The organism is Amycolatopsis sp. NPDC051758 (genome assembly GCF_044453095.1).
Lineage (GTDB): Bacteria > Actinomycetota > Actinomycetes > Mycobacteriales > Pseudonocardiaceae > Amycolatopsis.
Genome location: NZ_JBITCJ010000007.1, coordinates 97,392 through 152,388, shown reverse-complemented (window position 1 = coordinate 152,388; position 54,997 = coordinate 97,392). Strand labels below are relative to the sequence as shown.

Sequence of the window (54,997 nt, the reverse complement as noted above, 5' to 3'; positions counted from 1 at the left end):
CCGCGAGCCGGGCCGGCCCGTCCCGGTCGTGTGGGACTACGCCGGGTTCTCCGCGACCGCGAGGTAGTCCGTGTAGATCTGCGGTGAGCCTGAGAACGAGGCCAGCTGCTTCCACTCCTCGTACATCTGCTTGGTGTCGCGGTGAGCGGCCGCGAACTCCGCGGCCTCGCCGGTGGCGATGTCGGGCTCGGGATAGAAGACGTCCAGCGCGTCCAGGCTCGCGATCTCCATCATCATCACGTACTGGTCGAGGCGGTTGCCCCGCTCGCCCTTGAGCACGTGGAACCGCCAGTCCGGGTAGTCGTCGATCCGGTGGTGGTTCTCGGCGATGAAGCGGTCGAACATCTCCTCGGTCACCCCGGCGCGCAACGCCAGGTTGTGGATCCCGACGACCCGGGCGACGGGCTCCTCCCCCGGGCGGTCGCGGTAGCGGGGGCCGGGCGTGACAGTGCTCCGCGGATTGTCGGCCAGCAGCCGGTAGTCGGTGAACAACGTCGGCAGCTCACCGAACGTGCCCAGCCGCCGCCACCGCGCCAGCACCGCCTCCGCCTCCGGGTGCCGCGCCCAGAACTCCCGGGCCGGCTCGGTCTGCTCACCCCGGGCCGTGACGTAGCGGTCGCGCTGCTCGGCGCTCTCGATCTCGTACAACATCAGGTACTGCCCGGTCCGCTCGCCGCGCAACCCGCGCAGCAGAGTCCACCGCCACCCCGGGTACAAGGGCAGGTGAACGCCCTCACCACGCACGAAGGTCTCGAACTCCTCCGGCGTGACACCGGCCTCCGTGTCGATGGCGATGTACTGGAAGGTGAACACCGACGAGCGTCCCATTGCGTCCAATCCTCGGGCCGGGAAAGGGATCGCGCGTCCGACGAGCACGACTCCCCTGCACCACATCCTGCCAGCTCCAGCGCGATCACCGCAGGACTCCGGTCACTCGCCGAAGGACGGGCCGCCGCCCTGGATCGATCACCCGGGCGAAGCCTCGCGACCTTCGGTGACGGTCGCAGCATGCTCCTGCTCGGCGAACCGACCTCGATCTCGCCCGCGCCGGGTGACGGCGGGAGCGCCGGGACGGGACAGCGTGGACTCCGCCGCCGATCGTCTCCTGGAGGATTCGCATGGTGCGAGCGTCGCTCACCGATTCACCGGCCCAGCGGTTCCGCAAGCCCCGGCGGCGCCGGCACGAGGCCGGTGACCGGCGGGCGCACCGCTCCGCCCGGCATCCCTTCCGGAGACTCGCCGACCGGTTCGGCGCCGGCGCGCACCCGCCGCCGGTCCCGTGGCCGCCCGAAAGCGACCTCGGGACCGGTGGCACCGCCCTGCCCCGCGCGCTCGTGGTGCTGCTGGGCGCCGCCGCGGTGGTCGTGCTGGCCGGCGTGCAAGCCGTCGCCTGGTTCGCCGGCCCGGTGTTCCTCGCCCTCGTCGTCGTGATCACCCTCGATCCGGTGCGGACCTGGCTGCGGCGCAAGGGGTTGCCGCGCTGGCTGACCGTCGCCGTGCTGGTCGTCACCGTCTACACCGCCCTGCTCGCCTTCTTCCTCGTCGTCGTGGTGTCCGTCGCCCAGCTGTCGGTCCTGCTCCCCCGGTACACCGGGCGCGTCGACGAGCTGCTGCACGACGGGCTGACCGTGCTCGGCCGGTTCGGGGTCGGCGAACCGGAGCTGCGCACCATGCTGTCGTCCGTCGACGCCGGGAAGCTCGTCGGCCTGGCCGGTTCCCTGCTCGCCGGGGTGGGCGGCCTGGTGACCAACCTGGCCTTCTTGCTCGCCCTCCTGCTGTTCCTGAGCGCCGAGACCGCCTGGGCGGGCCAGCGCCTCGGCCGGATCGCGCGCGACCGGCCGTGGATCTCCGCGTCGTTGCGGGGTTTTGTCCTCGGCACCCGGCGGTACCTGCTCGTGACGACCGTGTTCGGCGGGCTCGTGGCGGCACTCGACACCACCGCGCTGGCCCTGCTCTCCGTCCCGGGCGCCGTGCTGTGGGGGCTGCTCGCCTTCGTCACCAACTACGTCCCCAACGTGGGCTTCGTGATCGGGGTCGCCCCGCCCGCGGTCATCGCGCTCCTCGACGGCGGCTGGAGCAGCCTGCTCGTGGTGCTGGTCGTGTACGCCGGGCTGAACTTCGTGGTGCAGTCGCTGATCCAGCCCCGGTTCGTCGCCGGCTCGGTCGGTCTGTCCACTTTGGTCACCGTGCTGGCGCTCGTGTTCTGGACCTGGCTGCTGGGCCCGCTCGGCGCGGTCCTCGCCGTGCCGGCGACCCTGCTGGCCAAGGCCCTGCTGGTGGACGTCGACCCGCGGGCCCGCTGGGCCGACGCGCTGCTTTCCGCACCGCGCCGCGACGAAGGCTGAGGGCTCAGGTCAGGCCGTGCTGGCGGGCGACCACGACCGCGGAGCGCCGGTTGTTCACGCCGAGCTTGCCGTAGATGGCCCGCACGTGGGTCTTCACCGTGTTGACCGAAACCGTGAGGTCGGACGCGATCTCGTCCAGCGAACGCTGGGAAGGCAGCCGCTGCAGCACCACCTGCTCCCGGTCGGTCAGATCGCTGGGCGGGGTGTGCGGGACCAGCCGGCCGCGGACGGCCTGGGCGAACCGGTCCAGCGAGCCGAACCCGCCGGAGTGGTCGATCAGCAGGTGCGCGACCTGCGGCTCGGCGAGGGCGAACGGCCGCACCAGCCCGTTCGGCCGGGCCAGGGCGAGCGCGCGGTCGAGGGCGTGCAGCGCCTTGGTCCGCCGGTGCGAACGCAGCGCGAGCGCGGATTCGGCCAGGCACCGGTCGACCGGGGTGGCCGGCAGCAACGCGGTCGCCGAAACCGTGTCCCGCAGGACCGCCTCGGCCGCGTCGGGTTCGTCGGCGGCGAGGTGGGCGCGGACCCGCAGGACCGCCAGCTCACCACTGCCGGGCAGCCGCTCCTGCACCCAGGCGAGCACCTCCGCCGCGTGCAGCCCCTCCCCGAGGGTGACCGCCGCGTGGTACTCCGCGACCGCGCACACCCCGACGACCTCGCGGGGCAGCTCGAGGCCGGCGAGCCAGTGCCGCGCCGCCCGCATGACCTGTGAGCTCGCCACCCGGTCGCCGTCGTCGAAGCGCACCATGCCTTCGAAGAACTCGCGCAGCGGCCGGAGCACCGGTACTCCGCCGGGGACCTCGGCCGACATCGCCTGGGCCAGTTCCCGGGCCGCGGCGACCGGCTCGGCGCGCATCAGGTCGTCGTAGGCCAGCAACAGGTGGCATTCGGCCACTCCCGGGGAGCGGCGCCAGCCGTGCCGGCGGGCGACGGCGAGGGCTCCGGTGCAAGCCCGGCGCATCGCCGGGTGCTCCCCGCCCACGGCGGTGGCGACGGCGAGGGCGAGCCGGCTGTGGAGCACGAAGTGGTCGAGCCGCTCGGCGTGGGCCAGGCGGAGGGCTTCCTGCGCCTGGGTCACGGCGTGCCGGCGGGCACCCCGGTACAGCGACCGCCACGCGCGATCCAGGTTCGCCCAGGCGTCGGCCTCGGGGCGGCGGGCCGCCGGCAGGTCCGTCTCCGGTGGTCGCCGTCCCGTCACGGAGGCCAGGTGCCGGACGGCGAGCGGCCACAAGTCGTCGTCTTCCGCCTGTTCGCCGAGGTCGGCCGTCGCTTCGGCGAGCCGGCCGCGTTGGATGTTCTCCAGTGCGGACGCCAGCCGCAGCTGCGGGCTCTCGGCGACCGCTTCGGCGCCCAGGTGGGTGAGGGCGACCCGCACCGGATCCCCGTCGCCGGCCAGCACCTGGCGCACGGCCTGGTCCCGCGCCAGCGTCAGGACCCGCGCCCCGTCGCGGCCCGCCACGGCGTGCCGGAGTGCTTCGCCGAACCGTCCTTCGCCGGCGTACCACCGCGCGGCGATCCCGTGCAGCCGCGGCACCCGCGCCGGGTCCCGCCGCGCCACCTCGGCACGCAGGAAGACGCGCAGCAACGGCGGGAGCCGGTAGGTCTCGGCCGGCGTGCGCGTGACGAGCCCCATCGCGCGCTCGAGCTCGTCCAGCCGGGCCCCGGCGTCCGCACGACCCGACAGGCAGACCGCGAGCGTCGCGGAAGCCGCGTCGCAGACACTGAGGCACAGCAGGAGATCCGCGGTGGCCGCGGGCAGTCGCGAGAGCACTTCGTCGGCGAGGAACCTTGCCACGGTGCGGTCATCACCGGTGACGGAAGCGACGAGTGCGTCCGCGTCGTCGGCTTCGCGCACCGAAACCGCGGCCCAGCCGAGGGCCGAGGGCCAGCCCGCGGTGCGTTCGGTGAGCTCGCGAACGCGGTCGTCACCCACGGTGGCTCCGGTGGCCCGCAACAGGCCGGCGGTTTCCTTTGCGGTGAACCGGAGTTCGCCCGCCTCCACCCGGGACAGCGTGTCTTCGACGTGCAGGCGGGCCAGCCGCAGCCGCGGCTCGACACGCGTGGCCAGCACCAGTCTCAGCCCGGGCGGCAGGTGCCGGGCGAGGGCCGCGAGCGCGGCCAGGGGTTCCGGACCGGAGATCTCCTGGAGGTCGTCCAGGACCAGTCGCACCGGGTGGTCCAGACCCGCGACCGCGTCCTCCAGGTCGGCCAGGAACGCCCGCCGCCGCCCGGGCGGCGGCGGGCCCAGCCGGTGCAGAGCGCCGTCCGTGGGCACCACGGGACACCGGCGCAACGCGCAGAGGATCGCCGCCCACAACCGGGACTCGTCGTTGTCGTCGTCGTCCAGGGAGACCCAGGCGACATCGTGGCCGTCACCGGCCCAGCCGGTCAGCGCCGTGGTCTTGCCGGCCCCGGCCGGTGCCCGGACCAGCGTGACGGGCCGGGTCGTGGCGCGATCCAGCAACACCCCCAGCCGCGCACGGGGGACGAAGATCCCCGGCAGCCGCGGCACCGCGACCTTGGCACCGGGAACCGGCCGGAACGGGGGCGTCGCTGGATCAGGCACGTCAACCTCTCGGCTGTCGGGAGATTTCGCCCCGGTTCCGCGGTCGACGCCGGGCGGAGGCCACGACTGTACTGATCACCGGGGCGCCGGGTCACCAGATTTCGTAGGTCGCTTCGTCGCCGTGCACGATGACGGCCCAGATCACGAGGACGTCGAGCGCGATCACGATGGCGCCCCAGAACGGGTACGCGGACAGGAAAGCCAGCTGCGCCAGTGCGTTGAACCCGGCGAGGGCGACGGTGAGGACCCGCGCCCACTGCGAACCGGTGGACAACGCGATGCCCGTCATCACGACGAGCACACCGACGATCAGGTGGAGCCAGCCCCAGCCGGCCAAGGAGAAGACGAGCAACCCGGCCGGGCCGATGACGTAGTAGTCCCGGTCGAACAACGCGACCAGGCCTTCCACCACGTTGAACAGACCGGCCAGGACGGTGATCGCCGCGGCGAACCAGATCCAGCCGACCCGCCGGGACCGCGCGACGGCCCGCTCCGGCGGGAGGGGCGCCCGGGCGCCGGTCGTTCCGGTCCGGGGCTGCATGGGTTCGGTCATGATGCCTCTTCCTCGTTCGTCGACGGGCTACGGACCGGGCGATCATGGTCGGTCGGTCGTCCGCCGGGCCTCGCCCGCCCCAGGTGAGATCAGGTGTCCCGGTCGCGGGAGGTCCGCGGCTCACGTGACGCGGGCGATGCCGCGCGCCGGCACCCGGGCGACAGTGCGGCACGACCACCGATCCCGGACCGAGGAGGATGTCATGTCCACGTTGACCGTCTGGCGGTTCCCGACCGTCGAAGGTGCCGAAAACGCACTGGATCTGCTCCGGCAGCTGCAAAAGCAGCAGCTGATGTCGATCGCCGATGCGGCTTACGTGACCTGGCCGGAAGGACGGAAGAAGCCGAAGACCAAGGACCTGGGCGCCCTGACCGGCGCCGGCGCGCTGGGCGGGGGCTTCTGGGGTCTGCTGTTCGGCCTGATCTTCCTCGTCCCGCTGCTGGGCATGGCCGTCGGCGCGGCGATCGGGGCGCTGACCGGGTCACTGAGCCACGTCGGGATCGACGAAGAGTTCATCGACGCCGTCCGGGCCCAGGTCACGCCCGGGACGTCGGCGCTGTTCGTGCTGTCCCAGGACACCGTGCTGGACCGGGTCGTCGAGCCGTTCAAGGAAACCGGCGCGACGTTGCTGAGCACCAACCTGTCCGATGCGGAAGAAGCCCGGCTGCGCGACGCTTTCGGCGAGGCCCCGCAGCGGGAGACGCGGTAGCGCCCGGAACTCCCGTGGGCGGGACCGCGGCGGCGCCCCCGAGCGTCGCCGCGGCCCCGCGGGAGGTTCAGCCCGCCCGGGGACGCTCCCCCGAGAGCGCCGCGGGGTGGGCAGACGGGATGGCGAAGCGAGGCGCCGAGCATCGCCGGGGAGATCCCCGTGACACTCCGGCCCGGCGCCGGCGAGCGCTCGTCGTCCACTTCGTCATCACCGCACCTCCGGGGCTCACCCTGCGGCGCGCGCCGCTTCCGGTCGTCACCCGTGGTGGATGACTCCCCGCTTCACCCCCGGCGGGCGACGCCCCGGCCGGTTCCGCGGCCGACGATCCGTCCCATGACCCTCATCGACAAGGAGACCGCGGCACCCGACGCGCGGATCGCCCGGGCCCGCGCCGCGCGCACCGCCGTGCCGGTGGCCGGCCACGCCGAGTTCCCCGGTTCGCTCCGGCGCGGCGATCCCCTCGCGCTGCTGGCTCGCCAGGATCGCGACCGGGTGCCGGAACTGGTGCCGCTGCGCTACGGCCGGATGGCCGCGTCGCCGCTGGCTTACTTCCGCGGCGCCGTGCTCCCCGCGGCGGCCGACCTCGCGACGACCCCGCGCACCGGGTTCTCGGTCCAGGCGTGCGGAGACGCCCAGCTGGCCAACTTCGGGTTGTTCGCCGCGCAGGGCCGGCGGATGGTGTTCGACTTCGCCGACTTCGACGAAACCCTGCCCGCACCCTGGGAATGGGACGTCAAACGGCTGGCCGCGAGCTTCGAGGTCACCGGCCGGGACAACGAGCACCCGGCCGCCCAGCGCCGGCGCACGGTGCTCGCCGCGGTCGAGTCGTACCGCCTGGCGATGCACGACTTCGCGCGCCGCACACCGCTCGACATCTTCTTCGCCCCGGCCGATGCCCGGACACTGCGGGCGGTCGCGGCCCACCGGCTGGGACCGGCGAGACGCCGCGTCGCCGGAGTGCGCCGGTTCACCGAAATCCAGGACGGACAGCTGCGGCTGGCCGCTCGTCCGCCCTCGGTCGTCCCGGCGGGCCGTCTGGCCGGAGACGGCGACCCGGTGACGCTGGCCGACCGCCTCGGCGCCGTGCTCGCGCAGTACCGGCGCACGCTCGGCCCGGCGCGGCAGGCACTGCTGGACCGCTACCGGCTGGCCGACGCGGCCCGCACGGTGACCGGGCCGGGCGGTGCGGGCACCCGGTGCTGGGTGGCGCTGCTCGTCCGGACGGGCACCGGAGACCCACTCTTCCTGCAGCTCAAGGAAGCGCGGCCGTCGGTGCTGCAGGAGTACACCGGCGCCGCGGTGCCGGGCGGCCCCGGCCGGCGGGTGGTCACCGGGCAACGGCGGATCCAGGCCACCGGCGACGTCTTCCTCGGCTGGGCCCGCACCGCCGGGCTCGACGGTCGCGCCGGCGACTTCCACGTCCGCCGGCTGCGCGACCACCACGACGCCGGCGACGGCCCGACGATGACCCCGGACGTGCTGCGAGCCCACGCCCGGCTCTGCGGCTGGACCCTGGCCCGGGCGCACGCGCGCACCGGGGATCCGCTCGCCATCGCCGCGTACCTCGGCTCGGGTCCGGTGTTCGCCGAAGCCGTCCGGGAGTTCGCGGTGGCCTGCGCCGACCAGAACGAACGTGACCACGCCGCCCTGCGGCAGGCGATCCGGACCGGCCACGTCACGGCGGCGTCCGGGTCGTGACGGATCGCCTCGCGCGGGTGACGCGAGCCGGCCCGTCACCCGCCGGCGCGGCGCACCGGCCGGGGGAGCTCCCGGACCCGGTGCACGGATTCCACGTGCATCCCGAGCCCCTCGAGCCGGCGCAAAATCCCCGGAAGGCAGCCGGGATCGGTCACCGTCCCGAAAACTATCGTTTCCGGCGGAACGGGCACGACGAGCACCCCGCGGAAATCCTCGGCACTCTCGGCGGCCTGTCCCGGAATGGCACCGCACCCCCGGAAGACGTAATTCACACCCGCGTCCAGGGCAACGATGCCCGCCCGGCTCACCGGGCACTCCCGTCCCGGCGGGCCCGGCCCGCCGAGTACCAGGCGCGGGCGACGACCACCAGGTCGAGCAGCACCACCACCGCCGACCACCCGCGTGCCGGCAGGAAGACCAGCCTCGCGACCAGGTCGGCACCGGCGCGGACACCGGTCCGCACCTCGGCCACCGGGGTCAGGCCGGAGAGCACGACGGCCACCCCCAGCAGCACCGACCCGAGGCCGACCCGGCCCGTCCGCACGACGTCGAGCAGCACGACCTCGCCCGGCCCGAGCCAGAAGAACTGCGAGAAGGCGAATCGTCGACGGCGGCTTCCCGAGGAATTCCCAAGACTTTTCACCCGCCTGACCATTCTGCTCACGGCCGTTGTTTTCCTCGCCCGCAGCGGGTGAGCCGGGGGAAATGGCGTGACAAGATCCGCCGGGAATACCCGGACCGAGCACGAAGGAGAATTCCGCATGCCCCAGTGCCGCGAAGTTCCGTCCCGAAGACGCGTACCGAGCACGAAGATCACGGTCCCCGGTCCCCCGGCGGATCTCGTTTCGCGACCGCGTCTGCTCACCGTCCTCGACGGAGCGAGCGAGGCGGCCATGGTGTTCGTCGGTGCCCCGGCGGGGTTCGGCAAGACCGTGCTCCTCGCCGAGTGGGCGCGGAGCCGGGACCACGAGGCGGTCGCCTGGCTGTCCGCCGACGCCGAGGACAACGACGACCGACTCTTCTGGTCCGCGGTCCTCGAGGCGCTCGGGGGCTGCGGCCGGATCCCGGACGGCAACCCGCTGCGGCTGCTGGCGGTCCCCGATGCCCCGAGCACCGACCTCGCTTTCCTGGGCCAGGTCGCCGACGCGCTCGACGAGCTGCCGGAACCCGTCGTGCTCGTCCTCGACGGCGCGCAGGAGATCACCTCCCCCCATCCGTGGCAGGGGCTGCGGGCGCTGGTCCGCCATCAGCCGGCCGGGCTGTGTCTGGCGGTCTCGAGCCGGTGAGAACCACCGCTGCCCCTGGGCCGGGCCCGGCTCGCCGACCGGCTCGTCGAAATCGGCGCCGCCCGGCTGCGGTTCACCGACGGCGAGGCGGACGCCCTGTTCGCCACGGCCGACGCGGCGATCCCGCGGAACGAGGTCGCGCCGCTCGTCGCCCGGACCGGGGGCTGGCCGGCCGGACTGCGCCTGGCCGCGGCGTCCGCCGCCCGGCACGGCAGCCTGCGGGAGTTCGACACCGGACACGACGGCGGGGTGCTCGACTACCTGACCGACGAGGTCCTCGCGCCCCTCACCCCGGCGCAGCGGGAACTGCTGCGGACGATCAGCATCTGCGACGAGCTCCCGTCCGGGCTCGCGCCCGTGCTCAGCGGCCGCGCGGACGCGGAAGCGATGCTTCGTGAGCTGGGCGAGCCCGCCACCCGGGTGGTCGACTCCGGCGGCACGCCGCCGCACCACAGCGTGACTCCGCTGGTGCGCACCTACCTGCGGGCCGAGCTGCAGCGCCGGGCGCCGGTCCGGGCCCGGACCCTCCACTCGGCCGCCGCCCGCTGGTTCGCCGGGCACGACCGCCCGGCGCCCGCGCTGCTGCACAGTGTCCGCGCGGGCGATCCCGCCCGGGTCGGCGAGCTGCTGCGCGAGCACGCCGTGACGCTGTTCCTCGCGGGCGAGCACCACGTCCTGCGGCTCGCGCTCGCCGTGTTCGAAGACCGGCGGATGCCCGCCGACCCGCTGGCCGCGCTGATCTCGGCCGCACTCTGCCTCGAAACGGCCGAAACGTCGGCGGCCGGCCTGCAGCTGGCCAAGGCGGAGGCGGTGTGGCCGGACCGGCCGGCGGCGGAGCTGATCGTCCTGCGGCAGCTCGCGCTCTCCCGGCTCGCCCAGCTCGACCGCACGCCGGCCCAGGTCCGCCGCGCGGCCGAAGAAGTCGACGAGCGGCTGGCCGCGGACACCCGTCTCGGCGGCCTCGCGATCCTCCACCGCGCCAAGGTCCTGCTCGCCCGCACCGAGGCCCGGGAGGCCCTGGTGCCGCTCCTCGGCACCGCGGAAGAGTCCCGGCAGGACTTCACGGTCGCCCTGTGCCTCACCACGCTGGCCGAGCTGGCCGGTCAAGACGGCGACTACCGGGTGATGGAGACGCTGGCCCGCCGGGCGGAAACCCGCCGGCCGCGCGGGGATTGCCTGCGGTCCCTCCAGGGGGCCAAGGCGAATGCCCTGCTGGCCTACGGCGCCCTGCTGCGGGGCGAGCCGGCCGAGTGCCTCGAGCACGCGAAGGGAATCAGGCACCTCGTCGGGGACGCCCCGGCGCGAGCCGCCCGCGACCTGCGGCTGCTTTCGGAGACGCTGCACGGGGCCGCCGAGTTCGAGCTCGGCGGCTGGCACGCGGGGTTGCGGCGGATGCGCCGGGCCCGCAACCGCCTCGGGCAGGCCCGGGCCCGGGTCTGCCCGACGGGGTACGCCGCCCTGTGTGCCGTGCTGGAGCAGCGCGCGGCGCTCCGGCTGGGCGCGGCGGCCCAGGCGCGGGAGACCGTTCGCTGGGCCCTGCCGGTCCTCGTCGGGTCGGGCGAGCTGCTGCTGATGCGCGCCCGGACCCAGCTGCGGCTCGGCCGGCACCACGCGGCGAGCACCGTGCTGCGGTCACTGGCCGACGAGGAGGTGCCCATGGAGCTGGGGTGGGCCGCGATCGAGGCTTCGCTGGTCGGTGTGCAGGCCGCGCTGGCGGCCGGCGCGCGGGAGCGGGCGGCCCGGTTGCTCGACGACGCGTTGCGCACCGCCGAGACCACCGGCGTCCGGTTCCCCTTCGTCTTCGCCCCGGCCGAGCTCGTCGGGTTCTTGACCAGCCGGCTGGGCGGTCTCGGCACCGGCGAGCGGTTCGCCGGCGAGATCCTGGCCGCGCGGCGCCGGCTGCGCACCCCGGCGATGCCGGCGCCGCTGACCGAACGCGAACGCAGTGTCCTGCGCCTGTTGCCGACCCAGCGGTCGATCGACGAGATCGCCCAGGACCTGACCGTCTCGCCGAACACCGTCAAGACCCACGTCCGCGGCATCTATTCGAAGCTCGACGTCCGCAGCAGGCGCGAGGCCGTGGCGATTGCGCAGGAGCGCGGTCTGCTCGACGCCGAAGTCGCCGACTTCACGGTTTGACGCCCGTTCGCCCCACCCGGCGCGGGTGAGGCGGACGGGCCCGGGATCCGGTCGAGTGGGCCGGGCACGCTCCGGCGTGCCCGGCCCCGATCCCCTGGTGAGGAGATGTCATGGTCCTGGCGAGCGCGGAGTACCCGTTCCTCGATCTCATGGCGACGATGCTCGTGTTCTTCGGTTGGGTCGCCTGGTTCAGCCTGCTGTTCGTGGCCCTGGGCGACCTCTACCGCCGCACCGACACCTCCGGCTGGGCCAAGGCCGGCTGGACGGTGCTGGTGATCGTGCTGCCGATCCTCGGCGTCCTGCTCTACCTGGGCGTCCAGGGCAGGCACCTCGTCGAGCGGCGGCGGGCCCGAGATGCGGCGATGCAGCACCAGTTCGACAGCTACGTGCGCTCGGTGTCCACTTCGGACACCACGAGCGCGGCGCAGATCGCCGAAGCCCGGCGGCTGCTGGACGACGGCGTCATCAACGACGCCGAGTTCCACGCGCTCAAGCAGAAAGCCCTCGCGCGTTGACCGCGGCGCGGCGGTGGCGGTTCGCCCACCTCGCGGTGCTGCGGCCGTTGTGCACGGCCACGGCGCTGGTCTGCCTCTACTACCTGCTCCCGGTCGACCAGGCGCTGCGGCCGTGGACGGCGGCCGTCTTCACCGCCGGTCTCGCCGTCGTGGTCCTGCTGGTCGTCGGCGAGGTGCGGATGATCCTCCGCTCGCCGTTCCCCGCGTGGCAGGGGGTGCAGGCCCTCGCCCTCATCGTCCCGCTGTTCCTGCTGCTGTTCGCCGACGGCTACTACGTGCTCGCTCACGGCCGTCCCGGCTCCTTCGGCACAAGCTTGACGCGGACCGACGCGCTGTACTTCACCGTCACGGTCTTCACGACGGTGGGCTTCGGTGACATCACGCCGGTTTCGGCCGCCGCCCGGGTGCTGGTGACCATCCAGATGGTCGCGGACCTGGTCGTGCTGGGCGTGGTGCTGCGCGTGATCCTGACCGCGGTGCGGCACCGGCGCTCGGCCACGACCGGCGGTTCAGTCCGGCGACGGCAGCAGCAGGGCCGCGACCAGCCCGGCCACCGCCACGACGCCCAGGGTCACCAGCGCCAGCGCGAAGGACCGGCCGCCGAGGTGCGGCGTCCCGGCCAGGACGGAACCGGCCAGCGCCGTCCCCACCGACGAGCCGAGGTTGGACGCGCTGCGCGACACCCCGGAGATGTCGCCCTGCGCGGAGTCCGGGAAGCGGGACTGCACCAGGTTCACCGACGCCGTCAGCATGATCCCGACGCCGCCGCCGAGCAGGAACAGCCCGGGAACCGCACTCGCCACGCCGGAGCCGGCCCGGACCAGGAGGAGCACGAGGACCAGGCCCGCGACGGTGAGGACGAAACCGGCCCGGACGAGGCCACGCTGGGAGTGCCGCCGCGCCAGCCGTCCCGCGGCCGCCGAGGCTCCCAGGATGCCGATCGTCGCGGGGGTCAGCATCAGCCCCGTCTCGATCGCGTCGTAGCCGCGCACCTGCTGCAGGAAGACCGCCACCACGAAGAACGAGCCCTGCAGGACGAGCCACTGGACGTGCTGGGTGAGCAGCCCGAGCCCGGTGACGCGGTCGCGGAAGAGACCGGCCGGCACCAGCGGCTCCCGGCCCGCCCGCTCACGGGCGCGGACGTGCGCGAAGAAGACGGCGAGGAGCCCGGCCCCGGCACCGGCGAACAGCCACACCGGCGAGATCCCGCCGGCCCGCAGCAAAACCACCCCGCCGACGGCGAAGTCCGCCCGTGAGACGAGCCAGCCGTACGTGCCCGCCTGCAGCACGCCGAAGACGACGAAGAACAGGCCGGCCGCCGAAAGGACCGCGCCGGCGACGTCGAAGTGCTTGGCGCGGGGCGGTGCGGGCGGCTCGGTGACCCGCACCGCCAGCAGGACGATCAGGCCGACCAGCAGCACCTGCAGGAGGAAGGACGCGCGCCACCCCAGCCACGTCGTGACCAGGCCGCCGAGGAGCGGCCCGGCCGCGGCCCCGAGCGCACCCGCTCCGCTGACGATGCCGAAGGCGCGGGCCCGGCTCGTGAGGTCCGGGCTGGTCACGGTGACCAGGATGTAGATCGGCGGGATCATCAGCGCCGACCCGATCCCCTCCAGCAGCGAATAACCGAAGATCAGCAGTCCCGGCCCGTGCGCGAACGAAGCCAGCAGCGCGCCGGCGCCGTAGACGGCCAGCCCGGCCAGGAAGCAGCGCTTGCGGCCCAGCAGGTCGCTCAGCTTGCTGCCCGGGACCATGAGCGACGCCATGGTGAGGGTGAAGACCGTGATCGCCGTCTGCACGCCGATCACGGTCGTGCCGAGGTCCGCGGCGATGTCGCTGACGGCCACGGTCATGGTGGTCGCCGCGTAACTCGCGACGAACTGGGCGAGGGCCAGGGGCAGCACGATCATCGGCGGGCCTTCCTCATCGGGATGCCGCACACGGTGGCCCGGCCGCGACCGGGCCACCTCACCTCCCGTGGATGAGGCAACCCCGGCCCGCTGCGGCGACGGTGCAGTCGACCGGACCCGCGCCGCCGTTGGAGGAACCATGACCGAGACCACGATCGCCGAGCACGCCCTGATCGGCGATCTGCAGACCGCCGCGCTGGTGACGACCGACGGGTCGATCGACTGGTTCTGCACCCCGCGGTTCGATTCGCCCTCGGTCTTCGGCGCCCTGCTCGACGACGAGCGAGGCGGCCGGTTCCGCATCCGCCCGGCCGGCGCCTGCGCGAGCTCGCAGATGTACCACCCGGACACCGCGGTGCTGATCACCCGGTTCTCCGGGCCGGACGGCATCGGCGAGGTGGTCGACTTCATGCCGCCCGCCGGCACCACTGCCACCACCGAGCACCGGATCGCCCGGCTCGTGCGCTGCGTCCGCGGCCGGATGGCGTTCGACGTGGTGGTCGCGCCCCGGTTCGACTACGGCCGCCGTCCGCACCAGGCGATGCTCGTCGCGAACGGGGCCGTGTTCATCGCGCGCGACACGTCCCTGGTGCTGCACGTGGTGCGCGAGCCCGGCGACGAACACCTCGCCGACGCGCGCGTCGAAGGTGGTGACGTGCACCTGCGGCTCACCCTGACCGCGGGCCAGGTCCGCGGGGTCGTGCTCGAGACCGATGCGGTGGAGCCACCGCGGGAGATCCGCGTCGCCGAATTCACGGAACTGTTCGACACCACCGTGAACTGGTGGCGCACCTGGCTGGCCCGCTCGACCTACCGCGGGCGCTGGCGGGAGATCGTGACCCGCTCGGCGATCACCCTCAAGCTGCTCACCTACGCGCCGACCGGCGGCCTGGTCGCCGCGCCCACGCTCGGGCTGCCCGAGCAGCTCGGCGGCGAACGCAACTGGGACTACCGCTACACCTGGGTCCGGGATGCCTCGTTCTCGGTTTCGGCCTTGCTGGCACTCGGGTTCACCGAAGAGGCCGCCCGGTTCGGGAACTGGCTCGGCGACCGCATCCGGGAAGGCAGGGGTGGGACCGGCGGACCGCTCGCCGTGCTGTACCGCGTGGACGGTACGTCGGACCTGCAGGAAGAAAGCCTCGCGCACTGGTCCGGGCACCGCGGCGCGAGTCCCGTCCGGATCGGCAACAACGCCGCCGGGCAGCTGCAGCTCGACATCTACGGCGAAGCCCTCGACAGCGTTTTCGCCGCCGACCGCGCGGGGTTCGAGCTACCCCACCAGGGCTGGACCGCCCTGCGGGCGGCGCTGGATTGGCTCGGCGAGCACTGGGACCAGGCCGAAGAAGGCATCTGGGAGATCCGGGGCGGCGCAAGTCGTTCACCTACGGCCGGTTGATGAGCTGGGTCGCCTTCGACCGCGGCATCCGGCTGGCCGCCGCGCACGGACGGCCCGCTCCGGTCGAGGACTGGGCCTGGCAGCGCGACACCATCCACGGGCAGATCATCAGCCGCGGCTGGCACCAGGCGCGCAACGCCTTCGTCCAGCACTACACCGGCGAAGAGCTGGACGCGGCCCTGCTTCGCATGCCCCGCACCGGTTTCCTCCCGGCCGACGATCCACTGTGGCTGTCGACGCTCGACGCCATCCGGGCCGGCCTGGTCACCGACAGCCTGGTCTACCGCTACGACACGGACGCGTCGCCGGACGGCCTGGCCGGCTCCGAGGGCACGTTCTCCTTGTGCAGCTTCGCCTACGTCGACGCGCTGGCCCGTGCCGGCCGGCTGGAGGAAGCCCGCACGGCGTTCGAGAAGATGCTGACCTACGCCAACCACGTCGGCCTGTATGCCGAAGAGATCGCCCCGACCGGCGAGCAGCTCGGCAACTTCCCGCAGGCCTTCACCCACCTCGCCCTCATCGACGCCGCGGTCACCCTCGATGCCGCGCTCGGCTGACGGACCGGTCTCGCCCGCCACGGGTGACCCGGGCGGGACCGGCACGGAACACGATGAAGCACCCGTCGAGGCGAGCCCGGGAGGCCGACCCATGACCACGACCGACCGACCGCACGAATCCCCGGACACGGCGGGCGCCTCGCCGCCGCCCGCCGGAGGTGCGCGGCACACAAAACCGCCCGCCGCGGCGTGGATCTCCTGGATCGCGCTCGCGCTCATGACGACCAGTTCCGTCGCGAGCCTGCGCCCGTCGCCGACGATGGCCGTGTACGGTCTCGCGGCCGTCTTCCTCTACGTCGTCCCGGCGATCGTGTTCCTGCTGCCGACGTCGCTGGTCTCCGCCGAGCTGGCGTCGGGCTGGCCGGGCGGGGTCTACAACTGGGTGGCGCTCGGGATCTCCAAGCCGATGGGGTTCCTCGCGGTCTGGTGCCAGTTCGCGATGACGATCTTCTACTACCCGAGCCTGCTCGGGTACGTCGCGAGCACGCTCGCCTACGTCTTCGACCCCAGCCTGGCGAGCAACGGGTGGTGGACGGCCGCCGTCATCGTGGTCGCGTACTGGTCGGGGGTCTGGATCTCCTCCCGCGGCACCAAGGGCGTGGCCGGGCTCGCCGGCGGCGGGCTCGTCCTCGGGACGCTGCTCCCCGGCGCGCTGCTGGTGGTCCTCGGCATCGTGTTCCTGGCCCAGGGGCACTCCTCCGCGGCGCCGATGTCGGCCGGCCACCTGCTGCCCGCGTGGGCGGGGCTGGCGAGCCTCGTCCTGATCGTCAACAACTTCCTGTCCTACTCGGGCATGGAGATGAACGCGGTGCACGTGTCCTCGCTGCGCAAGCCGGGCAAGGAGTTCCCGCGCGCCATGTTCGTGTCGATGGGGCTCGTGCTGCTCATCTTCATCTTGCCCGCCCTCGCGATCAGCTGGATCATCCCCGCCGACCAGCTCTCGCTCACGGCCGGGGTGATGCAGGCCTTCGACGCGGTCTTCGGCACCTTCGGCATCCAGTGGCTGACACCGCTGATCGGCGTCATGCTCGTGCTGGCCTCGCTCGGCGGGATGCTGACCTGGCTGGCCGGGCCGTCGAAGGGCCTGCTGCTGATCTCCCGGCAGGAGGGTTACCTGCCGCCGTTCCTGCAGCGGCTCAACAAGCAGGGCGTGCAGCGGAACATCCTGGTCACCCAGGGCGCGGTCACCACGCTGATCGCCCTGTGTTACGCGTTCATCCCGGACGTCTCGAGCGCGTACTGGATCTTCTCGGTGATCACCACCCAGGTGTACCTGATCATGTACCTGCTGATGTTCGTCGCGGCGGTGCGGTTGCGGCGCAAGCACCCCGGGCACCCGCGCGGCTACCGCGCGCCGATGCTGCTCGGCCTGTGCGGGGTCGGGTTCTGCGCGTCGCTGGCCGCGCTGCTGGTCGGGTTCGTCCCACCGTCGCAGTTCGGCTCGGGCAACCCGTGGGTGTACCTCGGGATCGTGGCGGGCGGCGCGCTCGGCCTCGGCCTGGTGGTGCCGTTCCTGCTCTACCGCCTGCGCAAACCGTCGTGGCGGCAACCGGAGGTGAGTGCGTCGTGACCACAGTGGACGAACGATCGACCCGGACGCAGCGGATGCTCGTCTACCTCGTCGTGGGCGTCGTCCTCGGCGGGTTGCTCGTGGCCGGTTACGTGCTCTTTCGCTCCGCGCGGGCGACCGCCGAAGCCGAGGCGAAGGCCGACCGGCTCGTCACCCGGCTCACCCAGGAGGGCGCGCGGGCGCCGTCACGGGACCAGCTCGTCCGGCTGCTCGGCACGGACGGCGGCTCGATCTGCGTCGATCCCGCCGCCGCACTCGCTCGCGCGACGAGCGACGCCGGGATCACCAACGGCGCCGGCGGGCCCGGGACGCGCCCGGTGCTCGCGTCTGACACGGTGGTGCGAGCGCAGCTGCTCGTCATCGAGGTCTACTGCCCGGGGAAGCTCGCCGGCTTCCAGGAGTACGTCAGCGGGCTGGGCTTCGCCGACGGGGCAGGCGGGTGAGCGCGATGGACCTCCGGCATCGGGTGGACGAGCTCATGCCGCGAGTGCGCGAAGAACTCGCGGACCTCGTCGCGATCCGTTCCGTCGCGGACCCGCGGCAGTTCCCGCCCGCGGAGTGCCGGCGCGCCGCCACCTGGGTGGCCGACGCGTTCGCCGAAGCCGGCTTCGGCACCGGCCTCGCCGACACCCCGGACGGCAGCCAGGCGGTGGTCGGATCCCGGCCGTGCGGCCGGGCCGCGGCGCCGACGGTGCTGCTCTACGCGCACTACGACGTCCAGCCACCGCTCGCGGAAGACGAGTGGCGGACGCCGCCGTTCCGGCTGACCGAAGTGGACGGACGCTGGTACGGGCGCGGCGCGGCCGACTGCAAGGGCAACATCCTCGCGCACCTCACCGCGTTGCGCGCGCTCGGCGACGACCTGCCCGTCCACCTCAAGCTGGTCGTGGAAGGCTCGGAAGAGCAAGGCACCGGCGGTCTGGAGGCGTTCGTCCCGGAGCACGCCGACCTCCTGCGGGCGGACGCGATCCTGGTGGCCGACACCGGGAACATCGCGGTCGGGCAGCCCGCCGTCACGGTCAGCCTGCGCGGCATGGTCAACGCGGTCGTCTCCGTCGAAGCGCTGCCGTCCGAACTGCATTCCGGCATGTTCGGCGGTCCGGCCCCGGACGCGCTGGCCGCGCTGGTGGTGCTGCTCGCCACCCTGCGCGATGACGCGGGCACCACCACCATCCACGGCCTGCCCGGCGACGGCCGCTGGTCCGGCGCCCCTTACCCGGAGGCACAGTTCCGCGCGGACGCGGGGCTGTCCCCCGGCGCCGTCCTGCTCGGCGGCGGCGAACCGGCGGACACGCTGTGGGCGCGCCCGGCGCTGACGGTGCTCGGCATCGACTGCCCACCGGTCGCCGGGTCCGCGGCCGCCATCACCCCGCGCGCCCGGGCCAGGCTGAACCTCCGGATCCCACCCGGCGTCGAGCCACCCGACGCGGCGCGCGCCCTGACGGAGCACCTGATCGCGGAAACACCGTGGGGCGTGCACGTGTCGGTCGAGATCGAGGCCACCGGCCACCCGTTCCGCCCGGCGACCGAAGGCCCGGCGTACGACGCGATGGCCAAGGCCATGCGAACCGCGTACGACCGCCCGATGGGCCGGCTCGGCCAAGGCGGTTCGATCCCGCTGTGCACGGTCCTGGCCGAGACGTACCCCGACGCCGAGATCCTGCTCATCGGCGTCGAGGAACCACAGGCACTCATCCATGCGCCCAACGAAAGCGTCGCACCCCAGGAGATCGCGGCCATGGCCCTGACCGAAGCGCTGTTCCTGCGCGAATATGGCGCCCCCTCCGGCGGACGGCGAATCCCCGGACGGTGAGTTGCGTTTCCTGAAGGTGTCCAACAAGGACGTTGCCGCGGAGCTGTTCCCCTCGGGCCAGCTCTGCCGGACCACTCGGCGACGCTTACTGTTGTCTCCGGAAACCTGGTCAAGGCCTGGCGCGTCGACCCGAGGGAGCACAACATGGACAAAAAGCTGCTTGACGAGCGGGACGCCGCGCGGAGAGTGGACGACGTCACCTCCGCCCTGGAGCGCCTGGCCGGCACCTTCGAGGACGAAGAGGAGCTGTCCGTGGTTCTGCAGCGAGTGTGCCAGCAGGTCGTGCACGCCGTGCCGGACGCGGAAATCGCCAGCATCACCCTGCTGCGCGACGGCGCCCCCTACACGGCCACCGCCACCGGGGACAGCGCGCACCGCATCGACCAAGCCCAGTACGAGGCCGGGCAAGGGCCCTGCCTCGAAGCCGCCCGGACCGGCGAGCTCCAGCGGGTCAAGGTGGCCGAGGCGGCACAGCAGTGGCCCGAGTTCGCCGCCGCCGCGGCCGAGTCCGCCGTGCTCGGCTACCTGTGCGCACCACTGTTCGTCGACCGTGAATACCACGGTTCGCTCAACCTGTACGACACCGGCGGCAACAGCTTCGGCGCTCTCGACGCCGCGCTGCTGGAGCTGTACACCACCGCCGCCGAGGCCGCGCTGCGCAGCGCCCGCCGGCACCAAGCCGCCCGCGAGACCACGGCACAGCTGTCCGCGGCGCTGACCTCCCGCGCCGTGATCGACCAGGCGAAGGGCATCCTGATGGCCCTGCACCGCATCCCGGCCGACGACGCCTTCGAGCTGCTCGTCAATGCGTCGCAGGAGCAGAACGTGAAGCTACGCGAGGTCGCCCAGGACTTCGTCACCTCGGCCTTGGCCGCCCCGGACCGGCCATGAGCGCCCCACTGCCGTGGCCGACGATGGCGCCGGCTCGCTGCTGAACCGACGCCATCGACGAATCCCGCCAAGCACGGAGGGACTCAGAGCTGCGAATACCCAGCTCTCGTGAACTTTGAACACGGATCAACTCCGAAACTGCACCGGCCGGTACTCGGCACCCCGGCAGCCACCGCCGGGAGCACCATCACCGGCCCGAACACGAGAAAAGTCACCGCACCCCGGCGAGCCGCCAGTAACCCGGCACCCAGTCCCCAGCACGACCAGCTCGACAGCTCCCGCTAGGGCCGGAAGGCACCGACGCCGACGGGTTGGTCCTCGCCCCGCGGCAGGGGGACGGTCCAGGTCAGGTGGGTGCTGCCGTCCGCGGCGGTGCTGCTCCCGAGCGTGCCCGCGCCGCTCCGGCACCCGCTCGACGCCGGCGCAGCAGCCGGCTTGACGCCGTTGTCGACCACATCGAGGGTGAGCAGCTCCGACACGATGCTGATCTGGACCTCGACAGCGGTGGCGTCGGCCTGCCGGGTGATCTCCGACAGTGCGTCCTCGACGATCACCACCGCGTCGTCGACGATCGTCAGCGGGATCGCCGCCAGGCTCCCGGTGAAGCTGGTCTCCACGTCGAACCCGAGCACCGACCCCGCGGTGTCGATCACCGTCAGGAGCCGCTCGCGCAGGTTCTCCGTCTCGGGCGAGTGCGGATCGAGGTCGTAGACGGTGGCCTGGATGCGCCCGATCGTGTCGTCGAGGACCGCGATGTAGGACTTGAGCCGCTCGCGCACCGCCGGGCGGGTGCTCGCGCTGGCCAGGCCCTGCAGCCCGGTCGCGACCGCGTGGAGTTTCCCGCTCACGTGCTCGTTGAGCGAGGACCCGATCCGATCGTGCTCATCAACGATGCGCACCGCCTGCTGGTCGACGCGGACGCGCTGGAGCTCGATCGCGACCCCGGCATGGCTGGCGAACCCGGCGAGATGCCCCATGTCCGCTTCGGTGAACCCGCGCCGCCCGGCCAGCCGCCCCACGCTCAGCACGCCCATGACACGCTCGCCGGCGGACAGCGGAACCACGACGACCGACCCGATCGGCACCGGAAGGTCGGCAAAACCGGCGGCGGCGTAGTCGGCGGTCAGGCTCGGGACCCCGGACCGCACGACCTGCCCGGCGAGACTGCCGTCCAGGTCCACCACGGTGCCGAGCACGTGTTCGGCCAGCACCCCGATCGCCGCGGTGACCTCCACCCGGCCGGTCTCCGTGACCAGGGCCAGCGTCGCGAAATCGGCGGACGCGCCGTCCTGGGCGTGACGCAGCACCAGGTCGAGCGGCCGGGCGTCGTCCCCGGCGAACAGGCGCTGGGTGATTTCCGTGGAGGCCGTGAGCCACGTGCGACGTTGCTCGGACTCGGCGAACCGGCGTGCGTTGTCGATCGCCACGCCGGCCGTCGCCGCCAGCGCCACCGCCAGTTGCTCGTCTTCGGCGCTGAACTCCCCGTTCAGGCTGCCGGTGAGGTAGAGGTTGCCGAAGATCCGATCACGGATCCGGACCGGCACCCCGAGGAAACTGTCCATCGGCGGGTGGTCCGGCGGGAAGCCCGCCGCGTCGGGATGGGCGTTCAGATCGGTCAACCGGATCGGCTCCGCCCGGCGGGTCAGCAGCCCCAGGATCCCCCGGCCCTGCGGCAGTTCACCGATGCGCTCGATCAGCTCGGCGGCCATCCCGGTGTGGACGAACTCGTCCAGCAGCCCGTGCTCGCCGATCACGCCCAACGCCGCATAGCGGGACTCGACCAGCTCGCTGGCCGCGGTCACGATGTGCTGCAGCACGACCTGCAGGCTCAGATCACTGGCGACCATGGCGTGGGCGCGCAGCAACGTCCGAAGCCGCCCCTGGGTCGCCAGCACGTCCTGCGCGCGGGCCGCGACGTCGCCCAGGAGCTTCTCAAGCTCCATCCGCGGCAGCTCCGCGAACGGCAACGCCAGCGGCCCGAAATCGTCCAACCGCTGACCATTCTGCACACCGGAAGCGGGGATCTTGCTCATGTCCTGCTCGCATCCCGTTGACTGATCTCGCGTCAGCGGGGGTCTGGACCGACGTCACCAGCACTGATGAGCCGGGGAACCGGCCACGTCTTCAACCTACGCCGCTTCACCGGGCAAGGGAACTCGACTGTGACCTCCACGAGCGCGGTCACGCCAAGACGAAACAACGCAGCCACGAGCCGGAGCGGGCGGCGATGCCGAGCATGACCACGTCGGCGCCGGCTCAGCGGGTGCGCGGATCGGCGACCTCGGCGATCAGGGTCACCACCTCGTCGAGGTGGGCCGGGGTGGTCAGGTGGCCGGCGCCGGGAAAGACCCGGAGATCGAGGGCCATGGTCCGGCGCACGGCCGGAGCCAGCCGCCGGGGTGGCAGGAACCGGTCGTGCTCCCCCACCCCGACGGCACAAGGCAGTTCGGCGCGACGGGCCAGCAGCTCGGCCGGCAGGGGCGGCGGGGAAAGCGTCGTGCGGCAGCAAGCAGCCATCAGCGCCATCCACTCGACCTCGGTCTGCGGCGGCTCCTCCCCCGGACCGACGAACAGCCGGAGCATGCGGCGAGTGCGGCCGGCCGTGGGCCGCAGCAGCCACCCGGCCGAAACCAGGGCAAGTTCGGGGTCGACGCCGAGCCGGATGATGCCCGCCGGCGAAACCAGCGCCCGCGCCGCGATCCGGGGTGAGCCCGCCGCGAGCACCACGGCTGCCCCCAGGGAGTTTCCCACCAGCACCGCGCCGTCGACGTCCATGGCGGTCAGGATCTCGTCCAGCAGCCTGCCGTACCAGGAAAGCCGGGCGCGGCGAGGCCGGCGCGGGTCGCTCAGCCCGGGCTGCCCCGGCAGATCCACGACCGTGGTCGTCCAGCAGCCGGACAGGGCCCGCAACCACGGCAGGGCGACCGCGGCGTTGAACCCGGTGCCGGGAACGAGGACGACTCGCGGCTCACCGGATCCGGCAGTGGTGAGCGCCACTCGGCCGGCGCTGGTGTTCAGCGTCGCGGTCGTGAGCGGGAAGCCGGCTCGCGACAGGGCGTCCGAACACCACTGCCGGACCGCGCGCCGGCCACGGGGGTTCTTGTACACGGTCGCCATCGCGCAAGTGTGATCCGGCGGCCCGGGCGTCGTCCACGGTCCGGCCGCCCCCAGAGCCGCTCGTTCACTCCGCGACGATCCGGAAGACCGGCAGGCCGGCCGCGACCGGGGCGAAGTCCTCGACGGGGGCGTGCCGGTCGACCGGGATGTGGGCCCGGGCCCCGGGCGCGACGGCGAGGTAGCGGCGCAGGATCGGCGGACGCTCGGCCGGCGGCACTTCTTCGAGCCGGACGGCTTCGCGCCGTCCGTGGCGGAGCACCACGTGGCCGTCCGCGGCTTGGACGTTGCGCACCCACTGGGTCCGTTCGCCGAGCATCGCAACCAGGTAGCGCTCGCCTTCGTGATCAGCGACCACAAGAGGGACCGAGACCGGCCGGCCACTGCGGCGGCCCGGGACCTCCAGCGTCACGGCCCGGTGGGGCAAGACGCCGGCCGCGTAGGCGAGTGCGGCCGAGCGGTTCATCAGCCGGGCCACACCGTGCGGCCGGGCGCCCTGGTACTGCCGGCGGGTCCACCGGTGCAGCGGACCGTCCGTGACCGGCGCGGGCCGGCCGTCGTCGAGCGCTTCGGCGTCCTGGCGGATCGTGCGCAGGGCCGCCTGCATCACGACGCGCACGAACGGCCGCACCAGCCACCAGTAACGCGCGAACCGGCGCGCCGACGCGGGGTCGGCGGTGGCGGTCCGGGCTTCGTAGGTGACCAGGGTGCGGGCGGGGCCGTAGGGCCGCAGCGAGAACCCGGCGGCGATCCGGCCCCAGCCCGGTTCGGCGAACGCCGTGAACTCCGCCGGCGTCATCGCGCCGACGTCGTACCACTGGATGTCGGGCTGCCAGAACCGCCCGACGGCGCCCAGGACGACCTCGCGTCCGGGCGTCTCCCCCAGCGGCAGCCAGCCGGGCAGCGCGACTTTCCCGCCGAACAGTTTCAGCTCGGCGGGCGGCTCGGCCGGCGCCGCTCCCCGGAACCGCCGGGCGAGCGCTTCCGGCACGCCCCGGGCGCGCATGGCCGCGTCCATCAGGGGCGAGTGGACCCGCAGCACGTCCAGGTCCCGCAACGCACGCCAGGTCTCGGCGATGTCCGCGTCGGCGACGACGTGTTCGATCAAGGTCACGTCGAACCGGGGCAGGAACCGGTCGATCAGCAGGTCTTCGCCGGTGAGTTCCCGGCGTTCATCGGTGTCGAGCAAGCGATCCGTCATGAGCGCACCTTTCGTCGTGGGAGAACCTCAGCGCCGGCGACGTGGTGGCCGGCCGAAGGTCCGTTGCCTCAACAGGACTCGCCGCGCAGCACTTCTTCGACGGCCCGGCGCGGCGAGCGCGGGTCGGCCTCCGTGGCGTAGCCGATGCGCAGGAGTGCCTGGGGGAAGCCGGTGAGCCCGAGGTCCTCGCACAGCGCGGACCGCACCGGCTCCAGGTGCAGGGGCTGTGTCAGCACGGCGGCCGCCAGCCCGAGGTCGACGGCGGCGAGCCAGGCCCGTTCCATCGCGTAGCCGGCTCGGATGTGGTCGGCACCCGCGTCGTCCGCGGTGACGAAGACGAGCAGTGTCTCGGCGGCGAGCCGGCGCTCGAGTTCGGCCGTCTCCGGGATCTCCGTGGCCCGGCGCACCAGACCCGCCCACGGCACCGAGCCCGCCGGGATACGGCCGGCGGGGAGGCCGACGCCGTGCTGGTGGGCACGTTCGTCCCGGATGGTCCAGAGGGACAGCTCGCGCTGGTAACCACCGTCGGACCGGAAGCTCTCGGCGGCGAAGCGCAGCAACCGGGCGACCACAGCGACTTCCCGGCCGGCCCGGACGGGTCGCGCTTCCACCCCGGGCGCGCCGCCCGCTTCGGCGATCCTGCGCACCACCGGCGGTGGCACGGCGATCCCCTCGAAGGGCGCGCGATGGCTGGCCCGGCGGCTGATCGCGCCGTAACGACGGAGTTCGTCGACGGTGGGTTCGGCCTCGGCGCCGACATCGATCCGCGCCACCAGGTCCGGCTGCCGGTCGTCGGGGCGGAACACGACCTCCGCCGACCGGCCCAGGATCCGGGCCGCGAGCTCGAGGTTGGCCACCGCGGCACCGCAGGACGCCGCGCGGTCGCGGCCGTCCGGGTCGTGGTGGGGCAAGGCCGGTTCGGCTCGTTCACGCACCCGCAGCTCTCCAGGGGTGACCTCGAGCACCCAGGGCTGAGTGTTGTGCACCGAGGGCGCCCGCATCATCGACCGGACGAGCACTTCGGTCTCGGCCGCCGTCCAAGCCTTGCTTTCCACAGTGGACATCGCGGTCACCCGGTCCGGTGCAGGAGCGGAGGGCTCGCGGTCCACAGGTCGCCGCCGAGGTACGCGAGCACCGGCAGGTCTTCACCGGAGTGGGTCTCCATGGCCGGCGACCAGCCGCGGTGTTCGTCCCACAGCTGGGCCAGGTCCCGGTCCGGGTGCCGCGGCAACCGCGGGTCCAGCGCACCGTACGCCGACGAGGGAGCGTCGAGGTCGACGGTGCAGGACTCCACGCCCACGCCGACCGCGGAGCTCACCGCGGCCAGGTAACCCGTCAGCCCGGGCCGCAGACCGTGGTCACGGTCGATGCCGGTCAGCAGGGGAATCACCTTCCCTCGTCTCGGGACGTTCACCGGCCACGGCGGACCGGCGCTCACCTGGCTCCGACGGTACGAGCCCGCCGCCTTCGGGGATGGCGTCGTTCGGCCTCCAGGGGAAGGACTTTTGTCACCTGGACGCCGCAGCGCCCGCAGGAGGTCCGCCGGCACCGGCCCCGTGGGCCACGACCGGCCGAGCTTTCCAGGCCGGTCCCGGCGATCATCCGGTCCACATCGGACGGGCGGGTGCCGAGCACCGCGGCGAAGTGGCGCAGCGCCTCGGTCACGGTCAGGTCCGCGTGGATCGCCGGTTCGTCCACGGCGTGTTCCTTCCGATGACGCCATGGTGTGCGCCGCCGGCCGCGCAGGACCCTCCCCGCGGTCCCGCTTCGTGGTGACTTTGGTCCCCGGCCCGGGACTTCCGGCGGCGAGCCGGTGACCTAACACCCTTCGCCGGCGCGCGCCGGGCACCGATCCTCAAGGGTATGAACACGCCCTGGGCCGATGTGCACGAAACCCACATCGGCGCGGTCTTCCTCGTCGGAGACCTCGCCTACAAGCTGAAGAAGCCGGTCGACCTCGGCTTCCTCGACTTCTCCGCCCGCGAGACCCGGGAACGGGTGTGCCACCGGGAGGTGGAGCTGAACCGGCGGCTGGCGCCCGACGTCTACCTCGGCGTCGCCGACGTCACCGGGCCGGACGGCGCCGTGTGCGACCACCTCGTCGTCATGCGCCGCATGCCCGAGGACCGCCGCCTGTCCACCCTGGTCCGCCGGGGTGCGCCACTGCACGTGACGATCCGGCAGCTGGCCCGGCAGCTCGCCGTCTTCCACGACCGGGCCGGACGCGGCCCGGAGATCGACGCCGACGAAACCCGCGACGCCGTCCGGAACCGATGGCGCGCCAGCTTCGACCAGGTCCGGCCCTTCCACGGCGAAGTCCTGGACCCGGCCACGGCCATTGAGATCGAGGCGCTGGCCGAGGACTTCCTCGCCGGCCGCGAGGCGCTGTTCGACCACCGGATCGCCGGCGGCCACGTCGTCGATGGCCACGGCGACCTGCTGGCCGACGACGTCTTCTGCCTCGACGACGGTCCGCGGGTGCTGGACTGCCTGGAGTTCGACGACCACCTCCGGCACATCGACGTCCTCGACGACGTCGCCTTCCTGGTGATGGATCTCGAACGGCTCGGCGCTCCGGAGCTCGGTGAGCAGCTGCTCGCCGGCTACCGCGAGTTCACCGGTGACCCCGCTCCCCCGGCGCTGGTGCACCACTACCTGGCCTACCGGGCGTTCGTCCGGGCCAAGGTCGCCTGCCTGCGGCACGCCCAGGGTGATCCCGCCGCGGGTGCGCTCGCGGGCGAGTACGCCGAGCTCACGCTGCGGCACCTCCGGCTGGGGCAGGTGCGGCTGATCCTCGTCGGCGGGGAACCGGGCACCGGGAAGTCGACGGTCGCCGGTGGACTGGCCGACCGGCTCGGCGCGACGCTGCTGCAATCGGACCGGCTGCGGAAGGAGCTGGCCGGGCTCGAACCGGTCCCGCGGGCCCCGGAGGGTTACCGGCAAGGCCGCTACGACGGCCACCACACCGACACGACCTACACGGACCTCCTGCGCCGCGCCGCGGAACTGCTCGCGCTCGGCGAGACCGTCGTGCTCGACGCGTCCTGGAACGCCGCCCGGCACCGCGAACTCGCCGCCGAGACCGCCGAACGGACGAGCAGCCCGCTCGCCGCCGTGCGCTGCCAGGTGCCGGAAGAGACAGCCGTACAACGGATCACGCGCCGGACGAGCACCCTCTCCGACGCCACCCCGGACATCGCGCACCGGATGGCCGCGGACGCCGATCCGTGGCCGGAAGCGCACCCGCTGCCGACCGCCGGCACGCCGGCGGAATCGGTCGCGCGGGCGCTGGCGTACCTGGCGCCGGGGCACCCAAAGTCCCCCGCCCAGAGGCATTCCGGCCCTCCCGGCGGCGGTGCCGCCGGTGCGAGGGTCGAACGGACAGCCGAACCCGACCCTGAGGCAGGCCGATGATGGAGCGAGCATTTCCGGACGAGTTCACCGTCAAGACCGCGGTGGCGATGGCCGTCCGCGCGCCGTCGGTGCACAACTCCCAGCCGTGGTACTGGCGGATCGGGCACAGCTCGCTGCACCTCTACGCCGACCAGGACCGGCTGCTGCACGAAACCGACCCGGACGGCCGGGACCTGATCCTCAGCTGCGGCGCGGCCCTGCACCACCTCCGGGTGGGGTTCGCCGCGCTCGGCTGGGCGTCCGAGGTCCACCGGCTGCCCGACCCGGACGAGCCGGACCACCTCGCGGCGATCACGCTGCACCGGCACGAGCCGACGCAGGACGAGGTCGCGATGGCGGCGGCGATCCCCCGCCGCCGCACCGACCGGCGCCGGCACAGCTCGTGGAGCGTGCCGCGCGGGCACGTCGAAGCGATGGCCAGGGCCGCCGCGCTGGAGGGCACCGTGCTGCAGGCGGCGGAGAACTCGGCGCGCCACCACCTGGCGACCGCCATCGAAGAGGCGTGGCTGCGGCACCAGTCCGACCCGGCCTACCGCACCGAACTGGCCGCCTGGAGCGGCCGTCACTTCTCCCCCGACGGCGTCCCGGCCCGCAACACCCCGGCGCCGGACGACACCCCGGGTGCGCTGCGAACACGCGCCTTCGCCGATCCGCTCCTCCCCCAGCCGCCCGACGCCAAGGCCGAAGACGACGAAACCGTGTTGCTCGTCCTGAGCACGGCCTCCGACGACCGGATGTCGCGGCTGCGCGCGGGTGAGGCGACGAGCGCCGTGATGCTGACGGCAACCGCCTTCGGCCTGTCGTCGTGCCCGCTCACCGAGCCGCTGGAGCTCCCCGAGGTCCGCGAGACCGTCACCGAGCACGTGACCGGCGGCTCGTTCCCCCAGATGGTGCTGCGCATCGGCTGGGCGCCCGCCAACGCCGACCCGCTGGTCGCGGCCCCGCGCCGCGACCTCGCGGACGTCCTGCAGCCGCTCGAAGCTCCCCCGAAGCACTTCCAGAACCGCTAGAAAGGGACGGTCATGCCGTACTGGCACTACCCCGGAACGATGGGCTGGGCCGGCGGCATCGGCATGCTCGTGCTGATGGCGCTGGTGCTGGCCGCGCTGGTCACCCTCACTGTTGTCCTCGGGCGGCGAGGACCGCAACCGCCGTCGCCGGGTGACACCGCCCGGCGGATCCTCGACGAGCGGTTCGCCCGCGGCGAGATCGACCAGGAAGAGTACGAACACCGCCGGGACGCGCTGACGCGAACGGAATGAACGGTCCTTCGCGGCCGGCGGCCGCGCAAAGCTGCCCTTCCGCGTCGTCACCCAGGCCGGACCGCAGGACCAGGTCCGCCGGGTGGTCGTCGCCATCGCCCACCGAGGACGTCATGGACCGGCTGAGCCCGCTCGACGCGGCCTTCCTCGAAATCGAGGACGAAGACCCCAGCTCGTCGCTCGCCATCGCCTCGGTCGCGATCGCCGAAGGACCCGCGCCCGGCCAAGACGAGTTCGTCGAAGCCGTGCAGGCGCGGCTCGCCGGGATCCCGCGCTACCACCAGAAGATCCGCACGGTGCCGTTCGATCTCGGCCCGCCGGCCTGGGTCGACGACCCGGCCTTCGACGCGAGCGCGCACTTCCGCCGGATCGCGTTGCCGGCCCCGCACGACGAGGCGGCGCTGTGCGAACTGGTCGCCCTGCTGATGGGCGAACGGCTCGAGCGCGACCGGCCGCTGTGGGAGTTCTGGGTCATCGAAGGCCTGCCGGACGGGCGCTGGGCGATCCTGTCCAAGCTGCACCACGCACTGGCCGACGGCCTGGCCGCGACCCGGCTGCAGACGATCCTCTTCGGCGACGTCCCCGCCCCGGCCCGGAGCGAGGCGGCGCCCGATCCCGGCACCGCGCGGTTGCTGCTGGACGCGGCCGGAACGCTGCTGCGGAACCCGTGGGACCAGACGCGCCTGCTCGCCCGGGAGCTGCTGCACCCGAACCGGCTGGCCCGCCGCGTGAGCACCGCCGCCCGCGGTCTCGCCGCGCTGACTTCGGCGTTGCTGCCGGCGTCGCCGACCCCGCTGACCGGACCGCTCGGCCGCGACCGCCGGTACGCCACCGCGTCGGTGGCGCTGGCCGACGTCAAGGCCGTCGCCAAGGCGCACGAGGTCACGGTGAACGACGTCCTGCTGGCCGCCGTCGCCGGCGGGTTCCGCGAACTGCTGCTGCACCAAGGGGAAACTCCGGCGGCGGACAGCGTGCGGTCCCTGGTGCCGGTGTCCGTGCGGACCGGGACCGCGGTGGACAACGAGGTTTCGCTCCTGCTGCCGCTGCTGCCGGTCGACCTGGCCGACCCGGTGCAGCGCCTCCTCCGGACCCACCGCCGCTTGGGCACCCTCAAAGCGGCCAAGGAGGCCGACGCCGGCGCGCTGGTGACCACGGCGGCCGCGCACGAACCGTTCGCGCCGATCGCCTGGGCGATCCGGGCTGCGGCGCACCTGCCGCAGCGCAACATCGTCACGGTGACGACCAACGTGCGCGGCCCGGCCGAACCGCTGTCCGCACTGGGGCGGCCGATCGTCGAGATCTATCCGTACGTCCCGATCGCGCTGCGGGTGCGGACCGGGGTGGCAATGCTCAGCTACGCCGGGCGGGTCACGTTCGGGATCACCTCCGACGCCGACACGGTCCCGGAGATCGACGTGCTCGCCAAGGCGATCGGGAGGGAAGTCGAGGCCCTGCGCGCCACGGTCCGGTAGTCACCGGACCGCAGCGAACTCCGCGGCCAGCCCCGCGACCAGCGCCGCCGGGTCCGGGATCAGCTTCCGGTCCGTGCCGAAGCCGAACCGGACCTGCCCGGCGTAGCTGAACACGCAGATCGTGATCGCCTGGCGTCCGCTGCACGGCGCCCAGCCGACGATACCCTCGACCTCCGCGCCGGCCAGCGTCATCGGTGCGCGCGGGCCGGGCACGTTGGTCAGCACTCCGACGGCCTTGCCCGCGAAGAACCGGCTCATCGCCAGGCCCAGCGGCGCCGGGCTCTGGGCGATCGCGTACTGCACCCCGAACGTCAGCACCGGCTCGTAGGAGTCGCGGATCCGGGCGACCCGGCGGTGCACCTCGGCGAGGCGCTCGGCGAACGTGCGGCGCCCGAGCGGCAGCTGGGCCAGCACGAGCGAGAAGTGGTTGCCCAGGGTGGCGGGCAGCTCGCCGTCGAACGAGGACAGGCTGACCGGGATCAGCCAGCCCAGGTCGGACGGCTCGGGGCGAGTGGTGCCGTGGGCGGCGAAGTACCGGTCGAGCGCGCCCGCGACGAGCGCGGTGCAGACGTCGTTGACCGTCGTCCCGGTCTCGTGGCCGATCCGGGCCAGGTCGGCCAGTGGGACCGGCTCGCCCCAGGCGGCGGTCTTCTCGGTCCCCGGCTCGCCGTCCCACAGCCCCGTGGCGGTGGACGGCCCGAGCAGGTCCGCGGTTCCGGTGGCGCTGTGCCAGACCGTCGTCGCCGCGCCGGCGACCGTGTCGACGACGTGGCGGGGGCCGCCGTCCAGCGCGGCGGCCAGGAATCCGGCGACGGCGCCCGTGGCGCCCACGGCCGCCGTCGCGCCGAGGACCGGTAGTGACACGGCGGTCTCCAGCACGGGGTGCACGCGGGCCGCCTGCCGCTGGAGGCCCGCCCCGGTGTCGCCGAGCACCCGGAGCGCGGCGGCGCCCAGGCGGACCACCGGCTGGGCCACGGCTTCCCGGTGCGGCGCGGCGCCGCCGACCTTCGCGTGCGGAACGCCACCGTCACCGTCGGCCGGGTCGAGGAGGCTGAACAGCACCTGCGTCAGCCGGATCCCGTCGGCCATCGCGTGGTGCGTGCGGCAGACGAGCGCGCTACCGCCGCGGTAGCCCTGCAGCAGGTCGATGGTCCACAGTGGACGACCGGGGTCGAGCGGGGTGCTCCGGCGGGCGGCGACGAACTCCTCCAGTGCCGCCTGGTCGGCGGGCGCGGGGAGATCCTGCTCGACCAGGTGCTTGCCGAGGTCGAAGCCGGGATCGGTCTCCCAGGTGATCGAGCGCGCCGGGCCGTCGTGACGCACGGCTCGCTGCAGGTACACCGGGTACCGCGCGAGCAGCCGGTCCGACACGAGCGACCGTAGCCGCGCCGCGTCCACCGGCGTGCTGGTCCACAGCACGGACGTGACGAGCATCAGGTTCTCCGGCCGGTCCAGGTGCAGCCACAGGCTGTCCTGCGCCGGCATCCGCCGATGCGGTCCGACCAGTTTCCGCGTCATCGTCACACTCCCTTTCGGTTCTCAGGTAACCCCTTCCGCTCGCACGACGAAGCTGCCGTTCTGCCCGACCTGCGAGGACCAAGGGCCCTACGAGGCAGGGAGCGCGGTGCAGACCATCAACAGGAGCAGACGACGACAGGGAGAAGCAGATGACGGTACGGCTCGGGATCAACGGCTTCGGCCGGATCGGGCGCGACATCCTCCGGTGCGTGCTGGAAACCCCGGACAGCCCGATCGAGGTGGTCGCGGTCAACGACATCACGTCGCCGGAGATGCTGGCGCACCTGCTCGCCCACGACTCCACCTACGGCCGGCTGCGCATGCCGGTCGAGATCGTCGACGGCGAAGCGCTGCGCGTCGGCGACCACCTGATCCAGGTGACCGCGAAGGCCGACCCGGCGGAGCTGCCCTGGGGTGAGTACGGCGTGGACGTCGTCGTCGAGTCGACCGGCAGGTTCCGCACCCGGGAAGCCGCCGGCGTGCACCTGGCCGCGGGCGCGAAGAAGGTCGTGATCTCCGCACCCGGCAAGGACGTCGACACGACGATCGTGCTCGGGGTCAACGAGAGCGACTACGACCCCGCGAAGCACCACATCATCTCGAACGCCTCGTGCACGACGAACTGCCTCGCGCCGATGGTGAAGGTGCTGCACTCCGCGTTCGGCATCCGGCGCGGGCTGCTCACCACGATCCACAGCTACACCGGTGACCAGGCGCTGCTGGACCGGCCCCACAAGGACCCTCGCCGCGCCCGCTCCGCGGCGGTCAACATGGTGCCCACCAGCACCGGTGCGGCCAAGGCGATCGGGCTGGTGATCCCGGAGCTGGCCGGCAAGCTCGACGGCGTCGCGGTGCGCGTCCCGGTCGAGGACGGCTCGCTGACCGACCTGACGGTCGAGCTCGAGCGTCCGGTGACGGCGGAGCAGGTCAACCACGCGTTCGCCGAAGCCTCCGACGGCGACCTCAAGGGCATCCTGCGCTACACCGAGGCGCCGGTCGTGTCCCGCGACATCATCGGCGACCCGGCGTCGTGCGTGTTCGACTCCCAGCTGACGAAGGCCGACTCGCACCTGGCGAAGGTGTTCGGCTGGTACGACAACGAATGGGCCTACGCGACCCGCACCGTCGAGCTCGTGGAGCTGATCGGGCGCTCGCTCGCATGACAAAGCAGCCTCGGGTGCCCGCCGGTGATGCCGCCCGGCGGGCACCCGTCCTGAACAGTCCTGTTCGGCGCGTTCTCGGCTACCGTGGCCGCGAAGGCGGCACTGTCAGCCGAGGACGGAAGTGCATACGATGACCGGTCACCCCGCTGTCACCTCGATCGACGCGCTCGCGCCGGACCTGCTCGCCGAGGCACGCAGCCACGCTTCCCGGCGCGCCGCTCGGACGCTGGTGTCCGGGACTTCGCAGCGCGCCACCCTGATCGCCCTCTCCGACGGCGCGGAACTGGCCGAGCACGACTCACCGCCGGCCGCCACGCTCTACGTCGTCTCGGGCACCGTGCGGCTGCACAGCCACAGCGAGGAATGGACACTCCAGCGCGGGCACTTGGCGACCATCCCGCCGGAGCGCCACGGGCTCACCGCGCTCGGCGATGTCGTCGTGCTCCTCACCGTCGCGCTCCACTGACGGCCCTGCTGATCGTGGTGGACTTCGCCGGACCGGTGCGCTATTTCTCCTGCGGGCGCACACCGCCGCGGGCGACCAGCACCGGGCAGAGCGCGTAGGACATCAGGGCCTGGCTCGTCGAGCCGAGGGCCAGGCCGCGGAAGCCGCCCCGGCCGCGGCTGCCGACGACCAGCAGCTGCGCCCGGTCGGCGAGGTCGAGCAGGCATTCGGCCGGCCGCCCGGCCTGCACGACGCGGTCGACCACGACGTCCGGGTACTTCTCCGGCCAGCCGGCCAGCCGCTGGGCCAGCAGCTCGTGTTCGTGTGCTTCCATCGCCGAGCTGTCCATCGTCCACCGGCCTTCTTCGAACACCGCGGACAGGAACGCTTCGTGCCAGCAGTGCACCGCGATGAGCGGGGCGCCCCGCCACGACGCTTCTTCGAACCCGGCTGCGATGGCTTCGTCCCCCGCGGGTGTCCCGTCGACGCCGACGACGACCGGACCCTCGGTGGGCGGTTCGTCGTCCCCGGCGTGCGGGCGGATCAAGGTGACCGGGCACGGCGCGTGCGCGGCCAGCGCGACCGAAACCGACCCGACCAGGACCCGGCCGAGCCGCCGCAGGCCCGGCGTGCCGAGCACCAGCATCGCCGCCCCCTTCGCCTCGGCGAGCAGCGCGTCGGCGGGCCGTTCGGACCGGAGCGACGTCGTCACCTCGACGCCGGGCACGGCCCTGGTGGCCTCGTCGAGGGCTTCGGCGAGCACGCGCTCCCCGCGCGCGCCGACCGCCTGCCGGACCTGCTCGAACGTCGGGTCGCCCCGCGGGTACGGCGCGGGTAGTTCGGGGAGGGCGTGGACCAGGCGAAGGCCGAGGTGCCGCTCACGCGCGGCGCGCGCCGCCCAGCGGACCGCCGTCAGCGCGTCCACCGAACCGTCGACGCCGACCACCAGCGCTGAAGCCGAGCCGGTCATCCGTTTCCCCTTTCGCCGCAATGCTTGCGCGCGAAGTCAACCGGAGGAAGCCCGCTCCCGGCGTGAGGCTTCCGCCCTGGTTCGTGAGGACTTTGGTCCGTTCGCACCCGGTCCTCGTGAACCGGCGCCCAAGGGCCTCCCGGCCGGGGACCTTCGGCCCCAGAAACTCCCGCGGGACCGGCAGAAACTGACCGCAGTACCGAAAAGAACGGAGGTTTCCCCATGTCCATCCGACCGGAAGAGAAGAAGACCACCTCGGGCCACCGGGTCACCGAACCGGCGCCGGTCGCCGGTTTCCTCGCCGAATCCACGATCGCCGGGAAGTCCTTGGCGATCCTGCGGATCGTCACCGGCTTCGTGTTCCTGTGGGCGTTCCTGGACAAGCTGTTCGGCCTGGGGTACGCCACCCCGGCGAAGGGCGCCTGGATCAGCGGCGGTTCGCCGACCAAGGGCTTCCTGAGCAGCGTTCACGTCGGGCCGTTCGAGTCGATGTTCCACTCCTGGGCGGGCACCTGGTGGGCCGACTGGCTGTTCATGCTCGGCCTGGGCGCCATCGGCGTCGCCGTGATCGCCGGGATCGGGCTGCGGCTGAGCGCGATCGCCGGCTCGCTGATGATGCTCATGATGTGGGCAGCCGAATGGCCGTTCGCGCAGAGCATGAGCACCGGCGAGGCGACGCACTCCACCAACCCGATCATCGACTACCACATCATCTACGCGCTGATCCTCATCGCGCTGGCCGCCGCTTCGGCCGGCCACACGTGGGGACTCGGCCGTCGCTGGGCGGACGCCGTCGGCGACCGCCAGTGGCTGCGCTGAGCGCGATCGGTTCCACGGGCGCCCGCCGGCCGGCGGGCGCCCTTTTCCGTTGTCCCGGCGACGAAGGAGAAGAAATGAAGGCACTCGTGTACGACGGCCCCGGCCGGCGCAGCTGGACCGACCACGCCGAGCCCGTGCTCACCGCGCCGACCGACGCGATCGTGCGGATCGACGCGGTCACCATCTGCGGCACCGACCTGCACATCCTGTGCCGACGTCCTACGAGGTCGGCGTCCGCAACGGCGGCGTCAAACCCGGTGACACCGTGGTGATCGTCGGGGCCGGCCCGATCATCGTCGTTGACAAGGAACCGGCGCGCCTCGACGCGGCGAAGTCCTTCGGCGTCGACGTTTCCGTGCAGCCCGGCGAGGCCGCGGCCGCGGTCGCCGAGGCCAGCGGCGGGCTCGGCGCGGACGTGGTGATCGAGGCGGTCGGCATCCCGGAGACGTTCGAGCTGTGCACGAAGCTGGTCCGCCCGGGCGGGCACGTCGCGAACGTCGGCGTGCACGGCGCCCCTGCACCTCGAGGAGCTGTCGATCAAGAACGTCACCGTCACCACCGGGCTGGTCGACACGTCCAGCACGCCAGGGTCGCGCTGTTCCGCGGCTGACCACCACACGAAACGGCCACCGTCCGGAAGGGACGGTGGCCGGTTCGTCCGGCGTGCTCAGAACACCGGACGCTTGCCGCTCAGCACACCGGACGGGCCGGGCGGCTCCGCGGAGACACCCCGGTCGTCGAAGCGGCCCTTGAGGGTCTGCCGCACCTCCACAACACCGCGCCGGCCTTCCGCTTCGCCTGTCGTGAACCGGACTTGAGCAGGCCGTGCGGCGCCTCGTGCTCGAGCAGATCGCCCTGCGACACGACACCGAGCACCCGGCCGTCCTCGTCGGTGGCGACGTCGGTCGTCATGACCGAACCCACCTTGCGATGACCGGGCATCACGATCTCCTTCACAGCAGTGGCCCGGGGTAGTACGTGGCCACGGACTCGCCCGCCGGGGCGGTTTCCTTCTCCGGCTCCGGAACGGTCCGCGTCGGGATCACCACCACGGGGCAGCTCGCCTCCCGCAGGCAGTGCTCAGCGACCGAGCCGACGAGCAGCTTCAGCAGCCGGCCGCGGCCGTGGCTGCCGAGCACGAGCATCGCCGCCGTCTTGGACGCCTCCTCGAGCGCCACCGTGGCCGAGTGCTCGACCAGCTCGGCCCGGACCGCGACGCCCGGGTGCTCGGCCCGCACCTCGCCGACGACCTCGTCGAGCTCATGCCGTTCCTGGTCCGCGACCGTCTGCGGCGATCCGGCGACCGCCGCGCCGAGGTCGTAGGCTGGCTCGAACGTCCACGCGCGCAGTGCGACGACCTGACGGCCGCTCACCGCCGCTTCCGACACCGCCCAGCGCAGGGCGGCCACGCTGACCGCCGAATGGTCCACGCCGACGACGATGTCGCCCTGGTTTGCCGTGGTCATGGGAGTTTCACCTTCTCTTCGTTGTCAGGAATGGGTCTTGCGGTCCTGCTCCTGGAGCCACTCCTGCTGCCACTGGGCGAGGCGGAAGCGGTCGAGGGAGAACACCGTGAGCCGGTAGCCGGCCGCGAGCAGCGCCAGCGCGGCCAGCCACAGGCCCAGCCCGATGACGACGGCGTCGATGACGACACCCGCGCCGCTGAGCGGCGGGTCCGCCGGGCTGCCGTCGTGATCCACCCAGATCGTCAGCGTCTCGCCCTTGAGCGCGCCCTGGTCGGCCAGGACCTTGCCGACGCGGCGGGTCCCGTCCGGGAGCAGCCACGTCGCTTCGGTCGGTTCGCCACTTCCGGCGACACCTGCCCGCGAGTGCACCGTGATGGCCGGTCCGTCGGCGAGCAGGGTCGCACCGACCCGGGTGCGCTCGCTCAGTTCCTGCGCGGACTGGGTCTGTTGCCGGACATACGTTTCCGAGCCGAAGCTGGCGGCGACCGGCAGCGCGGCGAGCGCGAGCAGCACCGTGAGGACCAGCAGGCCGGCCTGGAAGCGGTCCGAGGCCCGCGCCACCGAACCGCGGCCGGGCAGGACGGTGCGCCACATCCGCGCGACCGGGTTCGACGACGTGCTCATGATTCCTGCCCTCTCCGCACCGGAAACCCTGGGTAGGACCAGGATCATCGATTTGTCCCTCGCTCCGAAGAGGCCTTGGGCCCCGGTACGCCGGGACCGATCCACCCCGCTTCGGAGGCCCTCCGACAGTGCGCTGAGGACTTAGGACCCTGTGCTGCCGGGAGATCACCGGCCATGGTCGGGAAAATCCCACCGAAACGGAGCCCGGACCATGCGCGCACGCGAGATCATGACCACGCCGACGTTCGCCTTGACGCCGTCCGCGACGCTCGCGGAGGCCGCCGAGATGATGACCCGGCACGGGTTCACCACGATGCCGGTGGTCGGTACGGACGGGCGGCTGCTCGGCCTGGTGTCCGAAGCCGACATCCTGCGCGCCCCGGCTCCGGCGGGCGACCCGGACTCCGGCGTGATGCTCGACGGCGGCCCTCGCACGGCAGGCTCGCTCATGCGCCAGTCGGGGGTGGCCGTGTCGGCCGACACCGCGGTGCGTGAGCTGGCACGGCTGATGACCGACGCCGGGGTGCGCTCGGCGCCGGTCGTCGAAGGCGGGCACGTGGTCGGCATGCTGACCTTCCAGGACGTGCTGCGCGCCACGGCCGGGCACGCGTGAGGCGTCAGCTCGCCGGGACGTCCGGGCCGGTGCGCTGGGTCAGGACGTCCGCCACCGGCCGCCGGCCCGTCAGCCGGGTCGGGTAGCCGTAACCGATGCGCAGCAGGGTGTGCGGCTGCCCGAGCCCGGCGAAGAGCCGGTCGAGCGACTCCCGCGTCCGCGGCGTTTCGAACGGCTGGGACAGGAACGACGTCGCCAGGCCCTCGGCGGTCGCGGTGAGCAGCACCCGCTGCATCGCCATGCCGGCGCGGACTTCCGCGTGCGGCCCCTTGTCCCGGGTCAGCAGCGCGCCGAGCAACGGTTCCTGCTCGTACTCCCGGGAAGGCAGGTCCTGGTTTTCGTGCGACGCCCGCAGCGAGACGATCCCGTGGCTGTGCGGGGGCGGTCCGGACGCGATCTTCGGGACGCCGTCGGGACTGTCGAGCTCGCGATGAGTCCAGAACGCGGCTTCCGCCGCGAAGTCGAGGTCGCCGGCCTGCAGCGCCTCGGCCTGCCGGACCAGCGAAGCCACCGTCGTGTACCGGCCGGAAGCGTCGAGGTACTCGATCTGCCCGCCCTCGCTCAGCGCCGCGGATTTCAGTGCCGCGCGCAGTGCGGGCGGAACTTCCTTGTCCAGCAGCGGACGGCGGTTGGTGTGCCGGCGGAAGACGGCTTCGGCGAGCTTGCGCTCAAGGGCGGTGGCCTTCTGGTTGCCGTCGAGCCGGATCACCACGGCCAGGTCGGGCCGGGTCCGGTCGGGCAGCATCCGCACGGTCGCGGCGAGCCCGTTGGCCCGCAGGCAGATGACCAGGTTGAAGGCGGCCGCACCACAGGCGAGCCGCGCCTCCCGCGCGTGCGGGTCCGCCACGGTGAGCAGCCGCTCGCGGTCCAGCCACACCTCGATCACGTCGTGCTCGACGACGAACCGCCAGGGCTGGGTGTTGTGCGGCGAGGGCGCGCGCACGGCCGAGGCGAGGGCCTGGTCGAACACGTCGGGCAGGGGTCGGCTCATCGTCGGGCTCCGGGTTTCCTGGGGGACGAACCCACCCAGCATCACCGGCGGCGCCGCTCCCCCGCGACGGCCTCGCGTCACGTCCCCGAAGGACCAAAGACCTCCCGTGCTGAGACCGGTTTCAGCCGGCCGGTGGGATGCTCGAGCGGCGCGAGCGGAGGCCGAACCATGGACCGGCGAGCAGTGCACGAGCAGTGGGAGCGCGACCGCGCCACCCTCCACGAGCTGGTGGGCGCCGCGACGGCCGCCGATCTGCGGCGCCGGTCGCGGGGCACCCGGTGGACCAACCGGCAGCTGGTGTTCCACCTCGTGTTCGGCTACCAGATCGTGCGTGCCCTGCTGGTGCTGATCCGCGTCTTCGGCCGGCTGCCGGACCTCGTGAGCCGCGGGTTCGCCGCCGTGCTGAACGCGGCCACCCCGCCGTTCCACGTGATCAACTACCTCGGGTCGTGCGGCGGCGGCCTGATCGGCCCGCGGTTCGCGGCCGCCTGGCTCGACCGCATCATCGCCTCACTCCACCGCAGCCTCGACCAGGCCGGCGAAGCCGACCTCGCTCGCGGGATGCACTACCCGACCCGGTGGGACCCCTTCTTCCGGCCGTACATGACATTGGCCGACGTCTACCGCTACCCGGCCCGGCACTTCGCCTTCCACCTCGAACAGCTCACCCTCGACCAGTAGTCAGCACAGCACGCGTTCTCCTTCCTCCGGGACGACCGCGCACCACCCCGCCTCGGCGTGCAGCGCCTTCGCCAGTGCGTGCGACGGCTCCGGCTCGCCCTCGACGACGAAGGCCGTCTCCGGCGCCGGTGTTGCGGTCGCCCACGCCAGCACCTCCGCCGGGCCGGCGAACTCGCCGGTGCCGCCCAACGCGGTCACCTCGGCCCGGACCGGCACGTAGCGCCCGTGGATCTTGAGGTGCCGGCCGCCGTCCGCGAGCTGCGCGGCGCGCGTCCCTGGCGGCGGGTCTCCCAGCAGGACGACGCCGTTGCGCTGATCCGGCAGCAAGGCGGCGAGGTGCCGCAGCACTCGCCCCGAGTCCGCCGTCTCCAGCCCGGCCACGATGATCGACGGCCGGTCCGGAACCGGCCCGGACAGCCCGCCGGGCTCACTCACCCGGCCGTCCCGGCGCAGCTCGTGCCACCGCTCGGTCACCGCCCGGTGGTGGACCTCGATCCCGGCCGAGCCCGCCGGGCTGTCCAGCAGGACCGGCAGCCGCGGGATCTCCTGGGCGTCCATGAGATCCCGCACCATCGTCAGCAGCAGCTCGGCGCCCCCCGCGGCCGCGGGGACGACAACGCTCCCACCCCGCCGGACCGCGCGGTGCACCGCCGCGGCGAACCGCCCGGGCAGGTGGCGGTCGCCGGGTTGCTGGGGAGCGGCGAGCACCAGGACGTCCGAGCGGGGCCGCGGGTCCGGTGGGCACAGCAGCGGATGGCCGGCCGCGCCCAGCGGTCCCGCGAACACGACCGAGCGGCCACCCGCGTGGATCCGCACCCAAGCCGCCCCGAGCCCTCCGCCGACGCGGCCGAATTCGAGTTCCGCGCCGTCGAGCTGCCGGAGCGTGCCGAACTCGACCGGCTGTACCAGGGCGAGCGCCCGGGTGACGTCCTCGGTCCGGAACGGCGGGACGGCCGGGCCGGGCGGGCACCACCGGTCCACGTCTTCCTCGAACTGTTTCGCGGCGTCGCCCAGTACGACCGGGAGCAGCTCGGCGGTCCCGGGCGTCGCGAACACCGGTCCGCGCCAGCCTTCGGCGACCAGCTGCGGCAGGAACCCCGTGTGCCCGAGACCGGCGCTCGGCAGGATCACCGCGTCGGCTGTGTGCAGTTCGCCGGGGCCGGGTGAGAAGTTGCGGCGCCACAAGGCATCCGGCCCGGCGAACAGTCCGCACCCGACCAGCAGGTTCGCCCCCGGGGTCTCAAGCAGGTACCGGGCACAACCCACGCCGCCGAGGAACGTCAGCGCCGGACCGGGGCCGGCCGCGCGGGATCCCTCGGACATCTGCTCGTCCCTTCGTGGTGTCAAGCCGCGACGTCCCGCCGGCGGAACCCGGTCACCCCTGCCACGACCAGCGCGCCGCCCAGTGCGACGAGCCAGAGCAACGGGGCCGGGTGCACGGCGGCGCCGGGCAGCTTCGGCAAGTGAGTGAACGGCGACAGGTCGAGCACCCACTGGTCGAGTTTCAGCAGCACCCCGAACTCGCCCAGCAGCAGGAACGTCGTCAGCGCGACCCAGGCCAGGGTGACCGCCCGCGCGATGAAGCCGAACAGCGCCGTCACGAGCCCGGCGAGCACCCAGACCGCGGGCAGCTGGGCCAGTGCCGCGCCGACCAGCCGGACCGCCTCGGCGCCGGGCGAGCCGGTGCGGATCCCGTACGCCAGCCCGGCGGTGAGCCCGAGCGCCGTGAGCAGCACCACCGGTGCGGCCACCGCGAGCAGGAGGTACCCCGCCAGCAGGCGCCGGCGGTCGAGCGCGGTGGCCAGCAGGGGCTCGACGCGCAGCGCCCGCTCCTCGCCCCGCAGGTGGATCAGGACAGTGATTGCGTAGGCCGCGGTGATCACTCCCGCCATCGAGAACTCGGCCGCGAGGAACGCGTTCTCGAGAGCCTGTTCCCCGCCGAGTGCGGTGATCAGCGCCCGGGCACCGTCGCTGTCGAGCATCTTCCCGACGTTGCCCGCGAGACCACCGAGGACCAGGCCGATCAGGACGTACCCGGCCAGCCAGGCGGCCAGGTTCGCCCGGTTGAGGCGCCACGCCAGGCCCCACGCGCCGCGCAGGGAGCGCTCGGCGTGCGCCGCGCCCGCACGATCCGGCAGCAGCCCGGCGTTGATGTCGCGCACGCGGGCGAGCGCGACCGCCACGCCGAGCAGCGCGGCGGTGACGAGCAGCGGGACGGCCAGGACCCACCACACGTCACCGGCATACGGCCGGACCTGCTGGGTCCACCCGATCGGCGACGCCCACGACAGCCGGCGCGGGCCGGCGGAGTCACCCACCGCCCGCAGGAAGTACGCCGCGAGCAGTGCGACGACGGCGAGGCCCGAGGCGGCTCTCGCGCTCTTGGTCAGCTGGGCGGTCACCGCGGCGACCGCGCCGAAGACGAGACCGGCGGCCGCCCAGCCGAGGCCGAACGCCAGCGATCCGGCCACCGGCAGCCCCGCCGCCGCGAGCCCCAGCCCGCTGCAGAGGCCGAGGACCAGGCTCGAGACCGACGTGACGACGACGCCCGCCACCAGGCCCGCGAACCGGCCGACCACCGCGGAGCCGAGCAGCTCCCGCCGGCCGGCCTCCTCCTCGGCCCGGGTGTGCCGGACCGCGGTGAAGATCATCAGCAACCCGATCAGGGCCGCGCCGAACGCGGTCAGCTTGAACACCGACGTCGCGCCCAGCGTCGGTTCGTACACCGGGCCGTAGAGCGCGACCAGGGCCGGGACCGAGTTGATGCTGTCGGCCGCGGCCTGCTGGTCTCCGGTGGCCGGGTAGACCGCCGCGGTCGCCGCGGCCGAAGATGCCGCCACCGCGGTGCACACCGCGGCCCAGACCGGCAGGCGGACCCGGTCCCGGCGCAGCGCCAGCCGGACCAGGGTGCCGGTGCCGGTCAGCGAGCTCATGCCGGCACCGCCGTCCGGTCCGCGCCGGTGCGGTAGTGGCGCAGGAACAGCTCTTCCAGGGTCGGCGGGTTGCTGGTCAGGTTCCGGACCCCGCCGTGGCTCAGCAGGCCGAGCACCGGCGCCAGCTCGGTGTTGTCGACCGTGAGCCGCACCTGGTCGCCCTCGGCGGTGAAGTCGTGCACCCCCGGCAGGTGCGCCAGGCCGTCCACGGTGCCGGAAAGCCGCGCGGTGATGGTGGTCCGGGCGAGGTGCCGCAGTTCGTCGAGGCTGCCGGAGTCCACCAGCCGCCCGCCGCGGATGATGCTGACGCGGTCGCACAGCGCCTCCGCCTCGGAGAGGATGTGGCTCGACAGCAGGACGGTGCGGCCCCGGTCGCGCTCCTCGCGGACGCACTCCCGGAAGACCTCCTCCATCAGCGGGTCGAGCCCGGTGGTGGGCTCGTCGAGCAGCAGCAGCTCGACGTCCGAGGAAAGTGCCGCCACAACTGCGACCTTCTGCCGGTTCCCCTTCGAGTACGCGCGGCCCTTGATCCGCGGGTCGAGCTCGAAGCGGTCCAGGTATCGCTTGCGGCGCACCGGGTCCAGGCCGCCGCGCAACCGCCCGAGTAGGTCGATGACCTCACCGCCGGTGAGGTTCGGCCACAACGACACCTCGCCCGGCACGTAAGCGAGGCGGCGGTGCAGCGCCACGGCGTCCCGCCACGGATCGCCGCCGAGCAGCCGCAGCTCACCGGCGTCGGCGTGCAGCAGGCCCAGCAGCACCCGCAGCGTGGTGGTCTTCCCGGCGCCGTTCGGGCCGAGGAACCCGTGCACCTCCCCGGTTTCGACGGTCAGGTCGAGCCCGTCGAGCGCCGTCGTCCGGCCGAACCGCTTGCGCAGTCCGGTGATTCTGATGGCGCTGGTCATCGGGTGCTCTCCAGCAGGATCCGCCGCTCGGCCGAGGCGATGGCGGCGCGGGACACACCCAGGACATCCGGGTTGACCGAGATCGACGTGATCCCGAAGCCGACCAGGTGCTCGGCGAAACCGGGCTTGGTCGACGGCGCCTGGCCGCACAGCGACGAGGTGATGGTGTGCTGCCGGGCGATGCGGACGATCTTCTCGATCGCGTCCAGCACGGCCGGGTCGGCCTCGTCGAACAGCTCCGCGCACTGCGCCGAGTCGCGATCGACGCCGAGCACCAGCTGGGTGAGGTCGTTGCTGCCGATCGAGACGCCGTCGATGCCCATGCCGGCGTACTCGCCCAGCCAGTACACGACCGACGGGACCTCGGCCATGATCCAGCGGTGCAGCCCGCGCTGCCGCCCGAGCGGGCTGGCGTCGACCAGTTCCAGGCACTCCTCGAGCTCCCACTTGGTGCGCACGAACGGGATCATCAGGTGCAGGTTCGGTGTCTGCTCGCGGACCCTCGCGAGGGTCTCCAGCTCGAGGGCGAACAGGTCGCGCTCGCGGACGTACCGGTAGCAGCCGCGGTAGCCGATCATCGGGTTGCTCTCGACCGGCTCGAAGGCGTCGCCGCCGGCCAGGCCGCGGAACTCGTTGGTCCGCAGGTCGGTCGCGCGGTAGACCACCGGGCGGGTCCCGAACGGCCGGGTGATCTTCAGCAGCGACTCCGTCATCTTGTCCACGAAGGACCGTTCTTCACCCTTGGCGAGCAGGTCGCGCGGGTGGCGGCCATCCAGAGCCTCGGTCAGCAGGAACTCCGCGCGCAGCAGGCCGACGCCGTCGACCGCCTGGGCGGCGACTTCTTCGGCGTGGTCGGGCATGGCGAGGTTGACGTACAGCTTGGTGCCGATGGCTTCCGGCGCCACCGGGCCGGCGACCGCTTCGGTGCGCGCCGGGGCCTTCTTGGTCGCACCGGCCCGGACCTCGCCCTTCGTGCCGTCGACGGTGACCAGCGTGCGATCGGCCAGCACGCGGGTGGCGTCGCCGGTGCCGACGACGCACGGCACGCCGAGCTCGCGGGCGACCACCGCGGCGTGACAGGTCATCCCGCCGCCGTCGGTGACCACGGCGGCGGCCCGGCGCATCGCCGGCACCCAGTCCGGGTTGGTCATCGGGGCGACGAGGACCTCGCCGTCGCGCAGGTGCTTGGCCTCGGCCGGGTCGTGCAGGACACGCACCGCGCCGCTGCCCTCGCCCGGCGACGCGGCGAGCCCGGAGACGAGCGCTTCGGTCGTCACCGCCGTCAGCGGCGGCAGCGTGGTGATCGGGCGTGACTGGACCAGGAAGATCTCGTCGCCGGCGATCGCGAACTCGATGTCCTGCGGTACGGCGTAGTGTTCCTCGACCCGGGACGCCATCCGCGCGAGCTCCAGCACCACGGTGTCGCTCAGGACGCGGCGGCTGCCCGCGGGCCCGGGCAGTTCGATCCGGACGTCGCCGCCGCCGGCTTCGGCGACGATCTTGTGGCTCTGCTTGCCCACCCGGACCGAGAGGACCAGCAGGTCTTTCTTGCCGACGACGTAGGTGTCGGGCTCGACGGCGCCGCTGACGATCGCTTCACCTTGGCCGAACACGGCTTCGACGACCACGCGGTCACGGTCGCCGGTGCGCGGGTCGGCGGTGAAGATCACCCCGGACCGCTCGGACTGGATCATGCGCTGGACGACGACCGCGATCGCCGGCTCGCCGCTGAACCCCCGGCTGGCGCGGTAGCTGACCACGCGCGGGCTGAACAGCGACGTCCAGCAGTCGATGACGCGCTCGGCCACCGCGTTGTCGCCCCAGATGTTGGTGTAGGTGGCGTTCATCCCGGCGAAGGAGGCCTCGGCGCCGTCCTCCCCCGTGGCCGACGACCGGATCGCGACCGGCGTGGACCCACCCATCCCCTGGTAGGCCGCGGCGATCTCGGCACGCAGGTCGCCGGTGAGCCCGGCGAGGCGGACGAGGGCGCGCATCCGGTCGCAGGCTTCGGCCAGTGCCGCCGTGTCGTCCACATTGGCCACTGCCTTGGCGTGCAGGTCGGCCAGCTCGGCGCGGACACCCGCGTGCTCCAGTGCGGCCCAGTAGCCGTCGCGCGAGATGACGAAGCCGCCCGGGACGGTGAAGCCCGCGGAGATCAGCTCGCCGAGGTTGGCACCCTTGCCGCCCACGGTCTCGTCGTCGGTGAGCCGGATCTCGGCCAGATCGCGCACGTAGGTCATCGGAGTCCTCCTGGTGGTGGGAACATCTCGCCGAGCGGGAGTCGTGGTGAGGGGGCACTGGGAACGGCCGGGTACCCGTAACGGAAGATCGCTTGCGGTACACCCGGCAGGGCCAGCTCCGAGACCAGCCGCGCCCGGAGGCCGGTCAGCTGCAGCGGCTGGGTGAGCACCGATCCGACCAGTGCCTTCGACGTCGCCGTCAGCCACAGCCGCTGCAGCGCAGCACCGGCGGCGAGGTGGTCCGTGCGCGCGTCGCCGTCGGTGCAGACGATCAGCAGGCTTTCCGCGGCCAGCCGTTCGGTGAGCACGACGTCGTCGGGCACGGGGGTGTCGGTGCGGACGAGTCCCGCCACCGGCAGGGCTTCGGGGCTCAGCGCGTCCTCGGGGACGCCGTCACCGGTCGCCGCCCAGCCGTGGGTGTGCGCGGTCCACAGCGCCAGCTCGCGCTGGTAACCGCGGTCCTCGCGGAGAACGCGCGTGGCGAAGCCGAGCAGCTCGGCCAGCTTGTCCAGCCGGCCGGGCACCACGAGGTGGACGCCGGTCGTCTCGCCCGCCACGACCACCGCGGAGTGGACGGCGGCCGGCACCCGGTTGTGGTGGAAGCGGCGCCGGTGACTGCGTCGGCGGTTGATCGCTTGGTACAGCGCGAAATCGCGGGGGGAGGGTGTCCGCGGGCGGCCGATCGTCACGGTGGCGACGACGTCGTCGTCCCGGAACCCGACGTGGCAGTCCCGGCCGAGGACGCGCACCGCGAGCTCCAGGTTGGTGACGGCGGCGCCGCAGGACAGCAGCCGGTCGCGGCCGGCCGGGTCGTGCCGGCGCAGCTGGACGTCCCGGCGCTCGAGCAGGTCCACCTCGGTGCCGCGGACGAGCAGCTGCCACGGCTGGCTGTTGTGCACCGAAGGCGCGCGGCTCACCGCGCGGGCGAGCACGCCGATCTGTTCGGAGGTCAGGGCTGCCGGTGCTGCGGCGGTCATCGCGGTCACTCCCGTAGGCGGAGTCGAGCGCTCCGCCGAAGTCATCGTGGGTCCGCGGTGGGTACGGGCACCGGAGCACAAAGTCCTCTGCCTCGGCGTAATTCGGCCCCTACCGGCGCTGTCGGCCGCAGCGCACGATCGCGGTGACATCGATGAGGAAGAGAGGCTCGCCATGGTTTCGCGTACCGGTCGTGTGATCGTCGTCGGCATGGACGGCTCGCCCCGCGGCGACGCGGCACTGCAGTGGGCGCTGGAAGCCGGCGCGCACACCGGAGACACGGTCCGCGCGATCCTCGTCCGGCCCCGCGACACGCTGCTGCCCGGGACGTCGTTCGCCATCCACCCCCACGGCCGCGTGCCGGAAGCCGGCTACTCGCTGGACGAGCACGTCGCCAAGCTGACGCTCGACACCCCGGCGTCGCTGGAGACCCGCACGGTTCACGGCGACCCGGCGACCGAACTGGTGACGGCCTCGGCGGACGCGGACCTGCTGGTGCTCGGCACCCACCGCGGCGGGGCCGTGTCCGATCTGGTGCTGGGCAGCGTCGGCCGGGAGTGCGTGCGCTTTTCGCGGTGCCCGGTGGTGGTCATCACCCCGGAAGCAGCGCATCGGCTCGCGCCGGCCTGATCACCCGGCTTCGCAGGAAGCACCGATTCATCCCGCCTTCCTTCGCTTCGGGATGTCCAGTCCGACGAGCAACAGGCCCTGCGGAAAACCGGGCAGCAGCGACTCGTCGAGGTACCGGTCCCGTTCCGCGGAGGCTTGGAACGGCAATGAAACGACCTGGGAGCTGAAGCTGCGGACCGCCGCGGCCAGCCGGGTCGCGTGCAGTGCGGCGCCGGCCAGGACGTGGTGGCGGCGGGTGTCGCCGGGGGTGGTGATCAGGAGGGGGGACTGCCCGGTGAGGTCGGCGCCGAGCCGCTTGAGCGTCGGTGTCCATTCCGGGCGGACGATCCGGACGTCGGTCTCCGGCCAGAAGTCGTCGCCGGCCAGGGCGCCCAGCACGGCGAGGCTGACCGGCCGCAACCTGGTCGCGGCCGGCTCGTGCAGTTTGCGCAGTGCCGCGTAGCGGGCCCATTCGCTGCTGGACGGACTGCGCGGGCCGCCGACCCGGACGACGGCCGCGACGTCGGGGCGAGCCGGATCCTGCGGGAAGGTCACCACCGGTTCGCGGCCCAGCACGCGCACCACCGTCCAGATCGTCGACAACACCGCGCCGCATTCCAGCAGCGCGGCCGCCCCGGCCCGCTCACGCCGGGCGGGCGGCTCGGTCAGCACGACCTCGTCCGGCCGGACCTCCGCGACGCAGCGGTTCGGGCCGAGCCGGACGAGGGCGTCGCCGAGGACGGTCCGCGACGACCGGTCCCACCGGAACGGCGGCGAGATCATCCGGCGACGCTGACGTGTCTCGACGCGGCACGGCAAGTGGCCAGCAGGCCCTCGACATCGATCACGGTGACGCGGTTCTCCAGGCCCGGCGGGATTTCGGCCCGCACGTCCGGATCCGGGGAGACCAGCGCGACCGGCACGTTGTCCCGGATCGCGCAGACGACGCCGAACTCGCGGGCGGTCAGTTCGGCACCCTGGCCACGGACGTCCACGACCAGGTCCGGCTGGGCGAACGGCTCGTCGAGCGGGCACCGGCCACCGGGCGCGAGGGCGCGGCAGAGCCCGGCGCGGCTGTGGCACCGGCTGACCAGGCACCCGGTGTCGCGCAACGGCTGGACCAGGAACTCGGCGTCCCCGAAGGAAGCTTCGGTCAGCAGAACGTGCATGACTCACCTCACGGTCACTCGGGCGAGCGCCTCTTCGGCGCCGCGGGCCAGCTCCAGGTCTTCCCGGGGCAGGACGATCAGGGCGGGCACCGGCGAGTCCGCCGCGGTGACGATCCGGTCGACGTCGGTGTGCGGGACGTCGCCGGCGCGCAGTCCGAGGACGGCGAGCCCGCCGACGACGGACGTGATCAAGCCGGGCTGGTATTCGGCCACCCCGCCCGTGAAGACCACCGCGTCCAGCCGCGACAGGCTCGTCGCGGCCGCGCCGATCTCCCGGTGGAGCCGGTGCCGGTAGACGTCGAGGGCGACCTCGGCGTCCGGTTCGCCGTGCGCCGCGGCGGCCAGCATCCGGCGCAGGTCGCCGTTGGTGCCCGTCATCCCGGCCAGCCCGGAGCGGTGGAACAGCGCGTCGGCCATCTCGGCCGCGCTCATCGGCACCGTCTGCATGACGTGCAGCAGCAGGCCCGGGTCGACCGAACCGGACCGGGTGGCCATCATGGCGCCTTCGAGCGGGGTGAACCCCATGCTCGTGTCGACACCGTGGCCGTCGCGGATCGCGGTCACCGACACCCCGGCACCCACGTGGGCGCAGACGAGCTGCAGGTCCTCCGTCGCCCGGCCGAGCAGCTCGCCGGTGCGGTGCAGGGCGTGCTGGCACGACAGGCCGTGGAAACCGTAGCGGCGCAGGCGGTTCTGCGCGGTCCACGCCCGCGGCAGCGGGTAGCGGGCCGCGGCTTCGGGCATCCGCGCGTGGAACGCGGTGTCGAAGCACGCCACCACCGGGACGTCCGGCAGCAGCCGCCGGACCTCGCGGGTCACCGACAGGGACTGCGGCTGGTGGTTCGGCGCCAGCGACGTCAGCCGCTCGAGGTTCGCGAGCAGGGCGTCGTCGACCCGCGCCGGTGCCTTCTGCGAACCGCCGTGGACGAACCGGACGGCGACCGCGTCGACGTCGGACCACCGGCGGATCGCCTGGGTGACCGCGGCCGGGTCGGTCGTGTCCCACGCCGCCCAGCCGACGCCGGCGCCGTCGGCGACCAGTGACACCTTCATGCTCGACGAGCCCGGGTTCAGGGTCAGGACACGCACGGCTTCCTCCGGTTTCAGTCGCGCAGGCGGCGCAGGAACGGGTCGGCTGCCGCAGGACGCTCCAACCGGGCGCGGACGTCGAGCGCCACGCATCCGTCGGAGTGCGCGCGCACCGGGTTGAGGTCCAGTTCGGTGAGTTCGGGCACCAGCTCGGCCAGGCGGCTGACCTTCAGGAGCAGCTCCCGCACGGCACCCCGGTCGAGCCGGCCCGGCGACCAGAGCGCTTTCGACGCGCGCAGGCCGTCGAGCAGCAGGTCGGCGTCGGCGCCGGTGAGCGGGGCGAGCCGGGCCGCGCGGTCGGCGATCAGGTCCGTGTCGACCCCGCCGAGCCCGAACACGACCAGTGGCCCGAACACCGGGTCCGAGCGCACCCCGACCAGGAACTCCCGGCCGGGTTCGGCCATCGGCTGCACGGTGACCCCGCGCAGGGCGGAGCCGAAGCGGGACCGCAGGGTGCGGAACGCCTCGAGGATCCGGTCGGCGCCGTGCACGTTCAGGAGCACGCCCCCGCCCGCGGTCTTGTGCAGCAGCCCGTCGGCGTCGGCCTTCAGCACGACCGGCGAGTCCAGGTCGGCGGTGGCGGCCGCCACCGAATCGCCGGCTTCGACGTACCGGGTCTCCACCATCGGGATCTCGGCCAGGCGCAGCAGTTCGACCGCGTCCCGGGGCGGCAGCCACCCTTCGCGGCCGGCGGCGAACGCCCGCAGCGCGCCGGGATCTTCCAGCGGGACAAGGGCTTCGCCGGCCTCGGGCCGGTTCAGCCACTGCTCGTAGCGGACCAGCCGGGCCAGCACCGCGGCGGCCGCGGCCGGGTCGTCGTAACAGGCGGTCACCCCGTTGCGGCCGCCCTCGACGAGCGGCGCGACGCGGGCGCGCTGCCCGGGCCGGACCGCGAAAACGGTCTTGTACTCGGGCGGCAGCACCGCGGCGATCGACGCGCCGGGATCACCGACGGCGGTGGGCACGGTCGCGGCGAGCACCGCGTCGACACCGTCGTCGGCGAGCACGGCGCGCAGCGCGTCGGCGAACACCGCCGGCGGGACGGCCGCGGTCGTGTCGACCGGGTTCCGCACCGCCGCTTCGGACGGCAGGAGCTTCACCAGCTGTTCCCGTGTCTCGTCGGACAGCTCCGCCATGACCAGTCCTTCGCGCTCACAGGCGTCGGCGGCCAGCACCCCGGCGCCGCCGGCGTTGCTGACCACGGCCACCCGCGGCCCGCCCGGCAGCAGCTGCCAGGACAGCCCGGCGATGACGTCGACCAGCTCGGCGACGGTGTCCACGGCGATGACCCCGGCCTGCTCGAACAGCGCGTCGCGGGTGACGGCGGGGGTCGCGGCGGCGGCCGTGTGCGACGCGGCGGCGCGCTGGGCGGTGTCGCCGCTGCCGGAGCGGACGGCGAGCACCGGGCGGGTGCGGGCCAGCTGCCGCGCGAGGCGGCTGAACTTGCGCGGGTTGCCGAAGGATTCGAGGTAGAGCACGGCGATCTCGGTGCGGCGGTCGGCGGTCCACCACATCAGCAGGTCGTTGCCGCTGACGTCGTACTTGTCCCCGGTGGAGACCAGCGTCGACATGCCGAGGCCGAGGTCGTTCAACGACTCCGCCAGCGCGATCCCGACCCCGCCGGACTGGGTGACCACGCCGATGTTGCCGGGTTTCACGCGGCTGCCGAGGAAGGTCAGGTCGTAGGGGCACGCCGGGTCGGTCGAGACGACTCCGAGGCAGTTCGGGCCGACCAGCCGCATGCCGTGCTCGCGCACCGCCGCGTGGACCCGGGCGCCGGCCTCGGTGCCGGTCAGCCCGGACGAGATGATGACGACCGCGCGGACGCCGCGTCTTCCGCATTCTTCGACCGCTTCCGCGGCGGCCGGCGCGGGCAGGCAGACCACGGCGAGTTCGGGGGTGCGGCTCAGCGCCGCGACGGACGGGACGCTCGGCACGCCGAGGATCTCGCCGGCGTGCGGGTTCACCACCTCGACCGGGCCCGGGTAGCCGGACGCGACCAGGTTGGCCAGTACGGCGTGGCCCACCGAGCCCGGACGGCGTCCCGCGCCGATCACGGCGATCGACGACGGCTTGAACAGGTGGGTCAGGCTGGCCGCGTCGGCGACCGAGTCGCGCTTCAGCACGGCGTCCAGGTAGGTGGCGTCTTCGTCCAGGATCATCACGACGTCCCGTTCGGGGCCGCCGACGCTGGCTTCGAATCGCAGGCCGAGGTCGGCGAAGACGTGGATCACCTTGGCGTTCTCGGCGAGCACTTCGGCGACGAGCCGTTTCAGCCCCGTCTTCCGGGCGTGTGAGACCAGGTGTTCCATCAGCAGGGTCGCGACGCCCTGTGTGCGCACGGTCGCGTCGACGACCAGGGCCACTTCGGCGTCGGTCGAGTCTTTCAGGACTTCGTAGTTCGCCACGCCGACGAGTTCACCGCGCCGGTAACAGCCCACGGCGTAGTGGCCGGGGCCGGGGTCGGCCGTCATCTCCGCCGCCAGCTTGTCCAATGCGGACGGACGAGCGCCGAAGAACCGGAAGTAGGTGTCCTGCTCGGTGAGCCGGGTGTGCAGGGCGAGCACCTCGTCGGTGTCGGCCGGGTGCAACGGGCGCACGAGCACCACGTCGCCGTCCGCGAGCAGGGCCCGGGAGCCCGCTTCCACGCTCATCGTTTCTCCTCACGGAACGAAGGTGGACGCGGCCGGCCAAGGGGCCGCGCCCACCTGAGGGCGTCACCTGGTTCTTCGTGACCTGGATCTTGACGTGCTTGTCACGCGGGTGCTCCGAAACCGGCATCGTGATCTCGAGGATGCCGTCGGAGTACGTCGCCTTGACCTTCGCCGGGTCGGCCCCGGCCGGCAGGCTGACCGTGCGGCTGAAGGTGCCGTAGAAGAACTCGCTACGGCCTTCGGCCTGCTCCTTCGCCGCACAGCTCCGCACGGACGAGGAACTTGCCGTCCTCTGTGGACTCCTCGATCCGCACGGGGTTGTGCTCGGCGAACGGCCAGGGGTTCTCCAGCCACGCCGCGATGCTCGGCAACGCCAGGCGTGCACCCGGCACCAAGGCAGTCATCTTGTTCTCCTCTCCCGCGACGGCGGGCGCCGCACCACAAGGAGACCTCGGGAGCGGTGCGCCGCGACGCGGCCGGACTGCCCGAACCGCGAGGACCTTCGTCACCGAAGCGCAGGAGATGGACCAGCGAGCGAAACCTGGAGTTTCGACGTCACGGTCGAGCACGGGCCCGCGGGCTCGACGCCACGTGAGGCGTCGTCCGCGCCACGGCGACGGGTGCCGGGCGGGGTCTTCCCCACCTCGCCCGGCACCCACGTCAGATTAGAACACATGTTCGATTCAAGGCGAGCCGGCGGGCAGATTCAGCCGACCGGCGCCGACCACTCGACCTTCAGGCCGCCCTCGGGGCCGGTTCCCAGTGAAAACGAGCCGCCGGAGGCCTCGGCGCGGTCACCGAGGTTGCCGAGCCCGCTCGGCGAGACGTCCGCGGGCAACCCGCGGCCGTCGTCGAGCACCACGACGCGGATCACGTCGTCCTTCACCGCGACCGAGACCGACAGCGTCGAGGCCTCCGCGTGCCGGACCGCGTTGCTGACGGCCTCGCGCACCACCGCCTCGACGTGCTCGGCGAGCTGCGTGGGCAGCGTGTCGATCGGCCCGGACATGCTGACCGTCGGGTGCACCGGCGCGTCGTCGGTCAGCTCGGCGACCGCGTCGTGCAGCCGGTGCCGCAGCCGCAGCCCCATCTCCCCCGCCGCGCCGCCGTGCAGGTCGAAGATCGCCGTGCGGATCTCCTGCACGATCTCGTGCATCTGCTCGATGCTGTCCCCGAGCCGTTTCTGCAGCTCCGGCGACTTCGTCCGCCGCTGCGTGCTCTGCATCGACAGGCCGACGGCGAACAGCCGCTGGATCACGTGGTCGTGCAGGTCGCGGGCGATCCGGTCACGATCGCCGAGCACGTCCAGCTCGCGCGCGGCCCGCTGCTGCGCCGCCAGCTGCAGCGCCAGTGCCGCCTGGTCGGCGAAGGACGCCACGACCGACAGCTGGGCCGACTCGAACGACCCGGCCCCCGGCTCCCGGGCCGCGATGAGCACCCCGGTCGTCCGGTCCCCCGCGCGCAGCGGAACCACCAGCGCGGGACCGAAGCGGTGCTCACGCAGACCGAGTTCGCCGACGCTGCGGGGTGTCCGGTCCCGGTAGACCGCGCCGGGCACGCTCTCCTCGAGGTCGATGTGCGTGCCCGACAGCTCGGCCGCCCTCGTTCCCGCGCAGACCGTGACCGTCAGGTCGTCGACGTCGTCACCCCAGTCCTCGTCGACGTCGAGCCGCCCGGAGTTCGGCAGCGCGAGCATCGTGACGTCGGAGCCGGTCAGTTCCAGCGCGCGGGTCGCGATCGTGTTGAGCGCTTCGGCCGGGTCGGTTCCGCCGAGCAGCTCGGTCGTCACCTCGCTGGTCGCGGCCAGCCACTGCTGCCGCACCCGCGCCTGCTCGTAGAGGTGCGCGTTCTCGATCGCGATGCCGGCCGCCGCGGCCAGCGCCTGCACGACGACCTCGTCGTCGTCGGTGAACTGTTCCCCGTCCTTCTTCTCGGTCAGGTACAGCCGGCCGAACACTTCGTCGCGCACGCGCACCGGCACGCCGAGGAAGGTGTGCATCGGCGGGTGGTGGGCGGGGAACCCGACCGAAGCCGGGTGAGCCGAGATTTCCTCCAGCCGCAACGGTTTCGCCTCGTCGATGACCACGCCGAGAACGCCGTGACCTTCGGGCAGGTCACCGATCAGCCGGCGGGCCTCGTCGTTGATGCCGACGTAGATGAACTCGGACAGCGAGCCGTCCTCGGCCAGCACCCCGAGCGCGCCGTACTTCGCTTCACCGAGCTCGATCGCGGCGTCCACGATGCGGCGCAGGGTGGTGTCCAGCTCCAGTCCGGACGCGACGGCCAGCACCGCGTCGAGCAGGCCGTCCATCTTGTCGCGCGTGCCGATCAGCAGCTCGATCCGGTCCTGCAGGTCGCGCAGCACCTCGCGCAGCCGAAGGCCCGACAGCGTGCCCGACATCCGCCGCTGCCCTTTGTCCGACCGCTGTCCCGGCTCGCTGATCACGACCTCCACATCGTCTGTCCCACTGGTGACTTTCTCCCCTTTCCGCACTGCTGCGTTGCGAGAGACCGTCGCGGGAAGGCTTTCGGAACGACAGTGTGCCGCTCCCCGGCACCGAGGGGAAACCATGACACTACCCATCACCTCGATCGGCTTGCTGGACTCCGATCAGGTGAAGTCCGTGATCGGTGCTGCGGTGCTCGCCCCGTCGACGCACAACACGCAGCCCTGGCGGTTCCGCTGCACTCCGGCGGGCCTCGAGCTGCACGCCGATCCGGACCG

General features: G+C 72.9%; 52 protein-coding genes and 3 pseudogenes (1 of these 55 running past the window's edge). 25 read left to right on the top strand and 30 right to left on the bottom strand.

Annotated elements, in window-relative coordinates:
- Positions 1 to 36 precede the first annotated feature (36 nt).
- Complete coding sequence (locus tag ACIA5G_RS31090) at positions 37 to 828, bottom strand: hypothetical protein (protein ID WP_395929578.1); 792 nt, start codon at positions 826 to 828, stop codon at positions 37 to 39.
- A 290-nt stretch (positions 829 to 1,118) separates the two neighbouring features.
- Between ACIA5G_RS31090 and ACIA5G_RS31085 the strand changes: the two genes are divergently transcribed.
- Complete coding sequence (locus tag ACIA5G_RS31085; RefSeq protein WP_395929576.1) at positions 1,119 to 2,345, top strand: AI-2E family transporter; 1,227 nt, start codon at positions 1,119 to 1,121, stop codon at positions 2,343 to 2,345.
- A gap of 4 nt (positions 2,346 to 2,349) precedes the next feature.
- Here the strand turns inward: ACIA5G_RS31085 and ACIA5G_RS31080 are convergent, their stop codons facing one another.
- Entirely contained in the window at positions 2,350 to 4,908 is a 2,559-nt protein-coding gene (locus ACIA5G_RS31080) for a LuxR C-terminal-related transcriptional regulator (RefSeq protein WP_395929574.1), read from the bottom strand.
- 91 nt (positions 4,909 to 4,999) lie between these two features.
- Positions 5,000 to 5,461 (bottom strand): hypothetical protein, encoded by a 462-nt coding sequence (locus ACIA5G_RS31075; RefSeq protein WP_395929572.1) that lies wholly within the window; start codon positions 5,459 to 5,461, stop codon positions 5,000 to 5,002.
- 202 nt (positions 5,462 to 5,663) lie between these two features.
- Between ACIA5G_RS31075 and ACIA5G_RS31070 the strand changes: the two genes are divergently transcribed.
- Both ACIA5G_RS31070 and ACIA5G_RS31065 read left to right on the top strand, forming a co-directional pair.
- Positions 5,664 to 6,170: a DUF1269 domain-containing protein gene (locus ACIA5G_RS31070; RefSeq protein ID WP_395929570.1), complete on the top strand. Its 507-nt coding sequence runs from the start codon at positions 5,664 to 5,666 to the stop codon at positions 6,168 to 6,170.
- Positions 6,171 to 6,503: 333 nt separating this feature from the next.
- A complete protein-coding gene (locus ACIA5G_RS31065) occupies positions 6,504 to 7,868 on the top strand; it encodes a DUF2252 domain-containing protein (protein ID WP_395929568.1) in 1,365 nt (454 codons plus the stop codon).
- 35 nt (positions 7,869 to 7,903) lie between these two features.
- Here ACIA5G_RS31065 and ACIA5G_RS31060 read toward each other — a convergent pair whose 3' ends face one another.
- The gene (locus ACIA5G_RS31060) at positions 7,904 to 8,176 is read right to left on the bottom strand and encodes a hypothetical protein (RefSeq protein ID WP_395929566.1); all 273 of its coding nucleotides are present in this window, start codon (positions 8,174 to 8,176) and stop codon (positions 7,904 to 7,906) included.
- Positions 8,173 to 8,511 carry a hypothetical protein gene (locus ACIA5G_RS31055; protein WP_395929564.1) on the bottom strand — a complete coding sequence of 113 codons (339 nt, stop codon included), beginning with the start codon at positions 8,509 to 8,511 and terminating at the stop codon, positions 8,173 to 8,175. The genes ACIA5G_RS31060 and ACIA5G_RS31055 overlap by 4 nt, the downstream gene beginning before the upstream one ends.
- Before the next feature lie 118 nt (positions 8,512 to 8,629).
- On the opposite strand from ACIA5G_RS31055, the gene ACIA5G_RS31050 reads away from it, so the two are divergent.
- The 4 genes and pseudogenes from ACIA5G_RS31050 to ACIA5G_RS31035 form a co-directional block, all read left to right on the top strand.
- Entirely contained in the window at positions 8,630 to 9,154 is a 525-nt protein-coding gene (locus ACIA5G_RS31050) for an AAA family ATPase (protein ID WP_395929562.1), read from the top strand.
- 249 nt (positions 9,155 to 9,403) lie between these two features.
- On the top strand, positions 9,404 to 11,293 hold the full coding sequence (locus ACIA5G_RS31045) for a LuxR C-terminal-related transcriptional regulator (RefSeq protein ID WP_395929560.1): 1,890 nt from the start codon (positions 9,404 to 9,406) through the stop codon (positions 11,291 to 11,293).
- 110 nt (positions 11,294 to 11,403) lie between these two features.
- Positions 11,404 to 11,808, top strand: coding sequence for a PLDc N-terminal domain-containing protein (locus tag ACIA5G_RS31040; RefSeq protein ID WP_395929558.1), 405 nt, complete (start codon positions 11,404 to 11,406; stop codon positions 11,806 to 11,808).
- Positions 11,809 to 11,987: 179 nt separating this feature from the next.
- Positions 11,988 to 12,227 (top strand): annotated as a pseudogene (locus ACIA5G_RS31035) (potassium channel family protein); the annotation flags it as partial.
- A gap of 90 nt (positions 12,228 to 12,317) precedes the next feature.
- Here the strand turns inward: ACIA5G_RS31035 and ACIA5G_RS31030 are convergent.
- Positions 12,318 to 13,718, bottom strand: a complete 1,401-nt coding sequence (locus ACIA5G_RS31030; protein WP_395929556.1) for an MFS transporter — start codon at positions 13,716 to 13,718, stop codon at positions 12,318 to 12,320.
- Between the two features lie 139 nt (positions 13,719 to 13,857).
- Here ACIA5G_RS31030 and ACIA5G_RS31025 point away from each other — a divergent pair.
- The 5 genes and pseudogenes from ACIA5G_RS31025 (at position 13,858) to ACIA5G_RS31005 (ending at position 19,945) form a co-directional block, all read left to right on the top strand.
- Positions 13,858 to 15,671, top strand: a pseudogene (locus ACIA5G_RS31025) (glycoside hydrolase family 15 protein).
- Between the two features lie 91 nt (positions 15,672 to 15,762).
- Positions 15,763 to 17,241 carry an APC family permease gene (locus ACIA5G_RS31020; RefSeq protein WP_395929554.1) on the top strand — a complete coding sequence of 493 codons (1,479 nt, stop codon included), beginning with the start codon at positions 15,763 to 15,765 and terminating at the stop codon, positions 17,239 to 17,241.
- Positions 17,238 to 17,684, top strand: a complete 447-nt coding sequence (locus ACIA5G_RS31015; protein ID WP_395929552.1) for a hypothetical protein — start codon at positions 17,238 to 17,240, stop codon at positions 17,682 to 17,684. Before ACIA5G_RS31020 ends, ACIA5G_RS31015 begins: the two co-directional genes overlap by 4 nt.
- 5 nt (positions 17,685 to 17,689) lie before the next feature.
- The gene (locus tag ACIA5G_RS31010; RefSeq protein WP_395929550.1) at positions 17,690 to 19,054 is read left to right on the top strand and encodes a dipeptidase; all 1,365 of its coding nucleotides are present in this window, start codon (positions 17,690 to 17,692) and stop codon (positions 19,052 to 19,054) included.
- A 144-nt stretch (positions 19,055 to 19,198) separates the two neighbouring features.
- Positions 19,199 to 19,945, top strand: coding sequence for an ANTAR domain-containing response regulator (locus ACIA5G_RS31005; protein ID WP_395929548.1), 747 nt, complete (start codon positions 19,199 to 19,201; stop codon positions 19,943 to 19,945).
- A gap of 281 nt (positions 19,946 to 20,226) precedes the next feature.
- On the opposite strand, the gene ACIA5G_RS31000 is transcribed toward ACIA5G_RS31005, so the two are convergent.
- The 6 genes from ACIA5G_RS31000 to ACIA5G_RS30975 form a co-directional block, all read right to left on the bottom strand.
- A complete protein-coding gene (locus ACIA5G_RS31000) occupies positions 20,227 to 21,978 on the bottom strand; it encodes a GAF domain-containing protein (RefSeq protein ID WP_395929546.1) in 1,752 nt (583 codons plus the stop codon).
- 223 nt (positions 21,979 to 22,201) lie between these two features.
- Positions 22,202 to 23,062, bottom strand: coding sequence for an alpha/beta fold hydrolase (locus tag ACIA5G_RS30995; RefSeq protein WP_395929544.1), 861 nt, complete (start codon positions 23,060 to 23,062; stop codon positions 22,202 to 22,204).
- Between the two features lie 64 nt (positions 23,063 to 23,126).
- Complete coding sequence (locus ACIA5G_RS30990) at positions 23,127 to 24,260, bottom strand: nitroreductase/quinone reductase family protein (protein ID WP_395929542.1); 1,134 nt, start codon at positions 24,258 to 24,260, stop codon at positions 23,127 to 23,129.
- A gap of 68 nt (positions 24,261 to 24,328) precedes the next feature.
- Positions 24,329 to 25,324 (bottom strand): Acg family FMN-binding oxidoreductase, encoded by a 996-nt coding sequence (locus tag ACIA5G_RS30985; RefSeq protein ID WP_395929539.1) that lies wholly within the window; start codon positions 25,322 to 25,324, stop codon positions 24,329 to 24,331.
- Between the two features lie 5 nt (positions 25,325 to 25,329).
- Entirely contained in the window at positions 25,330 to 25,650 is a 321-nt protein-coding gene (locus tag ACIA5G_RS30980; protein ID WP_395929537.1) for a DUF6292 family protein, read from the bottom strand.
- Between the two features lie 44 nt (positions 25,651 to 25,694).
- The gene (locus tag ACIA5G_RS30975) at positions 25,695 to 25,958 is read right to left on the bottom strand and encodes a hypothetical protein (RefSeq protein WP_395929535.1); all 264 of its coding nucleotides are present in this window, start codon (positions 25,956 to 25,958) and stop codon (positions 25,695 to 25,697) included.
- 165 nt (positions 25,959 to 26,123) lie between these two features.
- On the opposite strand from ACIA5G_RS30975, the gene ACIA5G_RS30970 reads away from it, so the two are divergent.
- From ACIA5G_RS30970 to ACIA5G_RS30955, 4 genes are all read left to right on the top strand, one after another.
- Entirely contained in the window at positions 26,124 to 27,674 is a 1,551-nt protein-coding gene (locus ACIA5G_RS30970; RefSeq protein WP_395929533.1) for an AAA family ATPase, read from the top strand.
- Entirely contained in the window at positions 27,674 to 28,684 is a 1,011-nt protein-coding gene (locus ACIA5G_RS30965; protein WP_395929531.1) for an Acg family FMN-binding oxidoreductase, read from the top strand. The genes ACIA5G_RS30970 and ACIA5G_RS30965 overlap by 1 nt, the downstream gene beginning before the upstream one ends.
- A gap of 12 nt (positions 28,685 to 28,696) precedes the next feature.
- Complete coding sequence (locus tag ACIA5G_RS30960; RefSeq protein ID WP_395929529.1) at positions 28,697 to 28,936, top strand: SHOCT domain-containing protein; 240 nt, start codon at positions 28,697 to 28,699, stop codon at positions 28,934 to 28,936.
- Between the two features lie 113 nt (positions 28,937 to 29,049).
- The gene (locus tag ACIA5G_RS30955) at positions 29,050 to 30,408 is read left to right on the top strand and encodes a wax ester/triacylglycerol synthase family O-acyltransferase (protein WP_395929527.1); all 1,359 of its coding nucleotides are present in this window, start codon (positions 29,050 to 29,052) and stop codon (positions 30,406 to 30,408) included.
- Here the strand turns inward: ACIA5G_RS30955 and ACIA5G_RS30950 are convergent, their stop codons facing one another.
- Positions 30,409 to 31,926, bottom strand: coding sequence for a WS/DGAT domain-containing protein (locus ACIA5G_RS30950; protein WP_395929525.1), 1,518 nt, complete (start codon positions 31,924 to 31,926; stop codon positions 30,409 to 30,411).
- Positions 31,927 to 32,075: 149 nt separating this feature from the next.
- On the opposite strand from ACIA5G_RS30950, the gene gap reads away from it, so the two are divergent.
- Positions 32,076 to 33,089: a type I glyceraldehyde-3-phosphate dehydrogenase gene (gene gap, locus ACIA5G_RS30945; protein WP_395929523.1), complete on the top strand. Its 1,014-nt coding sequence runs from the start codon at positions 32,076 to 32,078 to the stop codon at positions 33,087 to 33,089.
- A gap of 130 nt (positions 33,090 to 33,219) precedes the next feature.
- The gene (locus ACIA5G_RS30940; RefSeq protein ID WP_395929520.1) at positions 33,220 to 33,555 is read left to right on the top strand and encodes a hypothetical protein; all 336 of its coding nucleotides are present in this window, start codon (positions 33,220 to 33,222) and stop codon (positions 33,553 to 33,555) included.
- A 40-nt stretch (positions 33,556 to 33,595) separates the two neighbouring features.
- On the opposite strand, the gene ACIA5G_RS30935 is transcribed toward ACIA5G_RS30940, so the two are convergent.
- Entirely contained in the window at positions 33,596 to 34,504 is a 909-nt protein-coding gene (locus ACIA5G_RS30935; RefSeq protein ID WP_395929518.1) for a universal stress protein, read from the bottom strand.
- A gap of 222 nt (positions 34,505 to 34,726) precedes the next feature.
- Between ACIA5G_RS30935 and ACIA5G_RS30930 the strand changes: the two genes are divergently transcribed.
- The 3 genes from ACIA5G_RS30930 to ACIA5G_RS30920 all read left to right on the top strand — a co-directional run bounded on the left by ACIA5G_RS30930 (position 34,727) and on the right by ACIA5G_RS30920 (position 35,933).
- Positions 34,727 to 35,323 (top strand): DoxX family membrane protein, encoded by a 597-nt coding sequence (locus ACIA5G_RS30930; protein WP_395929516.1) that lies wholly within the window; start codon positions 34,727 to 34,729, stop codon positions 35,321 to 35,323.
- Between the two features lie 74 nt (positions 35,324 to 35,397).
- Complete coding sequence (locus tag ACIA5G_RS30925) at positions 35,398 to 35,595, top strand: hypothetical protein (protein WP_395929514.1); 198 nt, start codon at positions 35,398 to 35,400, stop codon at positions 35,593 to 35,595.
- A complete protein-coding gene (locus tag ACIA5G_RS30920) occupies positions 35,589 to 35,933 on the top strand; it encodes a zinc-binding dehydrogenase (RefSeq protein WP_395929512.1) in 345 nt (114 codons plus the stop codon). The genes ACIA5G_RS30925 and ACIA5G_RS30920 overlap by 7 nt, the downstream gene beginning before the upstream one ends.
- A gap of 80 nt (positions 35,934 to 36,013) precedes the next feature.
- Here ACIA5G_RS30920 and ACIA5G_RS30915 read toward each other — a convergent pair whose 3' ends face one another.
- Genes ACIA5G_RS30915 through ACIA5G_RS30905 form a run of 3 tightly spaced genes read right to left on the bottom strand, consistent with a single transcriptional unit; the run spans position 36,014 to position 37,413 of the window.
- Entirely contained in the window at positions 36,014 to 36,235 is a 222-nt protein-coding gene (locus ACIA5G_RS30915) for a hypothetical protein (RefSeq protein ID WP_395929510.1), read from the bottom strand.
- Between the two features lie 41 nt (positions 36,236 to 36,276).
- A complete protein-coding gene (locus tag ACIA5G_RS30910) occupies positions 36,277 to 36,789 on the bottom strand; it encodes a universal stress protein (RefSeq protein WP_395929507.1) in 513 nt (170 codons plus the stop codon).
- Positions 36,790 to 36,813: 24 nt separating this feature from the next.
- On the bottom strand, positions 36,814 to 37,413 hold the full coding sequence (locus ACIA5G_RS30905) for a hypothetical protein (protein ID WP_395929504.1): 600 nt from the start codon (positions 37,411 to 37,413) through the stop codon (positions 36,814 to 36,816).
- A gap of 211 nt (positions 37,414 to 37,624) precedes the next feature.
- On the opposite strand from ACIA5G_RS30905, the gene ACIA5G_RS30900 reads away from it, so the two are divergent.
- Complete coding sequence (locus tag ACIA5G_RS30900; RefSeq protein ID WP_395929502.1) at positions 37,625 to 38,026, top strand: HPP family protein; 402 nt, start codon at positions 37,625 to 37,627, stop codon at positions 38,024 to 38,026.
- 4 nt (positions 38,027 to 38,030) lie between these two features.
- Here ACIA5G_RS30900 and ACIA5G_RS30895 read toward each other — a convergent pair whose 3' ends face one another.
- A complete protein-coding gene (locus tag ACIA5G_RS30895) occupies positions 38,031 to 39,017 on the bottom strand; it encodes an Acg family FMN-binding oxidoreductase (protein ID WP_395929500.1) in 987 nt (328 codons plus the stop codon).
- 168 nt (positions 39,018 to 39,185) lie between these two features.
- Between ACIA5G_RS30895 and ACIA5G_RS30890 the strand changes: the two genes are divergently transcribed.
- Positions 39,186 to 39,698 (top strand): DinB family protein, encoded by a 513-nt coding sequence (locus ACIA5G_RS30890; RefSeq protein WP_395929498.1) that lies wholly within the window; start codon positions 39,186 to 39,188, stop codon positions 39,696 to 39,698.
- Here ACIA5G_RS30890 and ACIA5G_RS30885 read toward each other — a convergent pair whose 3' ends face one another.
- The 5 genes from ACIA5G_RS30885 to ACIA5G_RS30865 are packed head-to-tail and all read right to left on the bottom strand — an operon-like array spanning position 39,699 to position 46,753.
- Positions 39,699 to 41,021 carry an MBL fold metallo-hydrolase gene (locus ACIA5G_RS30885; RefSeq protein ID WP_395929496.1) on the bottom strand — a complete coding sequence of 441 codons (1,323 nt, stop codon included), beginning with the start codon at positions 41,019 to 41,021 and terminating at the stop codon, positions 39,699 to 39,701.
- Between the two features lie 20 nt (positions 41,022 to 41,041).
- Positions 41,042 to 42,631, bottom strand: a complete 1,590-nt coding sequence (locus tag ACIA5G_RS30880) for an ABC transporter permease (protein ID WP_395929494.1) — start codon at positions 42,629 to 42,631, stop codon at positions 41,042 to 41,044.
- The gene (locus ACIA5G_RS30875) at positions 42,628 to 43,536 is read right to left on the bottom strand and encodes an ATP-binding cassette domain-containing protein (RefSeq protein ID WP_395929492.1); all 909 of its coding nucleotides are present in this window, start codon (positions 43,534 to 43,536) and stop codon (positions 42,628 to 42,630) included. The genes ACIA5G_RS30880 and ACIA5G_RS30875 overlap by 4 nt, the downstream gene beginning before the upstream one ends.
- Entirely contained in the window at positions 43,533 to 45,776 is a 2,244-nt protein-coding gene (gene ppsA, locus ACIA5G_RS30870; protein ID WP_395929490.1) for a phosphoenolpyruvate synthase, read from the bottom strand. Before ppsA ends, ACIA5G_RS30875 begins: the two co-directional genes overlap by 4 nt.
- A complete protein-coding gene (locus tag ACIA5G_RS30865; RefSeq protein ID WP_395929488.1) occupies positions 45,773 to 46,753 on the bottom strand; it encodes an Acg family FMN-binding oxidoreductase in 981 nt (326 codons plus the stop codon). The genes ppsA and ACIA5G_RS30865 overlap by 4 nt, the downstream gene beginning before the upstream one ends.
- 172 nt (positions 46,754 to 46,925) lie before the next feature.
- Between ACIA5G_RS30865 and ACIA5G_RS30860 the strand changes: the two genes are divergently transcribed.
- Positions 46,926 to 47,381, top strand: coding sequence for a universal stress protein (locus ACIA5G_RS30860; RefSeq protein WP_395929486.1), 456 nt, complete (start codon positions 46,926 to 46,928; stop codon positions 47,379 to 47,381).
- A 27-nt stretch (positions 47,382 to 47,408) separates the two neighbouring features.
- Here ACIA5G_RS30860 and ACIA5G_RS30855 read toward each other — a convergent pair whose 3' ends face one another.
- The 7 genes and pseudogenes from ACIA5G_RS30855 to ACIA5G_RS30825 all read right to left on the bottom strand — a co-directional run bounded on the left by ACIA5G_RS30855 (position 47,409) and on the right by ACIA5G_RS30825 (position 54,673).
- A complete protein-coding gene (locus ACIA5G_RS30855; RefSeq protein ID WP_395929484.1) occupies positions 47,409 to 48,143 on the bottom strand; it encodes a hypothetical protein in 735 nt (244 codons plus the stop codon).
- The gene (locus ACIA5G_RS30850; protein WP_395929482.1) at positions 48,140 to 48,529 is read right to left on the bottom strand and encodes a hypothetical protein; all 390 of its coding nucleotides are present in this window, start codon (positions 48,527 to 48,529) and stop codon (positions 48,140 to 48,142) included. The genes ACIA5G_RS30855 and ACIA5G_RS30850 overlap by 4 nt, the downstream gene beginning before the upstream one ends.
- A gap of 3 nt (positions 48,530 to 48,532) precedes the next feature.
- Positions 48,533 to 49,618 carry an acetate/propionate family kinase gene (locus ACIA5G_RS30845; RefSeq protein WP_395929480.1) on the bottom strand — a complete coding sequence of 362 codons (1,086 nt, stop codon included), beginning with the start codon at positions 49,616 to 49,618 and terminating at the stop codon, positions 48,533 to 48,535.
- 14 nt (positions 49,619 to 49,632) lie between these two features.
- A complete protein-coding gene (locus ACIA5G_RS30840) occupies positions 49,633 to 52,272 on the bottom strand; it encodes a GNAT family N-acetyltransferase (RefSeq protein ID WP_395929478.1) in 2,640 nt (879 codons plus the stop codon).
- A 139-nt stretch (positions 52,273 to 52,411) separates the two neighbouring features.
- Positions 52,412 to 52,543 (bottom strand): annotated as a pseudogene (locus ACIA5G_RS30835) (Hsp20/alpha crystallin family protein); the annotation flags it as partial.
- Positions 52,503 to 52,676 carry a hypothetical protein gene (locus ACIA5G_RS30830; protein ID WP_395929476.1) on the bottom strand — a complete coding sequence of 58 codons (174 nt, stop codon included), beginning with the start codon at positions 52,674 to 52,676 and terminating at the stop codon, positions 52,503 to 52,505. The pseudogene ACIA5G_RS30835 and the gene ACIA5G_RS30830, both read right to left, overlap by 41 nt.
- Before the next feature lie 302 nt (positions 52,677 to 52,978).
- Positions 52,979 to 54,673, bottom strand: coding sequence for a GAF domain-containing protein (locus tag ACIA5G_RS30825; protein ID WP_395930322.1), 1,695 nt, complete (start codon positions 54,671 to 54,673; stop codon positions 52,979 to 52,981).
- A 169-nt stretch (positions 54,674 to 54,842) separates the two neighbouring features.
- On the opposite strand from ACIA5G_RS30825, the gene ACIA5G_RS30820 reads away from it, so the two are divergent.
- Positions 54,843 to 54,997, top strand: partial view of an Acg family FMN-binding oxidoreductase gene (locus ACIA5G_RS30820; protein WP_395929474.1) — the start only. The gene runs 835 nt beyond the window's last position; only the first 155 of its 990 coding nucleotides appear in the window; the start codon lies at positions 54,843 to 54,845; its stop codon lies beyond the right edge, outside the window.

Excerpts from the sequence above, each read along its gene's own strand:
- ACIA5G_RS30840 (WP_395929478.1), bottom strand. The coding sequence starts at position 52,272 with ATGAGCGTGGAAGCGGGCTCCCGGGCCCTGCTCGCGGACGGCGACGTG.
- ACIA5G_RS30860 (WP_395929486.1), top strand. The coding sequence starts at position 46,926 with ATGGTTTCGCGTACCGGTCGTGTGATCGTCGTCGGCATGGACGGCTCG.
- ACIA5G_RS30995 (WP_395929544.1), bottom strand. The coding sequence starts at position 23,062 with ATGGCGACCGTGTACAAGAACCCCCGTGGCCGGCGCGCGGTCCGGCAG.
- ACIA5G_RS30985 (WP_395929539.1), bottom strand. The coding sequence starts at position 25,324 with ATGTCCACTGTGGAAAGCAAGGCTTGGACGGCGGCCGAGACCGAAGTG.
- gap (WP_395929523.1), top strand. The coding sequence starts at position 32,076 with ATGACGGTACGGCTCGGGATCAACGGCTTCGGCCGGATCGGGCGCGAC.
- ACIA5G_RS30890 (WP_395929498.1), top strand. The coding sequence starts at position 39,186 with ATGGACCGGCGAGCAGTGCACGAGCAGTGGGAGCGCGACCGCGCCACC.
- ACIA5G_RS30875 (WP_395929492.1), bottom strand. The coding sequence starts at position 43,536 with ATGACCAGCGCCATCAGAATCACCGGACTGCGCAAGCGGTTCGGCCGG.
- ACIA5G_RS30935 (WP_395929518.1), bottom strand. The coding sequence starts at position 34,504 with ATGACCGGCTCGGCTTCAGCGCTGGTGGTCGGCGTCGACGGTTCGGTG.
- ACIA5G_RS31085 (WP_395929576.1), top strand. The coding sequence starts at position 1,119 with ATGGTGCGAGCGTCGCTCACCGATTCACCGGCCCAGCGGTTCCGCAAG.
- ACIA5G_RS31065 (WP_395929568.1), top strand. The coding sequence starts at position 6,504 with ATGACCCTCATCGACAAGGAGACCGCGGCACCCGACGCGCGGATCGCC.
- ACIA5G_RS30930 (WP_395929516.1), top strand. The coding sequence starts at position 34,727 with ATGTCCATCCGACCGGAAGAGAAGAAGACCACCTCGGGCCACCGGGTC.
- ACIA5G_RS31040 (WP_395929558.1), top strand. The coding sequence starts at position 11,404 with ATGGTCCTGGCGAGCGCGGAGTACCCGTTCCTCGATCTCATGGCGACG.
- ACIA5G_RS30900 (WP_395929502.1), top strand. The coding sequence starts at position 37,625 with ATGCGCGCACGCGAGATCATGACCACGCCGACGTTCGCCTTGACGCCG.
- ACIA5G_RS30865 (WP_395929488.1), bottom strand. The coding sequence starts at position 46,753 with ATGACCGCCGCAGCACCGGCAGCCCTGACCTCCGAACAGATCGGCGTG.
- ACIA5G_RS31070 (WP_395929570.1), top strand. The coding sequence starts at position 5,664 with ATGTCCACGTTGACCGTCTGGCGGTTCCCGACCGTCGAAGGTGCCGAA.
- ACIA5G_RS31075 (WP_395929572.1), bottom strand. The coding sequence starts at position 5,461 with ATGACCGAACCCATGCAGCCCCGGACCGGAACGACCGGCGCCCGGGCG.
- ACIA5G_RS31005 (WP_395929548.1), top strand. The coding sequence starts at position 19,199 with ATGGACAAAAAGCTGCTTGACGAGCGGGACGCCGCGCGGAGAGTGGAC.
- ACIA5G_RS30915 (WP_395929510.1), bottom strand. The coding sequence starts at position 36,235 with ATGACGACCGACGTCGCCACCGACGAGGACGGCCGGGTGCTCGGTGTC.
- ACIA5G_RS30990 (WP_395929542.1), bottom strand. The coding sequence starts at position 24,260 with ATGACGGATCGCTTGCTCGACACCGATGAACGCCGGGAACTCACCGGC.
- ACIA5G_RS31050 (WP_395929562.1), top strand. The coding sequence starts at position 8,630 with ATGCCCCAGTGCCGCGAAGTTCCGTCCCGAAGACGCGTACCGAGCACG.
- ACIA5G_RS30880 (WP_395929494.1), bottom strand. The coding sequence starts at position 42,631 with ATGAGCTCGCTGACCGGCACCGGCACCCTGGTCCGGCTGGCGCTGCGC.
- ACIA5G_RS30885 (WP_395929496.1), bottom strand. The coding sequence starts at position 41,021 with ATGTCCGAGGGATCCCGCGCGGCCGGCCCCGGTCCGGCGCTGACGTTC.
- ppsA (WP_395929490.1), bottom strand. The coding sequence starts at position 45,776 with ATGACCTACGTGCGCGATCTGGCCGAGATCCGGCTCACCGACGACGAG.
- ACIA5G_RS30965 (WP_395929531.1), top strand. The coding sequence starts at position 27,674 with ATGGAGCGAGCATTTCCGGACGAGTTCACCGTCAAGACCGCGGTGGCG.
- ACIA5G_RS30925 (WP_395929514.1), top strand. The coding sequence starts at position 35,398 with ATGAAGGCACTCGTGTACGACGGCCCCGGCCGGCGCAGCTGGACCGAC.
- ACIA5G_RS30830 (WP_395929476.1), bottom strand. The coding sequence starts at position 52,676 with ATGACTGCCTTGGTGCCGGGTGCACGCCTGGCGTTGCCGAGCATCGCG.
- ACIA5G_RS30960 (WP_395929529.1), top strand. The coding sequence starts at position 28,697 with ATGCCGTACTGGCACTACCCCGGAACGATGGGCTGGGCCGGCGGCATC.
- ACIA5G_RS30955 (WP_395929527.1), top strand. The coding sequence starts at position 29,050 with ATGGACCGGCTGAGCCCGCTCGACGCGGCCTTCCTCGAAATCGAGGAC.
- ACIA5G_RS31090 (WP_395929578.1), bottom strand. The coding sequence starts at position 828 with ATGGGACGCTCGTCGGTGTTCACCTTCCAGTACATCGCCATCGACACG.
- ACIA5G_RS30940 (WP_395929520.1), top strand. The coding sequence starts at position 33,220 with ATGACCGGTCACCCCGCTGTCACCTCGATCGACGCGCTCGCGCCGGAC.
- ACIA5G_RS31010 (WP_395929550.1), top strand. The coding sequence starts at position 17,690 with ATGGACCTCCGGCATCGGGTGGACGAGCTCATGCCGCGAGTGCGCGAA.
- ACIA5G_RS30855 (WP_395929484.1), bottom strand. The coding sequence starts at position 48,143 with ATGATCTCGCCGCCGTTCCGGTGGGACCGGTCGTCGCGGACCGTCCTC.
- ACIA5G_RS30970 (WP_395929533.1), top strand. The coding sequence starts at position 26,124 with ATGAACACGCCCTGGGCCGATGTGCACGAAACCCACATCGGCGCGGTC.
- ACIA5G_RS30825 (WP_395930322.1), bottom strand. The coding sequence starts at position 54,673 with ATGTCGGGCACGCTGTCGGGCCTTCGGCTGCGCGAGGTGCTGCGCGAC.
- ACIA5G_RS31000 (WP_395929546.1), bottom strand. The coding sequence starts at position 21,978 with ATGAGCAAGATCCCCGCTTCCGGTGTGCAGAATGGTCAGCGGTTGGAC.
- ACIA5G_RS30850 (WP_395929482.1), bottom strand. The coding sequence starts at position 48,529 with ATGCACGTTCTGCTGACCGAAGCTTCCTTCGGGGACGCCGAGTTCCTG.
- ACIA5G_RS31020 (WP_395929554.1), top strand. The coding sequence starts at position 15,763 with ATGACCACGACCGACCGACCGCACGAATCCCCGGACACGGCGGGCGCC.
- ACIA5G_RS30910 (WP_395929507.1), bottom strand. The coding sequence starts at position 36,789 with ATGACCACGGCAAACCAGGGCGACATCGTCGTCGGCGTGGACCATTCG.
- ACIA5G_RS30905 (WP_395929504.1), bottom strand. The coding sequence starts at position 37,413 with ATGAGCACGTCGTCGAACCCGGTCGCGCGGATGTGGCGCACCGTCCTG.
- ACIA5G_RS31030 (WP_395929556.1), bottom strand. The coding sequence starts at position 13,718 with ATGATCGTGCTGCCCCTGGCCCTCGCCCAGTTCGTCGCGAGTTACGCG.
- ACIA5G_RS30895 (WP_395929500.1), bottom strand. The coding sequence starts at position 39,017 with ATGAGCCGACCCCTGCCCGACGTGTTCGACCAGGCCCTCGCCTCGGCC.
- ACIA5G_RS30950 (WP_395929525.1), bottom strand. The coding sequence starts at position 31,926 with ATGACGCGGAAACTGGTCGGACCGCATCGGCGGATGCCGGCGCAGGAC.